We start from the raw sequence: 57,060 nt of genomic DNA, 5'->3' as shown, positions 1-57,060 counted from the left end.
GACGCAATAAGGTGACGATTTGCTCGGGTTTAAGACGTTGGCCTTTTGCCATATTTAGCACTCCTTTAAGGTGAAGATTATCAAAAATCCTCTCTTTTGGAGTGGTACTAAAAATCAGGTCAGTTCACTTGTCGCCCCTGAATAACCATTTATTAAGTAATTTGAATAAAAGAATTTAAGGGAACTTTCTTTAACATAGGCACTACAAAAATCAATTTGAGACACCTCAAACGAGGCAGCATCAACAAGCCAATGTTGCGCCTGCGAGGTGCTAAGTATTTTTGTATCTTCTAAGTTCATATATTCATTTTATATATATTGCCTATAACTTAATGAGAATTTATAAAGTATTTAAATAGCTCATTATTTGAGCCCATAATAGTATGCAAGTGCTTAGTATGAAAATAGCAAAAGATTTAAGGCTAGAACTGAAGCTTAATTTAGATACGCAATACTCTATCTGCGTAACTCCTTAAAATTACCATTAAGCGAATTGCCACATGTACATAATGGATCATTCGAAGCCTTTCCACATGCAGCACATGGCTCGTAATACAGCCTTTCTTCGACCTGAAAGTCTGGAGGATATGCCCTAGTGTCAAAATATCCCGGATCAAACTTGTATAACACCTCTCCAGGGACAAACTTTTTATCTTCAAAATTTGCAATATTTGAGCGCATGGCAATAGAGCCGGGATCACTCTTGCCACCCTCAATTTCAATCAAATTTGATGATTGATCTCCGTGCCAAAAATCCTTATCTGGATCTAAAGACAAGGCAAACTCTAAATCATGAACTTCAACTACACCAATACCTTTAAGATTCAATGATCTACCGGTTGCCTTGAGAATTAAATTCTCATCAATTAAAAGTTCTAGTTCAAGGCGCTCTCTAAATGGGGCAGCCTTTTTATCCACCGGGACAACTACATTACCCAGAACCCTTCTGATGTCGCCAGTAAAAACATTTGGACCAGGTTTATCTCTAGGGCAAAGAATTTGAAATTTTCCATGCCCATCCGTAGGATCAACACAATATAGTTTAAATTCCGTCTTGCTAACCTGTCCCTCTATAGGCATTTTTGTTCCGGCCTGTAAAAGAGTTAGGTATGAATTTCTTGCGAGTAGTAATTCAAGATTTTTTGCCAAATGTAACCTTGCTCCATCATTAGCAACCCAGGCAGCTCCGATAGATATAAGTGATGAAGAGTCTTTGCTGATATGAACTCTTCGCGGACCAAATAATTCGTGTAGCCGTGCGCGTACGATAGGTACATTAGACATTCCGCCAGTTGCCAAGCACAGAGAGATTGAGGCGGTAGAGTAGCCGGAGTTCTCTAAAATATTATTAACGCGCACTAATGCTTTATCAATAAGCAAGGTAATAATTTTTTCAAGCTTATCTCGTGTCAAAGTAAACTCAAGATCTGGGTCGCTTACATTTGATCCAGCATAGAAATTTGGAACGTATATAACTGCTTCATCAGCATTACTTAAAGCAATTTTAGCTTTTTCACAGCTTTGCAATAGTCTTGCGACAGCATTTGCGCTTGGGATGAAACTATCAAGATTTAAATCCTTAGGCTTGGTATTCTGCTCGACAAAGTTTCTAATTTCGCTATCAAAAATGTCGCCCCCAACCTCTTCTGTTCCATCGTTAGCTATTTGAACAAGTAAACCATCAATTAATTTGCATAAAGTCAAATCTAAAGTTCCGCCACCCCAATCAAATACCAAAATAAGCTGGCGATCATAGGCTCTCAATTCCGACTCCATGCTATCGCTTGATTTAAAAAATCCATAAAGAGCGGCTAGTGGCTCATGAACAAATTGAACAATGCTCACGCCTGCAGCCCTGAATGCATCACGAAGAAGTGCCCTTCTTTCGCCAATCATATTGACTGGGATAGTTACAACCGCCTTATCAATTTTCTCTAAGGCCTCCCTATTAGTACTTAAGGCCCTCTCGCATACATACTTAACAATGTGGGTAACAATATCAACTGGGTTTCTTTGGACGCCTCCAACAGTAAGGGCTTCGCGCCCAAGATAAGTTTTAGGAGATTTCACTACATCACCATGCACCCCCATCCCAACTTCTGATAATTGCTTCTTCGCTTCGGACCCTACAACTATCTTGTCCCCTTCATATGTGAACTGACCTGATTTTTAGTACCACTCCAAAAGAGAGGATTTTTGATAATCTCTCACCTTAAAGGAGTGCTAAATATGGCAAAAGGTCAACGTCTTAAACCCGAGCAAATCGTCACCTTATTGCGTCAAATCGATGTTTTAACCACCAATGGCAAAACCCTAGCTCAGGCTTGTAAAGAGGTGGGCACAGTAGAGCAAAGCTACTATCGTTGGCGCAAGATTTATGGCGGTATGAAAGTCGATCAGGCTCGTAAGTACAAAGATCTGGAAGTGGAAAATACCCGCTTAAAGAAGCTCGTAGCGGACTTATCGCTACGAGAGGTGATGCTCAAGGAAGTTATTAAGGGAAACTTCTAAGCCCTGCTAAACGCAAAACAGCTGCTCAGGTGTTGCTGCAGAAATACTCAACATCAGAGCGCTTAGCTTGTGAATTAGTAGGGCTCTCCAGAGCAGCGTATCGCTATATGCCACTGCCTAAAGATGATGAAGAGCCCCTACGAGCTGAGGTCATCCGGATGGCCAGCACCTATGGCAGATATGGTTATCGATTGATTGCTGGGATGATGCGTAATAGCGGCTGGGGACAAGCGACTACTGCAAGGGTTGCTCGCATCTGGCGGCAAGAGGGTCTAAAGATCCCACAAAAGCAAGCTCCTAGGGGCAGACTCTGGTTTAACGATGGCAGTTGTATGAGGCTGCGAGCGACCCACCCCAATCATGTGTGGAGTTATGACTTTGTCTTTATCAGAGATGCTTATGGTGGCAAGATCCGCATGCTCACCCTGATTGATGAATACACTAGAAAGTGTTTAACGATCCACTGCGCCAGAAGGATTGGATCGATCCAAGTGATTGAGCAACTGGCGAACGCCATGATTGACAACGGTATCCCAGAGTACATCCGCAGTGATAATGACCCAGAATTTATTGCTAAAGACCTGCGTAGTTGGTTATCTGGCATTGGTGTCAAAACCGCCTACATTGAACCAGGGAGCCCTTGGGAAAATGGCTTTTGTGAAAGCTTTAACGGCACTTTTAGGGACAACCTTTTAGATGGGGAGATCTTTTATAGCCTAAAAGAGGCCCAGATCATCGTGGGGGAGTGGGTTAAACATTACAACCATGTCAGGCCCCATAGCGCTTTAGGTTACAGACCTCCAGCACCCCAAACCCAAGTACCCCAATTAATCCAGAATCAACCCATGTTGCTGCAATGATTTACTATAGAAATACTCTCTTTGGTAGTGGACCTAAATTGACAGCAGTTCAGTCATTTCCCGAAAGATCTAAAAATTCTTTATGAGTCATTGATCCATCGGACTGCTCAATATGGCATGACCACTGAAACGGGAGTTGCATATAGGGGCGTGTGCCCGTCCAGATCGGTACTGCAAAACCAATAGTCTCAAAATCAAGGTAATAGCGTGGGTATGGCAAGGCCTGTATTTGTGAAATTGCCTCTGGCTCCAAGATAGCATTCCCACTCAGGGTTGCCGCATGAACCTTAAGATGTTTTGGATTACTTAAGCGATCCGCAGGCACTTCACGTAAATCTTTGTAGCCATCACCCCTTAATTCCGAAGCGATAGCTTTGCCGTAAGGCAAAATTTCTACTGGATACTCCACGCCCTCTTCAGGCGGAGAGCAATAGTCAATAAAGTCACAGGTAAAAGGATCTGTACATTGCTCACCAGGCGCAATCGCAGGCTCAACTGGGGAAGCTAAGGTTTTTTCGGCGGCATCAACCCAAGATTGCACCTGAGACATATTCGGCTTTACCTGGTTTGATAAATCAGCCTCAGTAAATAAACCTTCGTAATTTCCATCGCCTTGATAGATAAATTTATTGTTGATATAAGCTAGGGTCATGCTCGTTGGAGAACAACCTGACTTCTCCATGACCCAACTTTGAACTGTTACATCATCAACATGGTAGCTTTTCACGCCAGTAGAGGATTTAACCTCTACTAGACGATATCCATCTTTTTCAGGGAAGAGTAGATCTGCGCGAATCATGACATTCTCTTCAAAGAAGGCGCCTTCGAAGATTGTTTGGCGTTTCGTTACAGCCTCTTTAGTTTGGGCGATAGCCTCTGCTCGATTAAGAGTCTCTATGAAAACTCCGCCTGGATAATTCTGGCGAGCGATATCTCCAACTTTGTTGCCCTCATCAAATCTAACCTGGGTTGCTGCGCTAATTTCGATGAGCTCAGGCCGATTTATTTGCAGCCATAAGAGTTTAGGGCACTGGCGGTGAGTAATGATCTTGGACTTGCTCAGACTTGCCATAAGATTTACTTACCTAGCTCAGATTGATACTCGGCCCTGCCTTTTTCAAGTAAAGCATCAAATACTTTCTCTAACTTGGAGTTCGACCCTCTAATTCCAGCAACCACAGCTGCTGCCCATTCAAAGTATTCCTGCTTCCTTTTGGTATCCCAACCACTTGGGGGTGAAGCCAAAATATCTCGAAGATTGCAAATCTTGTCGGCAAGCTTGACTAACTTAGCCTCATGAGATGAATGAGGTGCATGTGCAATTTGCTGCAGTTTGCGCTCTGCTTTAGGTAGCGACTTATCATCAGTAACCTCCAATACGATTGAGGCTACATTCTTTCCGAATGATTTAGTTAACTCTTCTGCTGTAGTTTCAGTATCTTCAATAGTGTCATGTAATAAGGCGGCACATAAGACATCCCAATTCAGAACCCCGCCCTCGTTGACGAGAACATCGACTAGTGAAATTGGGTGATTGATATAAGGCGATGCCTCAACATCCTTGCGACGTTGATCTCGATGCTTGGTTGCAGAAAACGCAAGTGCAGTGACAAATTGATTAATCATGATTCTTTCATTCTATAAGACGAATGAAATACTCCTAGAGATGAATTTAAGGGGCCTGTAAATAGAGAGTGCCATAGCAAAGGCTCACGGTCTGAGCCTTGCATCCTATTTCAAATGAAAACGTTCTATCCAGCGCCCCACTCTCTTAATAGACATATTGCGTGGATCAGTTGAGTTCACCTGATGAATGGCCCAAGCTCGCCATTTGCTGTAGCCAGGGATCTCTTTGCTCGCAGTTTTAACCTTTTTATCCAGGGCGCCAATTAATTCCTGAATTTTTTCAGCCCTTCTAATGTCCTTTAAGGCTTGACTCATTAATCTCAAACGATTTTCAATTATTCGATCAGCCTCCTGCTTGCGGCGAAGTGTAGCCTTAGCCTTTCTTTCTGCAATATTCGCAATTGCTTCATTTTTCTTATCAACTTGACGTTGATACAACCATTCGATATTACTTCTCTTACGCTCCTCAATATCCATCAATAGCTCAATAGCGAGGTCTCTTAGGATCTCCGGAGTGATATCTACATATTCTCGATAGTCTTTGTTCTCCGACATTCGATCTTGGTCGCTTGTCCAACTAAAGCCGTAAGCCTTTCCGGGGGAACTCTTTCTGCGATAAAAGTGATTGCCATCATCAAAGCAAACGAATCTAAAGTAGTGGTAACTACCATCCATGTCGACGCTCATAGATTGCGTTCTAGGGCCGTGAACTTTTACCCTGAATCCCAGCTTCTCGAAGTAAGTAAAGAAACTATTAAGTGCTGACAACAGTCTTAGCCCTGCAGGATGTTGATACCTAGGCTTATAAAAGCAGTATTTTTCTTTTGCGATATCGGCGTCGTAGCCCAATAATCTCTCAGTAATTGGATGGGGCTTGCTAATGCTTTTGGGAATAGGGATTAAGGGAACGAGGGCCTCAATCCTCAACCTCACCTCATCAATCGTTTCATCGAATTTTGGAGGAGGTGGCAACTCCATTTGAGCCAACTCATCATCCGTTTTCTCTGGTTCGTCGAAATAACCATAGCGACTACGAGAACCCCCGCCTATATGGAGAAATTGAGATTGGAATGGATACAACGTTGGTAACTCAGTCTTAATGACTTTCTTGCCATTTGCCAACTTTGCCCAATATCCGAGGCCAGGCGTGGGCACTTTTGCTGCTTTACAGATCTTTCTTAAGCCAACATCAGATAACTCAAATTCTGCCGCAAGCTGCGTCATTGGCTTTGACCATACTAGATCATACATTTCCTGCCTGGTTAGCGTTCTGGGTGTCATATTCGCCTTTCAATCTGAAATCAAAACTTGGAATTGATATTCAAATTGTAGGAATATGGTGTTCTTAGAACAACCCTAAAGCTAGATCAATCTTCGTTAAAGCGCTCACGCGTCCAAAGTGCCCTGCCCTCGACCTTACCGGTGCAGATCTTTGTTTTTTTATGTGACTGCTCTGATTGGACTGCCTCTGCAAAGGCTTTTTCTTGGGCCTCTTCCTCGGCCTTCATTTTTGCTAGTTCTGAGGCTGGTATGACCTCTTTACTCTCAATCATCTGCTTGAGGGTTTTCATGCCCTTAATTTTCCCTACAAATTCAAGATCGTCCATAGTGATATCTTATCTAGAGACAACGTTGCCTAGCTAGAAATTTAAAAGTAAGCAATGTTTCACTGGTGGGTAGGCTGGTGGGTAGTAGCAGCCAAGAAATACAGAACCTTATAAATAATGGCTTTCAGGTCGATACTGGCGGAGAGGGAGGGATTCGAACCCTCGGTACCTTTGACAGTACGCCTGATTTCGAGTCAGGTACATTCGACCACTCTGCCACCTCTCCGAACCGAAGGGCAATTATAGCTATCGTCTAATAAAGTCACTTGCTCAATGTTGGGTATTGCAAATTATTTGCATGGATAAATTAATTACGTTACTATGGATATACATTAATGTATATCCATAGTAAGGAGAAATAGCATGAATATTCAAATTTCAAAGTGGGGCAACAGTCTTGCAATGCGTATTCCGGCATCACTCATCAAACAAATTCACCTTAAGGAAGGTGACAAAGTTGAGGCAACCCTATCAAAGGATGGCTCCTTAATAATTAGGCCGCAGAAATTGGATCGCAAAGCAATTGCAGCGCAACTAAGAGCGTTCAGGGCTACACTGAAAATGGGCAAATCTGTAATGGATGAAGTTCGTTCTGAGGCACGCTACTAATGATTTATGTTGATACAAGTATTTTTGTAGCCCTATGTACAACAGAATCAAAGAGCGATGCCGTTGACAAATGGCATGAAAATAGTTCAGCAAGAATGATTTCTTCAACCTGGACATTTGCCGAATTCGCCAGCGCACTTAGCCTTAAAGTCAGAACAAATCAAATAACAGAGAAGCAAAGTCGCGAAGCCTGGAAAAAATTTGACGACCTCTGTCAAAATGATATTGAGCTATTGCCCATTGAGACTAAAACGTATTATTCCGCTGGAATATTGGTTGTTGATAGCAAGTCAAGCCTTAGGGCTGGTGACTCACTTCATTTGGCCGCCGCGAAACAATTCAAATCCAAATCTTTAGCAACACTTGATAAGGTTTTAGCAAAAAATGCTGATAGAGTAAAAATTAAAGCTGTATTAATTTAATTCGGCTTTAATACCGCTAAACCACCCAAATAGGGTTGTAATGCTTTTGGAATCGCAATGCTGCCGTCCACCTGTTGCTTGTTTTCAATTAACGCGACCAATGTCCTGCCCACTGCAAGTCCAGAACCATTTAATGTATGTAGGAGTTCTGGCTTGCCTTGCCCCTCCTTAAATCTAGCCTGCATCCGTCTTGCTTGGAAGTCACCCATGCTGGAGCAAGAACTAATTTCTCTGTATGCCTTTTGTGAAGGCACCCATACCTCTAAGTCGTAAGTCTTAGTGCTACCGAATCCCATATCACCAGTACAGAGCAATACCTTTCTGTATGGCAATCCGAGCAACTCTAAAATCTTCTCAGCATGACCAGTTAAATCTTCGAGGGCTTGCATGGAGTTTTCTGGTTTAGTGATTTGCACTAACTCGACTTTGTCAAACTGATGTTGACGAATCATCCCGCGGACATCACGACCATAACTACCGGCTTCAGAGCGAAAGCATGGGGTATGAGCAACAAACTTTAGGGGGAGATTATCGGCACTAACGATCTCATCTCTTACTAAATTAGTTACCGGAACTTCCGCCGTTGGAATGAGGTAGAAGTTTTCCGTTTTTGACTCTCCGTTACCATCCTCCCCACCCATTTGACGAGGAACCTTGAAGAGGTCTTCTTCAAACTTCGGTAATTGGCCAGTACCACGCATTGAGGCAGCGTTCACCATATAAGGTGCATAGACTTCTTGGTAACCATGATTACTTGCATGGGTATCGATCATGAATTGCGCTAAGGCACGATGTAATCTTGCAATCGGCCCTTTGAGAACCACAAAGCGAGAACCGCTAATCTTGGCAGCTGCTTCAAAATCCAATCCTAATGGACCACCAAGGTCTACGTGATCTTTGATCTCAAAATCAAATATAGGTTCTGTACCCCACCGCTTGATTTCTTTATTTTCAGTTTCGTCTTTACCTATTGGCACAGAATCATCTGGCAGATTGGGAATACCCATCAAGAAATCAGAAATCTCGACTTGTAGCGTACTTAATCTGGATGCGCCGGCTTCCATATCAGTATTTACTTGAGCAACTTCAGCCATCTCAGCAGAGGCATCCTCGCCTTTGCCTTTCTTCATGCCGATCGCTTTAGATAACTGATTGCGTTTGGCTTGTAATTCTTCAGTGCTGGTTTGTAAAGACTTACGCTCAGACTCAAGGGTGTTGAACCTCTCAACATCTAGCTGGAATTTACGAGTAGCTAAACGCGCTGCAACAGCAGCGATATCTTTGCGGAGTAATTGCGGATCAATCATTTAATGCTCTATAGATTAGGTGTGCTTGTTTATTTAGACTCTAGTTTAAGCGTAAGACTTCAGCTCCTGCAGGAGGCGTGAAATTAAAGCGGTTGGCAGGCAAATGAACATTGAGTTGGATTTTATCGAGGGTGACTAAGACCACACTTCCCAGGCCATCCATTAACTCCAGCGCTTTAGGTAGTCCATTGACCATACCAATCGAGATCTTGGTATATGGCAGGTCACCTTGTTTCTTGGCATTGGGGTCACTTTTAGGAACTAAGGCGACCCATTTCATTCCTAAGCGCTCTTCTCCCTCGATCAATTCAAAATGTTGATCTAATGAGTTTTCACCAAACAAAATAGCTGCTGGTGTTGATGCCAACGCTTGTCCTGCTGGATGAAAAGTGGCTTGATTTAAATCCCTATCCCATAAGATGAGTTGATTGCCATTTGCAATCAGTTTTTGCTCATATGGTTTTTGGGTATCCCACACAAAACGACCCGGGCGCTGAAAGACAAAATGGCCTTGCGTCTGACGCACGACTTTAAGGCCTTTGTCTTGCGGCTCATTCGCTTTCGGCGCACGGAGCTGCTGTTGCACAAAATCACCTTCTGCCGTTTTGGAGTTACGCACAAACTGGCGCAATTGGTCTGAGCCACTCTCACTTTGCGAGATCGCCATACCTGAAAAAAGAATCGTCGCAATACCGATGGAGATTTGCATCGCTAATGCTGATAAGAATCTTTGCAAAATCAAACCTTACTCGGAGGAACGATGCAAAATCTCGCGATTGCCGCCATTGCCCATCCTGGATACAAGACCGGCTTTTTCCATATCTTCTAAGAGGCGAGCTGCACGGTTGTAGCCAATACGCAGATGACGTTGCACTAATGAGATGGATGGGCGTTTGTTTTCTAGAACAATCGCGACTGCTTGGTCGTACAGTGGATCAGACTCACCACCGCTCTCACCTGTTAAGGCATCGATATTGGATTCATCTGCGCCTTCGAGTACACCATCAATGTAGTTAGCTTCGCCTTTCTCTTTAAGCCATTCCACCACACGATGTACTTCATCATCTGATACGAATGCGCCATGTACCCGAACCGGCAGGCCAGTACCTGGGGCCATATACAGCATGTCACCCATACCGAGAAGTGCCTCAGCACCCTGCTGATCCAAAATCGTGCGGCTATCGATCTTGCTGCTGACTTGAAAAGAGATACGGGTTGGCACGTTCGCTTTAATTAAGCCAGTAATCACATCTACGCTAGGGCGCTGTGTTGCCAATACCAAGTGAATCCCTGCAGCACGCGCTTTTTGCGCAATACGGGCAATGAGTTCTTCAATCTTCTTGCCAGAGACCATCATCAAGTCAGCTAACTCATCAATCACGATCACGATAACTGGTGCCTTGTAGATTGGCTCTGGATCTTCTGGCGTCAAGCTAAAAGGATTAGTGAGCTTCTCACCCTTTTCTTCTGCTTCCAGAATCTTCTTATTAAAGCCAGCTAAGTTACGTACGCCAAACTTACTCATGAGCTTGTAACGACGCTCCATCTCGTTTACCGCCCAGTTCAATGCGTTGTGCGCTTGTTTCATATCAGTCACTACTGGGCAAAGCAGATGCGGGATCTTGTCGTACATTGCCATCTCAAGCATCTTTGGATCAATCATGATCAGCCGCACTTCGTCAGGCTTTGCCTTAAAGAGCAGCGAAAGAATCATGGCATTGATACCAACCGACTTACCAGCACCCGTTGTACCCGCTACCAAACAGTGCGGCATCTTCGCCAAGTCAGCCACCATAGGACTGCCTGAAATATCCTTACCTAAAGCGAGAGTCAATAAAGAATGATTGTCGTTATATACCTGTGAAGTCAGAATCTCAGACAAGTAAACCGATTGGCGCCTTGGGTTTGGCAACTCCAAAGCCATACACGTTTTACCTGGAATGGTTTCTACTACACGCATACTGACAACACCCAGTGAGCGTGCTAAGTCACGGGAAAGATTAACAATCTGACTACCCTTCACACCGATCGCCGGATCAATCTCGTAACGCGTTACTACGGGACCAGGGTAAGCGGCAATCACGGTAACCTGAACATTGAACTCAGCTAACTTCCGCTCAATTAAACGCGACGTAAATTCCAAGACATCAGCGGAGATGGTTTCTTTTACTTCAGGAACTGGATCTAGCAATGCCAGTGGTGGCAATTCAGAATCAGGGATATCAACGAATAGTGGTTGTTGTTTTTCACGCTCTACACGAGCGCTCTTTGCGATCTCTATGGGTGCACGCACAATCTGTACTGGTGCTGCCACTTCAACGCGCCCCCGAATTTCTTCCACAAACTCTTCCCGCTCTTCAGCAGCAGCTTCACCTAGCTTACGATCTTCCTCACTATCGCGACGCTCGCGTATGCGATGAAAAGATACTTCCAAGATTCGCCCTACTTTTTCAGCAATATCTAGCCAAGAGAAATGCAGGAATAAAGATAGGCCTGCACAAAGTCCAAATAGAAGTACTAAGGTTGCACCTGTAAAACCCAAGGACATTTGCAAAGGGTCGCCGATTAACTCTCCCAAAATACCACCAGGAGGTCTAGGAAGCTGCCAGGACAGAGTATGCAAACGAATAGACTCCAGCCCCATACTGCACGCCAAAGTTAAGCCAAAGCCCAACCAACGCATTAAGAGAGAGTCGGGTTTAGCTTCTGGATCTGGGGGCAAAGGGATACTCCAAAGCTCCCTCCAGCCATTTAGAACCCGGCGCCCGAATAGCACAACCCACCAAAAAGCAGAAATCCCAAAGATGTAGAGCATCAAATCCGCTAAATAAGCCCCAAAACGGCCACCTAGGTTCTTGGGAGCCTGAAAACTGGCATGTGACCAGGCTGGGTCAGCCTTGGAATAGGTAATCAAAATGGCAAATAGTCCAAGGCATAAGCCTAGGGAAATAAACCAACGGGCCTCCAGGAGCAGGCGGGGCATCCGATCTGGCCCGCCTTTTTCTGGGGACTGGGGCAATTGGGATTTCGGGTATACGGTTCTCGCCATGTTCTACCGATTGTAAACAAGCAAACCTATAATTTGGGTATGACTACAAATACCCCAAAACACTCAAAAGTTCTCATCCTCGGATCTGGTCCTGCCGGCTATACCGCTGCAGTCTATGCCGCCCGAGCCAATTTACAGCCTACCCTCATTACTGGCTTGGCTCAAGGGGGTCAATTAATGACCACCACTGACGTTGAAAACTGGCCCGCCGACCCAGAAGGCGTGCAAGGCCCAGAGCTCATGGACCGCTTTTTGAAGCATGCGGAGCATTTCAATACCGAGATCATTTTTGACCACATTCATACAGCGGCTCTCAAAGAGAAGCCCATTCGCTTAGTGGGTGACTCTGGAACTTATACCTGTGATGCTTTGATTATTAGCACCGGTGCTTCCGCTCAATACATTGGCCTTCCAAGTGAAGAAGCATTTATGGGGCGCGGCGTATCTGGTTGTGCAACTTGCGATGGTTTTTTCTATCGTAATCAAGATGTATGCGTGGTAGGTGGTGGCAATACTGCCGTGGAAGAAGCGCTCTATCTCACAGGTATTGCCAAAAAAGTGACCGTGATTCACCGTCGCGATAAATTCCGTGCCGAACCTATTTTGAATGATCGCTTGATGGCCAAAGTTGCCGAAGGCAAGGTAGAGCTGAAATTGAATGCCACACTAGATGAAGTGCTTGGTGATGAAAAAGGTGTGACTGGTGTGCGCATCAAGAAACAAGATGGCGGCACGGAAGATATCGCCGTTACTGGTGCATTTATCGCGATTGGTCACAAACCCAACACGGAACTCTTTATTGATCAGTTAGAGATGAATAATGGTTATATCAAAACTCACTCAGGATTGGAGGGCAATGCGACAGCTACCAATATTCCTGGTGTGTTTGCTGCTGGTGATGTTCAAGACCACATCTACCGTCAAGCGATTACTAGTGCCGGCACCGGTTGTATGGCCGCTCTAGATGCGCAACGTTACTTAGAAACTTTAGATTAGTTTTTAGAGGCTGAATAATAAAAAACGCCTAGCATTGCTAGGCGTTTTTTCTTTGATGCTTTGGCTACTAATGCATATTACTTACTATGCATTACTTAGCGTGAGATCACTGGCAAAAGTGGCACGATGAGCAATGCCACAATGTTGATGATCTTGATTAGTGGGTTGACTGCAGGACCTGCAGTGTCTTTGTAGGGGTCGCCTACAGTGTCACCAGTCACAGCAGCTTTGTGCGCCTCAGAGCCTTTACCGCCGAAGTTACCTTCCTCGATATATTTCTTCGCATTGTCCCAAGCGCCGCCACCAGTACACATTGAGATTGCCACGAACAAACCTGTCACGATTGTGCCCATGAGCAAGCCACCCAATGCAGCAGGTCCCAGCGAGAGACCAACTACGATTGGTGCAACCACTGGCAATAATGAAGGAACGATCATCTCTTTAATCGCCGCAGAAGTGAGCATGTCTACCGCTTTACCGTACTCAGGCTTAGCGGTACCTTCCATGATCCCTGGAATATCGCGGAACTGACGACGCACTTCCTCAACAACTGCACCAGCGCAACGGCCCACTGCTTCCATCGCCATCGCCCCGAACAAGTAAGGAATCATGCCCCCAATAAAGAGACCAATGATCACCATGTGGTTTGATAGATCAAAAGAGACTTGCTGGCCGATACCTTCTAAAGCATGGGTGTAATCGGCAAAGAGGACTAATGAAGCCAAACCAGCAGAACCGATGGCGTAACCCTTAGTAACTGCTTTAGTTGTGTTACCCACTGCATCCAATGGATCAGTAATATCACGCACTGCTTGTGGCAAACCTGCCATCTCCGCAATACCACCTGCGTTATCGGTAATCGGTCCGTATGCGTCTAGTGCCACAACGATACCGGCCATCGACAACATCGAGGTAGCGGCAATCGCAATGCCATATAAACCAGCCAACCAATATGCTGCATAAATCGCTGCGCAAACAAACAAGACTGGATAAGCAGTTGACTTCATTGAGATGCCTAAGCCAGCAATGATGTTTGTGCCATGACCTTTAGTCGATGCTTCAGCAATATGCTGTACTGGCTTGAACTGAGTACCAGTGTAGTACTCGGTAATCCATACCAAAGCAGCAGTAAGCAAGAGGCCAACGATAGTTGCACCAAATAAACGCCACTGACTACCTGGAATACCCAGCGCATCATCTGGCATGATAAAGTTGGTGACAAAGTAGAAGGCAACCAGTGATAAGCCGCCCGCAATGATCAGACCTTTATACAAAGCAGGCATCACATTCTTCATACCAGGGGTTGCTTTAACAAACGAACAGCCAACGATCGAAGCAATAATCGATACGCCACCTAGCACCAATGGATAGATGATGGCTGCTACGGGAGCACCAGCGACCATCAATGAACCCAGCACCATGGTTGCAATCAATGTCACAGCATACGTTTCAAACAAGTCAGCAGCCATACCAGCACAGTCGCCAACGTTATCGCCCACGTTATCGGCAATCACTGCTGGATTACGTGGATCATCTTCCGGAATGCCTGCTTCCACTTTACCTACCAAGTCAGCACCAACGTCTGCACCTTTAGTAAAGATACCGCCACCTAAACGTGCAAAGATCGAAATCAATGAAGAGCCAAATGCCAAGCCAATGAGGGGATGCAATACTGCGGAGAGGTCTTGTCCTGCGCCAATGGAAACGAGGAACATAAAGAACAGACCAACACCCAAGAGTCCAAGACCCACTACCAACATACCGGTAATCGCGCCACCCTTAAAGGCCACGTTGAGAGCTTCATTCATACCCTTGGTTGCTGCCTCAGCAGTGCGTACGTTTGCACGAACTGACACATTCATACCAATGAAACCACATGCACCTGAGAGAACCGCGCCCACGACAAAGCCAATCGCTGTCGCAAAATCCAAAAAGAGCGCCATCAGAATGGTGAGAATCACTCCAACGATCGCAATCGTTTTATATTGGCGTGATAAGTAGGCCGCCGCACCCTGCTGGATCGCTTCCGCAATCTCTTGCATTTTGGCGTTGCCCGTACTTTGCTTCAAAATCCAGCTGCGCATCACAAAACCGTAAATCACGGCTATGACTCCGCATACCAAGGCAAAATACAAGCCTAAAGTGACATTACTCATGCTTGAACTCCCTAAATTTAATCTTTATTGTTTTTTACTACTTGCGCTTAGGTCGACCCGGTTTCTGAAAGCTTTAAACTATGTCTTTAAGCCGTAACAGTATGTAACAGAATCACCCCTGCGCCCCCTCCACAGGATCAGGGTATTTACTAATCATTATTCGGAGTATTTATGAGTCTCGACAACGTCAAGCCAGGTAAAAAGATCCCTGAAAGCTTCAACGTCATTATTGAAATCCCCATGAATGCGGATCCAATCAAATATGAAGTTGACAAGGAAAGTGGCGCCATTTTCGTTGACCGTTTTATGGGTACTGCCATGCACTATCCCTGCAATTATGGCTACATCAATAAAACCATTGCTGGCGATGGTGACCCTGTTGACGTTCTCGTGATTACTCCATTTCCACTGATTCCGGGTGTCGTGGTTGCTTGCCGCGCACTTGGTGTTTTGCAAATGGAAGATGAAGGTGGACAAGACGCTAAATTGTTGGCCGTCCCAGAAGATAAAATTTTGCCAATCTACACACACTGGCAAAAACCAGAAGATATCAACCCATTGCGCTTAAACCAAATTCAGCACTTCTTCGAGCACTATAAAGATCTCGAGCCAGGCAAGTGGGTGAAAGTAAAAGGCTGGGGTGGCGTTGCCGATGCTCATACAGAGATTCTTGAGGGCATCGATCGTTACAACAAAGAGCACGCTTAACTTAGTGTTGATTCAATTGATAGTAAAGGCTTTGTGATTCGGAGTGAGCGCACAGAAAATTGCCTTAGCCCAAATGAACCCGCTGCTGGGTGATCTGGCTGGTAACGCGCAACTGATTCACAAAGCAGCTCAAGAGGCCTTTTCTCAAGGCGCCAAGCTTGTTGTTACTCCTGAGCTTTCTCTGACCGGCTACCCCCCAGAAGATTTATTGCTCCGGCCTGCCTTCATTGAGGCCGCGCAAAAGCAGCTTGATGCTTTGGTACAAGATCTATCCCAATATCCAGATCTGACGGTCGTAGTAGGTCACCCAAAATTAACGTCAGCAGGTCTACAAAACTATGCTTCCGTTTTACGGAACGGCAAGGTCATTGCAGGCTATGCCAAACAAGAGCTACCTAATCACGAAGTCTTTGATGAGGTGCGTTACTTTGTGCCCGGTAAGCAAGCTTGTGTATTTGACTGCGCAGGCATTCAGTATGGCCTGATTCTCTGTGAAGATGCATGGCATCCAGGGCCAGCGAAACAAGCCCATGCGGCTGGCGCACACGTTTTACTCGTTCCGAATGCATCGCCCTATCACCTGAAAAAAGAGGCGCTGCGTATCGATGTATTGCGTGCTCACATTGAGCAAACCAAAATGCCTTTAGTCTATGTCAACGCCGTTGGTGGTCAAGATGAATTGGTGTTTGACGGCGGGTCTTTTGCATTAAATAGCCATGGCGAAGTGGTCATGTCTATGCCCCAGTTTGAAACTGGACTAGGTGTTGTAAATGTCAGTTCCGGAGGTGAGCTCGAAAAAGGCTCAATCTCCCCACCCCAAAGTGTTGAGGCTCAGGCTTATCAAGCCTTAGTACTGGGTGTGCGCGACTATGTGAACAAGAACCGCTTTCCTGGTGTGATTATTGGCTTATCAGGCGGCGTAGATTCCGCTCTTGTATTGGCGATTGCAGTCGATGCCCTTGGTGCAGACAAAGTGCGCGCTGTGATGATGGCATCACGCTATACCGCCGATATCTCTTGGATTGATGCCCGTGAATTAGCCCAGAATCTGAATGTTCAATACGATGAGATTCCAATTAGTGGTCCCGTTGACGCTCTTGAGCAAGCCTTAGCTGAGCAGTTCAAAGACATGCAGGTTGATGCCACAGAAGAAAACATTCAAGCGCGTGTGCGTGGCACGATGTTGATGGCACTCTCGAATAAAACGGGGCGACTCGTTCTGACTACCGGTAACAAGAGTGAAATGGCAGTGGGTTATTGCACTTTGTATGGCGACATGGCTGGTGGCTTTGCAGTGATTAAAGATATTGCTAAAACTTTGGTCTATCGTTTATGCGCTTATCGCAATAGCATCGCTCCCGTCATTCCGGAGCGCATTTTGACGCGCGCTCCTTCTGCTGAATTGCGCCCAGATCAAAAAGACCAAGACAGCCTGCCATCCTACGAGGTTTTAGATGGCATCGTTGAGCGGTATATGGAGCAAAACCAATCCATCGAGCAAATCATTGCTGCCGGCTTTGATCCAGAGAGCGTTGAAAAAGTAACGCGCCTGATCAAATTAAACGAGTACAAGCGCCGCCAGGCTCCTCCAGGGGTGCGCGTGACAACGCGCGCCTTTGGCCGCGATTGGCGCTATCCGATTACTTCTCAATTTAGAGCCTAGTCTGTCAGGAAAGTCCGAATTTGGCACTTTTTTCCAGTTCTAGGTATGATTACTGCATTAGGGGGAATACATGAAACTCATTACATCAATCATCAAACCGTTCAAACTCGATGAAGTTCGTGAAGCATTGGCCGAAGTAGGAGTTACTGGCCTAACTGTGACTGAAGTCAAGGGCTTTGGCCGTCAAAAGGGTCATACCGAACTCTACCGTGGTGCTGAGTATGTGGTCGACTTTTTGCCTAAAGTAAAGGTTGAGGCTGTGGTTGCCAGTGATCGCGTTGAGGTAGCACTTGAGGCAATCACCAAAGCTGCGCGCACAGGGAAAATTGGTGACGGGAAAATTTTTGTTACCGCGGTTGAACAAGTGATTCGTATTCGTACTGGCGAAACAAACGAATCAGCGGTTTAATCAAGACTGTCGATTGACAGCCTCAGCTTAACCACTCAACAACGTTAACGTAACTGAGAATCCAATGGAGCAGGCTGAATGATTTCAGCCTGCTCCAAAATAATAGTCTTAGCAGTGGGATTGGAAAGACGAACTTTCATTCCTTGGTAATACATATCTACTTGAGCTAAGCCAGAAGTTAAGACCTTTAAAGGTGGTTTTCCCAAAATACTAGCTCCCACTCCAGGCTCTAGAGTTTTGTTTTGCGTCTTGCCACTAGCGTCAACAACACAGACTGTTTGCGCAGTTTTAGATTGAAAAAATACAACATCCCCAGACTTTTTGGGCGCATCCGTTTTGTAGCTCACTACTGACGAATCTGCAGGCGGGCACTCCAAGGAAATTGCTGGAGCGGCCGCTGGTGCAGGAGGAGCAACAGCAAGCACAGTCGCAACAGGCTTTTCCTCTGGCTTGGCTTCAGCTACCGGCTCTGCAGGTGGATTTGCTGGAGCAACTTCTTCCAAAATCACAATCTCTTGCTTAACTGGCTCTGGGAAAAATAGTGGGCGTAGATTTACAACTGCAAAGATTAAAGTTACCGCGATGCCTAGAAGAATCAATAATTTTTTCTGAGGATTTTTTTCTTGGCCTGATGAATTCGATGAAATAGTGACGAGTTCTTTTATTTTCTCTAGCGGCTTAGCTGTTTCAGGCTTTACAGGTGATACTTTTTTTTCTACCGGTGGAGTGATTACAGCAGGAATTTCTTTCTTTTCTTCTGCTACCTTTTCAACTTCAGCTTTCTTCGCCATCGGCGCCTCACCAAAGTCAAAAGCATCTTCTAAATTGAGTTTTAATAATGCGGCAACTTTTTTTGCTGCAGTGACCTTAATTTGAAGACCATAAAAAGAACTGGATTCGCCATTTTCAATTTGCTCAATTTGGCGAACAGAAAGACAGGCCATAACCGATAAATCCTTAGCGCTTAAACCAAGACTCTCCCTGGCCTTAGAAAAAGCCTCTTTTCGTATCTCCGGAAGTTTTGCAGGATTGTCCATGGCGGAACTGTCTCACTATTTTTATCGTAGTAATTCTAATGCATTGATAAATATAATACTTTATTGAACATTGGCCTTACGCAGAAATATCAGCACGACATTTTTCAGCCCCTGAAAATCCGAAGGAAGCGGCTTTTCTAGTCAAACTTACCTGAGAGAACGAGGCTCGTTTTTTTAGTATTGCAGTGCAACATTAAGATGGGTATGCATTACCCCTTCGTGCAGCACACCCTTTAGCCCATCTCACGGCACAATAGAGTCTTTCAAAACAAACCTTTTCTGGAGTAATAAGCATGAAACGCCTCAACGAACGCTCACGTATGGTCACCGAGGGAGTCGCTCGCGCACCTAATCGCTCGATGTATTACGCCATGGGTTATCAAGAAAAGGATTTCTCCAAGCCAATGGTTGGCGTTGCGAATGGCCACTCGACGATTACTCCTTGTAATAGTGGTCTGCAAAAATTAACTGATGCGGCTGTAACTGCACTTGAAGAAGCAGGCGCAAAAGCACAAACATTTGGTACGCCCACGGTTTCTGATGGGATTGGCATGGGCACTGAAGGCATGAAATACTCGCTCGTGTCTCGCGAAGTCATTGCTGACAGTATTGAAACTTGTGTCAATGGTTTATGGCAAGACGGTGTAGTAGTGATCGGGGGTTGCGATAAGAATATGCCCGGCGGCATGATGGCTATTGCCCGCACCAATGTTCCTGCCATTTATGTATACGGTGGGACGATTAAGCCAGGTCACTACAAAGGCAAAGACCTCAATATCGTTTCTGCATTCGAAGCTGTTGGTGAATTTACTTCCGGCCGCATGAACGAAGAAGACCTGAAGGGTGTGGAACAACATGCCTGTCCAGGAAGCGGCTCTTGTGGCGGTATGTACACAGCCAATACGATGAGCTCCTCCTTTGAAGCCCTCGGTATGAGTCTGCCCTACTCTTCTACGATGGCCAACGAAGATGCAGAAAAAGTTGCAAGTGCCGCTGAATCTGCGCGCGTTTTAGTAGAGGCTATCAAGAACAATCTACGCCCACGCGACATCATTACCAAAAAATCGATTGAGAACGCAGTGAGTGTCATCATGGCAGTTGGTGGGTCCACCAATGCGGTATTGCATTTCCTCGCCATTACTAGTGCGGCTGAAATCGATTGGACGATTGATGACTTTGAACGTATTCGTAAGCGCGTTCCTGTCATTGTGGATATGAAACCATCCGGCACTTATTTGGCAACCGACTTGCACCAGGCTGGCGGCATTCCACAAGTAATGAAAATTTTGCTTGATGGTGGCTTGCTACATGGCGATTGCATGACCATTACTGGCAAAACGATTGCAGAAGTGTTGAAAGATATCCCTTCAGTGCCGCGTGCTGATCAAAAAGTGATCCGCACTTTAGACAATCCTTTGTACAAACAAGGCCACTTAGCCATTCTGAAGGGCAATATCTCTCCAGAGGGTTGCGTAGCCAAGATTACGGGTCTTAAGAACCCATCGATTACTGGCCCAGCGCGTGTATTTGATTCTGAAGACGATGCTATGGCAGCCATCATGGCGCAAAAGATCAAAGATGGTGACATCGTGATCATTCGCTATGAGGGCCCTAAAGGTGGCCCCGGAATGCGCGAGATGCTTTCCCCGACCTCTGCCTTGGTAGGTCAAGGCTTAGGTGAGTCTGTAGGCCTTATTACTGATGGTCGCTTCTCTGGTGGAACTTGGGGCATGGTCGTTGGTCACGTAGCTCCAGAAGCTTATGTGGGTGGCGTTATTGCCCTCATCCATGAAGGTGACTCTGTAACCATCGACGCTCACAAGTTACTCATTCAACTCAATGTGAGTGATGAAGAGATTACTAAACGCCGTGCAGCTTGGAAACAACCTAAGCCACGCTATACCCGTGGCCTCTTGGCAAAGTATGCAAGCCTTGCTAGCAGTGCTAGCAAAGGTGCGGTAACAGATTTGGATTTAGATCTTACTTAAGCAAACTGAATCAGCAGTCTAGTAAAAAAGCCCCTGATTTGATTCAGGGGCTTTTTAATTTCTACCACTCAGCTACTATCAATGCTTCATTGGAGCTGTAGTATTGACTGATAGCCTCACTTCGACTTCACCTGCTTTGGCAAACTTCAGTTTGACTGGAACAGTTTCACCCACAGTCAAAGGTGCTTTAATATTCATGAACATTAAATGCAGACCACCGGGTTTTAGCTCAACAGCGCCATTAGCGGGTAAAGCGATATCTTTTACTTGACGCATCCTCATCACATTGCCATCCATGGCCATCTCATGTAACTGCACTTCACCTGCAGCCGGTGAGCTAGCCGATATCAATTGATCAGCAGCCCCTTTATTTTCAATCTTCAGAAAGCCGCCAGCAACTTGTTGCCCAGGGGCAGTAGCGCGGGTATAGCCATTCTCAATCTTAATAGAGCCCACTGAAGCGTTTTGCGCAATAGCCGCGGTGCCTAAAGTAATGCCAATTGCAGCACACATGATTACGAGTAATTTTGATTTCATATTAACATCCCTCTTCTTTAAAACAGTTTTAAATTTATTCTAACGATTACCTAAATGCGCTTTCAACTCCTGCTCAAAGAGCTCAAACTGGTCTTGACGGACAAATAGTCCAATGGGCAGAGAATGATCTGAGCTTTTTAATGCCAAACGCCTGCCCTTAAAGCCCTCGCGTTCTAACCGAGTCCACAAGGTATTAAATACATGGGTTTTTAATTTGCCACCCCAACTTTGCTCAACAACCAAGACTTTGTCGTCAATAGAAATTTTTTCATAATCTAGCGCATGACGGGTGTAGATATAAAGAGCAAATGTTAAAGCCAAGATATCTAGGGAGGTAAAAATGATTACCATCCAAATACCAAGAGCCAAAAAGAATCCTGCAATTAAGAAAGAAAAAGCGCAGATAGACGCATAGAACCACCCCACTTGTTTGGGTGTCAATGAGCAATTTCGTTTCATTAACCAGGTACGCATATTTGCTGAAGCCTAATTTCTATCGGTTAATTGATTGTTCTAGTCGCCAGTAACCAGCTTGGACTGTAGTTGCTGAAAATTAATCAAACCTGTTTTACGGGAAGCCTTCCCATTTTTATCTATCAAGATTGTTGTTGGCGTCTCGCCATGCCACTTAGGATCGATCTCATAACGCAAGCGCTCATCAAAAGGCGCAGCGACATAATAATTATTCGCCTTATCCAAGCCCGCTTTGCTCAGCATTTTTTTCATTGCTTCTTGTGAAACATCATCAACCTGAATAAAAACTATTTTTGCATTCGGATTATTCTTCACGAACAGCCCCCACTGCGGCATCTCCTTGACACATGACGGGCAGGTAACCCCCCAAAAATGAATGGCGATGGGTGCGCCATTAGCACTCTTCACTAAATTAGACCATTCACCACTTTGATAAGGCTTCAGGGTTGCTTTATCAGCAAAGGCAAGGTTTATCGACCCAATAGCAATGATTAAGGCGAATAAATATCTTCTCATTTTTTTTGTCCAAGCTGAATCAATTGATACCCGTCGACTCTTGTCAGCCAAGATAAAAATACCGTATCTCCTTGATTGATCAATAAGGGGTGGTCGCTATACCCATTTGTTTTAGAAATCATCTGTGGAGTACTCCACGTTTTACCATCATCAGTAGATTGTTTCATGTAAACCAAAGCGTGAGTTCCATCAAATTCTTTCCATGCTAACCATACCTGTTGTCCCAAGGCTAAGAGATAAGGCCTAGAAACGTTCGCTCCTTCTGCTCCAATTCTGACGGGCGCAGAATAACTCAATCCTTGATTGCTAGAGTTGGCATAAAAAACACCAGAGCGCTTATTTCCCTGGGTATACCAAGCGACATGAAATTTTCCAGATCCAGAAACTGCAATTGATGGACCGTGATGCGGACAAGCATCGGTCTTCCAATCATCATCTGCGACTCGACGAATTGGCTCAGCACCTTTGGTAGCAATAACTTGGCTTGCTTGATCCCGAATACCCCCTGGGAATATAGCTCGATACACAATCACGGGTTGGTTTTGTGGATCTAGACCGCTACCAATGCGACAACATTCACAACTACTCTCATTTGCAAATTGCTCAGCTTTAAATGTTTTTCCGCCATCACTTGAAAATGAATAAGCAATTGAACCGCCTAAACGTTTAGAACCACCCTGCTTGGCAGATACTACTAGGCGCTTATCTATCCAAGAAATAAAAATAGAGTCGTCCGGCCTGATCAATACCGATGGGAAACGTTGACTAGAACTATCCTGAACCAAGGATACCGGGACAGTAAAAGATTTACCGCCATCAGTAGATCTAGCCGTATTAATCTGCGCATTCCAATTGGAGTCTTTAAAAAAGGCGTAAGCCAAAAAGACGTTGCCCTGTTTATCAGCAACAATTTGGGGGCGGGCATCGCTACCAGTATCTAATGACTTACCATGCTCTGCAATTTTGACAGTCGCTATCCATGTTTTTCCGAGATCAGATGACTGCCCTACTGATACAACTCCATTTGTAGTCCACGCTAGGAGTAATTTGCCATCAAGAGCAAAAAATGGAGTGGCTGCATTGGCGCACTCCAAACCCACTCCTTGACAAGTATTGTTTATCTTTGCTGCCACCATAGGAGATGAATGATCCATTTGGGCCTCTGCTCGACCACATACACAAAGCACTCCTATTAAGAAGGCTCTTAATGTAGTTAACCATGCCGAAGGGAAAAAATGGGATTTCATCATTAAAAGATGATACGTGCGCCAACGGTAATTGTCTGAGGCTGACCAGCAATATATTGAGAACCAGAGCCAAAGGTAATGTAATTACGATTCAACAGATTTACCGCACTTAAATAAACTGATGTATTGGGAGTCAACTCATGGTTCACCCTCGCTCCCAATACTGCATACGCCGGAATTGGCAGGGTATGGGCTGTGTCATACCAAGAATTTCCAATATAGCGCACTGAAGTCGTCAAGCTTGTTTTTGAAATGGAATAGTAAGTGATATTTGCACTTGCCATATTTCTAGGCGTACCAGCGATCTGCACGCCCGTAGGATTTAAGACTGTATCAATTGCTCCATAAGTAGAAGTTAAAACTGCCTTGGTTAAGGTATAGCTAAGATCGGTAGCCCATTTTGAGCTGACATCCCAATGTGCCTGCATCTCCAATCCAGTACTACGAAGTGATTGATCATTGCTATACGATTTAGCGCCACTACTACATACTGGAGAACAGGTACTAGCAATTTGACTACTTGAAAGGGTATAAGTAGCAATTGCGTTAGTAACATTTGCATTAAATCCAGTAACTTGAATAAATCCTGACTTCCATCGATAGTCAGATCCAATCTCATATCCAGTCATATTTTCTGGAGTTAAGAACGGATTATTACCAACATAGCTCGAGCCCGATCCATAACTGCGGATAGAGTTATTGAGACCAGGAGCATGAAATGCCTGATAAGCTGCAGCCCTAAAATCCAACTCCTTAGATGCGCGGTATAACAAACCCAGATTTGGGCTTAGTTTCGTTTTGGATTGATTGGGTACAGCCGTGCTGACCTGTGCGCCTCCCACAGCTTGCGTATAGTTCGTTGGGATCTGACTAGTCCAGTTATCTACCCTAGCCGATAAAGTTGCCTGCAGAGGAATGGCATTGAGATTTGATTTCACTTGACCTAAAAGACCTGCAAAATTTTGGGTGCCCTGTGCAACAACCTGCGAGGTCAGTGCCCCTAATTTACTGGTTTGATAATTTGCGGCACCAGGTGAGGCATAGTTATTCTGAAAATTAGATGCCGATAACTGCTTCGCATCTATGCTCATAATCACTTGATCAATTGCCTGATCCTGAAGATTTTTTGTATATTGACCCGATCCACCAACTTGATAATAGGGATTATGAAACGTAGCATTAATATAAGGATTGCTTGAGCTCACATTTTGCTGTTGCAATGTGGTGTTCTCATAATAGGCATTTACTTGAACCTGCTCGCTAGAATTTAGTCTTGTGGTTGAGCCTCCAGAAAGCGTCATCTCGTTAGTAGATTTTCTTGCAAAACTATAACCGCCCGTTGGTAGGTTTGACATTGAATGCAGACCAAGATTAAAAAAGCTATCTGTATCTAGACTGAGCTTTGCTGACCCTTGCAATCTGTAATTTGCATTTTCAGCACTTTCATTACCCATGCCCGTCTTTAACGCACTCTGCGAAGAAGGAGAGATAGTTGCAATATTCTGATATCCCTCAGTACTGAAATAATCAGCTGAAGCTCGCAATTTAAATGAGTCACTCATTGCCAACTCTTTTGACACTGCTACAGTTCCAGTGGCATAAGAACCAATACTTCCCGATATCTCCCCCTTATTTTCGCTAATAGGCTTGGTTGTAATATTAATCACGCCACCCATACCCATATTTCCATACAAACTAGAAACGCCGCCACGGATAAATTCAACATCTTGAATGGCTGACATGGGAACTAAATTCCATTGCACAGTTCCATACATAGCATCATTGGCAGGAACGCCGTCAATCAAAACCAATGTTCTAGCATTTCCCAGTCCACGAACGTTAATACTTTGACCAGTAGGATCTTTTTCATAAAAAGGTTGATCATTCAAAAAAACGCTTGATTGGTTCTTTAATACTTGGTCAATGGTTTGATCGGGCGAAATCTCCAACTCTTCCTTAGTCAAAACTGTGGTGTTCTGAGTCATATCACGCAGAAGGGTTCCTGATTTTGTTGCAGTAACAACCATATCAGCCAACTTTTGATCATAGCTAGGCGGCGGAGCAAACTGTGCTTGTGACTGGGCACTAATGACGATTGATGCCAATAACATGACAATGCATGCACTGATTTTCTTTGTGTACAACAAGGTTTACTTCTCCACACAACATGACGGCAACTTGATTGCCAACTACATAGCTAGGCTATGCCCTAAAAAGTATTTAGGCTTGTACTGGAGGTGCTGCTGAGGGAGGTGTTACCCAAACCGTGAGTGGCTTAGGTGATTGATAGAAAAGCTGAGGTAGCAACGCAACAGATGTTGGTGCTGCAAATGTGAGGCTGGTATTGAAAGCTGGGGTGATACTGTTCTGAGATACACAATATGGACAGGGCTGCGCTTGATCAGCGACCTCTTGGTCATCTGTCTGCACCTTGATTTCCATCTTGGCGCCACTAGTAGAGCAAATCTCCATCGTAAGACCTTGACCATGCTTTGCCAGCGATACCGCTTGAGAAACGGCTGGGGCAAGCGCACTCATTGCGATTGCGCTTGCAGCAATCCAGTGAATGAGGTGGTTTTTGCGGAAAATCATGTTGATGGAATTTTATCGGATTTATGACTTTTGCATGAAAAAAGGGGCTTGCGCCCCTTTTCTACTGGAAATCGCTATTTCTAGCGTATTTCTTCTTAAGCTGCTGCAGCCTTTTTCTTGCCAATCACCTTGCCAATCAATGGCCAGAAGAGAAGCACTAATGCAAGGGATGTAATGCCGCCCACCAATGCGTTAGAGAAGAAAATATCTAAGCTTCCCTGTGAGAACAACATCGACTGACGGAAAGAGTCTTCTGCGCGATCACCCAATACCAAGGCCAAAACCATTGGCGCCATTGGGTAGTCCAGTTTCTTAAAGACATAACCAACCACCCCAAAGCCGAGCATCAACCAAACGTCAAACATTGCATTGTGAACGGTATAGGCACCTACCGCACAAATCACAATAATGACTGGTGCAATGATGGAGAATGGAATTCTCAAGATAGAGGCAAACAAAGGCACACAAGTTAACACCACAAACAAGCCAGCCAAGTTACCTAAGTACATACTGGCTATCAATCCCCAAACAAAGTCTGGCTTCTCAACGAAGAGCAATGGGCCAGGTTGTAGACCCCAGATCAATAGACCACCAAGCAACACTGCTGCGGTAGGTGAACCTGGAATGCCTAAGGACAACATTGGGAGGAGCGCTGCTGTTCCTGCAGCGTGAGCTGCTGTTTCTGGCGCAACAATACCTTCCATCTTGCCAGTACCAAACTTATCACCGTCTTTAGATACGCGCTTGGCTACGCCGTAAGCCATGAAGGATGCAGGAGTTGCGCCGCCTGGAGTAATGCCCATCCAGCAACCAATCAGACAGCTGCGCAATGAAGTAGCCCAGTACTTAGGCAATTGCTTCCATGTCTCGAGCACAACCTTGCCACGAATCTTCGCTGCAGCACCTTGGAATGCCAAGCCCTCTTCCATGGAGAGGAGGATCTCACCGATACCAAACAAACCAATCACCGCGATCAAGAAGTCAAAGCCACGCATCAACTCTGGATTACCGAACGTCAAACGCAATTGACCGGTAACGGTATCCATACCAACAGTTGCTAGGGCGAAGCCGAGCATCATGGCAGAAATAGTCTTAAACGGCGAACCTTTGTTCATGCCTACGAAACTACAGAAGGTAAGCAGATAGACCGAGAAGAATTCTGGCGGACCAAATTGTAGCGCAAACTTCGCTACCAACGGCGCCAAGAAAGTAATCATCACAATTGCAAAGAAAGCGCCTACAAATGAAGATGTGAATGCAGCAGTCAGCGCCTCACCAGCTTTACCATTACGAGCCATTGGATAACCATCAAAGGTTGTCGCAACCGACCATGGTTCGCCAGGAATATTAAATAGAACCGATGTAATTGCACCGCCGAATAATGCGCCCCAATAAATACAGGAAAGCATGATGATTGCAGAGGTTGGCGGCATAGTGAAAGTCAATGGCAACAGAATCGCAATTCCGTTTGCGCCACCCAAACCTGGCAACACACCGATGATCACACCGAGCGTTACGCCAACGAGCATCAACAATAAGTTAAAGGGCGTCATTGCAACGGCAAAGCCGTTGAATAGAGCATTAATTTCTTCCAACTTGGACTCCTTCTTTTCTAATCTTTTTTAATAGTTATTCTTTTTTATTGCACGCCTACGAACTCGAGTGGATTAATCCATGAGCCATGCGGCAATGGAACTTGGAACCAGAATTCGAACATGAGGTAAAGGGCTGCACTTACTCCAATCGATACAGCAACCGCCTTCCAAATTGGGTATTTTCCTAACCACACCATAAAGATTGCGATATAGATAGCGGAAGAAACATAGATACCAATCAATTGCACACCTAGAACAAAAACAATCGCTGGTAGTAATACCGCCATGACTTGCTTGAACGGCTCTTTTTCAACAAACGTTTCTGTTTTCTTTTTCTTATTCACGATGGCGGCTTGATACAAAGTAACCGTGCTAGAAAGCATGATGATCAAGCTGATATAGAAAGGAAAGTAACCAGCCTCCGGGCCATCAGCGCCCCAACTAGCACCCAACTTAAGGCTGCCAATCATCACTGTCAAGCCTACAGCAAGAAACAAGATAGAGGTAATCACATCCATTGCTCTTATGCTAATAACTGAGTCTTGATTTGTATTATTTGTATGTTCGGACATTTTTATATTTTTATTAAGGTTAATTAATGCACTTACTCAAAAAATAGGACCCCCAATGGAGGCCCTATCAGATTTCCACAAATTACTTAGCCAAGAAGCCAGCTTCAGTCATTAATTGCTTATGCAAAGCTTCATTTAATGTCAGCCAGTTTCTAAACTCTTTACCTGTCATAAATGTCTGATTAAATGCCCCATCAGCCATGAACTTTTTCCACTCTGGTGTAGCACGTACCTTTTTAAATAAATCGATATAAAAATCAACCTGCTCTTGAGTGACGCCAGGAGCCATGAAAATACCGCGCAACATGGTGTAGTCAGTTGTTACACCTGCCTCTTTACAAGTCGGCACGTCGTACCATGATTGAGTATCGGTAATTTTTTCTTTGTATGGCATGCGGGTGTCATCAAATACGCACAATGCACGTAATTTGTTAGCACGCCACTGCGCTACCGCCTCGATTGGGTTGTTCACGGATGAATCAACGTGGTTACCAACCAGCTGAACAGCAACATCGCCACCCCCTTTGAAAGGAATGTAGGTAAATTTAGCGCCTGTTGCTTTTTCAATGGCTACGGTAATGATTTGATCTTCTTGCTTAGAACCGGTTCCGCCCATTTTGAATTTACCCGGACCAGCAGCTTTAGCAGCGTCAATATATTCTTTGGCTGTCTTATAAGGCTTTTCTGCGTTGTCCCACAACACAAACTGATCTAACGCCAACATTGCTACCGGAGTAATGTCTTGCCAATTAAATGGAACACCGGTTGCTAATGGCGTTGTAAATAAATTAGAAAGTGTGATCACAATCTTATTGGGATCACCTTTGGCTTCTTTCATTGCCAAGAAACCTTCAGCACCAGCACCAGCGCCCTTATTCACAGGGATCACCGCCTGCTTCATTAAATTATTTTTGGTGATGATTCCCTGGATCATGCGAGCCATTTGGTCAGCACCACCGCCAGGACCAGCAGGAATAATGAATTCAACTGGCTTGTTTGGTTCCCATGCTGCAAATGCAGGTGAAACACCAACTACACCGAGGGCTAAGGTGGTGGAAATCAATGCTCTCTTAAACTTCATCTTCATTAAGTATGTCTCCAAAAATGTTTACCAATTTAATTTGGCTTATTTACTTATTTAATTTGTGTGTGATTTTTAAACAAGATGTGCATGTTGAACTTGACTACCATCAATAATTTCAAAATCCTTACACATGGGCAACCTTAACATAGTGGAAACCCTGATAAATAAAGCCAAAGGCTAGGCTTAGTGTACTTACACTGCATGTTACTAATGGCATTTAATGCACAAAAAACGTACAAAAAATAAGTCTATTGATTGCAGCGGGAATTGCAATATGGGCTTGGTGAGTCTTATAGGGTTTACCCTAAATTAAATGAGGATTGGTGCCGCTTGCCGGAATCGAACTGGCGACCTTTTCATTACGAATGAACTGCTCTACCAACTGAGCTAAAGCGGCTTACCGAAATAAATTCTAGCGGAAACGGTCTAAAAGCTTTTTGCTAAGCTTGTCTAGCTGGGTAGAGTCTTTGATTAAAAACTGCAGGCCATTGGAGTCTGCAATTAACAAAGTATTACCAGCAATTCTGCGAATATCTTCTTCACCCTTCAGGCGAATGCGAGTTGGGCCTCGGTCTGTATCAATATCCCAAATACTGGGCGTAGCAAAAGTAGAGACTTTGGTAATTCTCTCAATCACTGGCATAAATTCGCGCGCAGCCAATTCTTCTTCAATCACAGCAAGCTCATCCCTTGGAATGGCAGCAACATCGGGATACCAAAATACTTCTTTACCAGACTGATCCATGATGCCCACTCCAGCACCTGGAGCCGTAATTGGAAATGCTCTTACGGGATGCACGCCAATATGCGTATTGCCCTTAGCATCTACGAAGATCATGCGACCCAGAGAATCCCGCTTTAGTTGATGTGCAGATTGATTGGCTTGCGTCATACCCCGCCCCCAATATTTTTCGCGATCTCTTGTAGTTTCTCTTCTCGTTTTTCTTCCTGCTTTTCTCGTTTACCCTCTTCTGAGCTTTCTTCCAAACTCTCTCCAATGGCGCCGCCCTCGACTAACTCTGCAGCATGACGCAACTGAGCTTGATACAAGGTGTAGTAAGCCCCTTGGGCTTCCATTAGATGCTCGTGTGATCCAATCTCCACAATCTCACCCTTATCTAATACCACGAGGCGATCTGCCTTTCTGAGTGTTGATAAACGATGTGCAATCGCAATGGTTGTGCGACCTTTAACAAGGTTATCTAAAGCGCGCTGAATTTCTTTTTCTGTAGTGGTGTCAACGGATGAAGTTGCCTCATCCAAAATCAAGATGCTTGGATTAATCAGGAGCGCACGGGCAATCGAGATGCGTTGACGCTCACCACCAGATAAAGATTGACCGCGCTCACCCACTAATGAGTCATAGCCTAGTGGTAAGCGCAGAATAAATTCATGGGCATGGGCAGCACGTGCTGCTTCAATGATTTCTTCACGAGTAGCATCAGGCTTGCCGTAAGCAATGTTCTCTGCAATCGTGCCAAAGAATAGGAATGGCTCTTGCAATACCAGGCCGATACACTTCCGATAATCGGCAATACCAATACTACGAATATCGCGCCCATCTAAGGATATAGAGCCAGAGCTCACGTCATAGAAACGGCAAATCAAATTGACCAAGGTACTCTTGCCTGAACCACTGTGACCTACTAAGCCAATCATCTCGCCTGGAGCAATATCTAAATCAATACCTTTTGTTACCGCACGATTGCCATAGCGAAAACCCACGCCGCGCATCGAGATGCGTCCACTGACAGGCCCCAGAGGTGCGGGATTAATCGGTTCAGGAACGCTCGAGACATGATCCAAAATATCAAAGATACGCTTGGCACCCGCAGCTGCTTTTTGGGTGTGCGACACAATACGACTCATTGAATCAAGTCGTACATAAAAACGGCCGATGTATGCAAGAAACGCAATCAAGACACCAACGGTGACTTTCTGATGTGCTACTTGCCAGATACCAAAGCCCCACACCACCAATAAACCAGTCTCGGTTAAGAGTGTGACGGTTGGCGAGAACAAACCCCAAACACGATTTACACGATCATTAATTTGAAGGTTGTGTTTATTGGAATCTACAAAACGCTTTAACTCACGATCTTCTTGCGCAAACGCTTTGACTACCCGAATGCCTGGGATCGTATCTGCCAAAATGTTTGTGACTTCAGACCAGATACGATCAATCTTCTCAAAGCCAAAACGCAAACGATCGCGCACAACATGAATCATCCATACAATGAATGGCAATGGCGCTAAGGTCACTAGTGCCAGCAAAGGATCAATCGAAACCAAGATAGCTGCGGTCATCGTGATCATGAGGACATCAGTCGCAAAGTCCAATGCGTATAGCGACAAGAAGACGCAGATGCGATCAGTCTCTGCGCCAATACGTGCAATCAAGTCACCAGTGCGCTTACCACCGAAGTACTCGAGCGAGAGTTTGAGTAAGTGCTCGAAAGTCGTATTGCGTAAATCTGCACCAATACGTTCACTCACTAAAGCCAGTAGATAAGTTTTCCACCAACCCAATCCCCAAGCAATGATGGCCGCGCCAAATAGCGCAAACAAATACATACTTGCTAAATGAAAATCAATGGGGTTACCACGCTCATAAGGAATCAAGACATGATCCATCAGGGGCATCGTCAAATACGGTGGAATCAGAGTTGCGCCAGTCGATAGCAGTGTCAGCACAAAACCGAGTAACAGTTGATTTTTATACGGCTTAGCAAAACGCCATAATTTGAACAAGGTCCAAGTTGATGGCGGCTTATCATCTTCAGGATCACAAGTTGGACAACCATCAGAGTTAGCCGGTTTAGGGCTCAAGCAAACAGGACAAACCTGCCTGTCATACTCACTCACATCGTCCCGACCCTGCTCAGCGCCATGGGTCAGTTTTCTGAAGCTGGACTGCAAACGCAAAACCTGAGGATTGACTGCCAAGGTGAAATACCAAATTCTTTGCAGCGCATCCGCTGTTTCGAGCTTTAAATGACCCACACCAGCATGATCGCCATGAACGAGATGCTCTCTTGAGCTAGCGGGCCAAGATTCAAACTTTGCACCATCGGTCCAAAATAAGCCTTCTTCAGTGAGCAAAAGTAGACTTCTTTCAAAGTGCAAGTCAGCACCCAAATCAAGCTCGACCCAAGCCAGTACTGCCTCTAGGCTTTGAATGGGGGATTTGTCACCCTTAAGAACGCTCAGCCAATCACTTGGTAGCACAGGGGCAAAAGGAAGGATTTCTGGCTTCATTAACCCTAAAAGTATAGTGGAGCTAGATTTTTTAGATTTATCGGTCCTGTCAACTTTCGGGGGTAGAAAACCGTTAAATTAGGCAAGTAGTCTTTTTTATGTATTTTTGCTATTTTTGTAGATTTTCAATAAAACTATAAACAGAGAGACAGTGAACAGCGCCACCTGCTAAATCCAGGCGCCAACCCCTTTGCAACACCATACATGCCCCAATTACTAGATAAATCCATCGAGATCCTGAGTGTTAAGCATCTCCGTGGCCCCAATATGTGGACTTACCATCCCGTGATTGAGGTTTGGATTGATATCGGGGATCTTGAAGACTATCCCTCTAATCTGATTCCTGGCTTTTATGACCGCCTGGTTCAAGCACTGCCCAGCTTAGTTGAACATCGTTGCAGCTACGGAGAAACCGGTGGCTTTCTCAAGCGCGTCGAAGAAGGCACTTGGCCTGCTCACATCATGGAGCACCTGACGCTCGAGTTGCAAAACCTGGCAGGCATTCCAGGTGGCTTTGGTAAAGCGCGTGATGGTGATCGCCGTGGTGTCTACAAAGTGATGGTGAGCGCGATCAATGAGGAAGTCACCCTCACTGCCCTCAAATACGCACGCGACCTCTTTCTTGCTCTTGCGCAAGACAATAAAGATTGTGTTGCTGAAGTTCAAAATATTATTGAGAGTCTGCGTGACATTGGTGATGATTTATTACTAGGACCTAGCACTGCTTGCATCGTTAATGCAGCTGAAGAGCGTGGCATTCCTTCTATCCGTCTATCGGGAGGCAATTTAGTTCAATTGGGTTACGGCGCAAAACAGCGGCGCATCTGGACTGCTGAAACAGATCAAACTAGCGCAATCGCTGAAACAATTTCCCGTGATAAAGATTTAACGAAGAGTTTGCTACGCAGCGCTGGCGTACCAACCCCAGAAGGCCGAACTGTTACTAGTCCTGATGATGCCTGGGAGGCCGCACAGGATATTGGCTTGCCAGTGGTTGTCAAACCCATCGACGGTAATCATGGTCGAGGTGTGTTTATTAATCTGTATACCCAACAAGAAATTGAAGCTGCTTACGCAGTAGCCATTGATGAGGGTAGCGAAGTATTGGTGGAGCGTCATATTGTTGGCGATGAACATCGCTTACTCGTAGTTGGTAACAAAGTTGTCGCTGCGGCAAAAGGGGAAACTGTATGGGTCACTGGCGATGGCAAACATACTGTTCAAGATCTGATTCAGATTCAGATTAATTCTGATCCCCGTCGCGGCACCGCAGAAGAACATCCACTCAATCCAGTACGTATTGATTCTGCAGTAGAACTCGAACTTGCTCGCCAACAATTAACTGGCGCTAGCATTCCAGCAACAGACCAAAAGGTATTAATTCAGAGTAACGGCAACGTGGCATTTGATGTCACTGATTTAGTTCATCCTGATGTTGCTAGTCAAGTAGCCCTAGCAGCACGAGTGGTTGGTTTAGAAATTGCAGGCGTTGATTTGGTAGCCCAAGACATTAGCCGCCCACTTGCTGAGCAGAACGCTGCCATCGTAGAAGTCAATGCTGGCCCAGGCCTCCTAATGCATCTCAAGCCTGCTAGCGGCAAACCACAACCCGTTGGTAAAGAGATTGCAAACCACCTATTTCCTCAGGGCACAGATTTCCGCATTCCACTAGTAGGCATTTGTGGCGAGAGCGGCAAAACACCCGTTGCTGAAATGATTGCTCATTTCCTCCGCCTCACAAACGTCTATGTTGGCTTGTCTTGCAGTAAAGGTTTATTTTTTGGTAGTCGCTCGATTCCAAATACCAATGCATCCAATTGGGAAAACGCACGTCGCACCCTCCTGAATCGTGCCGTAGAAGCAGCGGTGATTGAAAATAACCACCTATCTATGCTGATCGAAGGATTGGCCTATGATCGCTGCCAAGTTGGTGTCGTACTCAATGTTGATCCTAAAGCCAACTTCCCACAGTACGCTATCTATGATGAAGATCAGGTCTTTAGTATTGTGCGCACTCAAATTGATGTAGTTCTACCAACCGGTGTGGGGGTTCTAAACGCCGATGATCCAATGTGTCTGCAGATGGCTGAGCTATGTGATGGTGAGGTGATTTTCTTTAGCGAGCATTCAGATTCAGAAGTGATTAAAAACCATCTACTCAATAGTGGTCGCGTCGTACTAGTTGGCAAACAACAAATTACTTTGAAGTCTGGAAAGCTGGATCAAAAATCAATCCCCGTGCCGCGCCACTCTGAATCTAATAGCGCCATGCCATGGAAGACTATGAATCTCGGCGCTGCGATTGCTGCTGCTTGGGCATTAGACATTCCGTTTAACGTGATTGAAGCTGGCGCAGAAACCTATGTACCAGATGCTACAACTGCAATAGGGGCTTAATTGGAAATCACCCGTATTCGTATGCTACGTGGCCCCAATTTATGGAGCCGCCACACTGCCCTAGAAGCCATCGTTACTTGCGATCGTTCTGAGCGCTCGATTGATGCTATTCCCCAATTTGAAACGAAGATTCGTGAACGCTTTCCACAACTGGGAAGCATGCGTCGTGGTGGTTTAACTGAGCCTCTCTCATTAGCGCATGCGCTAGAACATGCTGCTCTGGGATTACAAGCTCAAGCAGGTTGTCCTGTGACTTTCAGTCGTACAGTTCAAACAATAGATGACGGCGTATATCAAGTAGTCGTTGAATACGTCGAAGAAGTTGTTGGCCGTATGGCCTTTGACTTTGGTTTTGCATTGATTCAAGCAACCCTAAACGATGCCCCCTTTGATTTAGCTGCGGCTCTCTCAGAGTTAGAAGCTTTGTACGAAGATGTGCGCCTTGGACCAAGCACTGGCTCAATCGTTGATGCAGCACTTCAACGTAACATTCCCTTCCGTCGCATGACCGAAGGCAGCATGGTGCAATTTGGCTGGGGTAGCAAACAAAAACGAATTCAGGCAGCAGAGACCAGCGACACCAGTGCTATTGCTGAAGCCATTGCACAAGATAAGGAGCTTACCAAAAATCTCTTGGCTGCGGCTGGAGTATCTGTGCCGATTGGTGAAGTTGTGACTAATGTAGATGATGCATGGCGTGCTGCCCAAAAGATTGGTGGCCCGATTGTGCTCAAACCAAAAGATGGCAATCAAGGAAAAGGCGTAGTTGCCAATATCCAAACCGAAGAAGAAGTCCGTGCAGGCTTTGAAGTCACCCAAGGCTTTGGACGCGAGACGATCGTAGAGCGTTATCTTCCTGGTGCTGACTATCGCTTACTCGTCGTTGGCAATCGCTTATCTGCTGCAGCCCGTCGTGAGCCTGCTCAAGTAGTTGGCGATGGCAAACACACTGTTGCAGAACTGGTTGAAAAAGAAAATCAAAATCCATTGCGGGGCGATGGACATGCAACAGCATTAACCAAGATTCGCTTTGACGATATTGCATTAGCTCATCTAGCAAGCTCTGGACTCACACCACAATACGTTCCTAAAACTGGTGAGCGCGTGTTATTACGCAATAATGCCAACCTCAGTACCGGCGGCACTGCTACCGATGTTACCGATGATGTTCATCCTGACGTAGCTGCTAGTGCTATAGCGGCCGCCCAGATGATTGGTTTAGATATCGCCGGCGTAGATATCCTTTGCGAATCCATTTACAAACCTTTAGAACAACAAGGTGGCGGCATTGTTGAAGTCAATGCTGCCCCAGGATTGCGTATGCATTTAAAGCCCTCCTACGGCAAAGGCCGCCCTGTTGGAGAAGACATTATTAATACGATGTTCCCGCCAGGCGAAGATGGTCGCATTCCAGTGGTTGCTGTGACGGGAACTAACGGCAAAACAACCACAGTCCGTTTAATATCCCACCTCCTCACCGAAACTGGTCTGAGGGTTGGCATGACTGGCACTGATGGCGTATATATCAATCATCGCCTGATTGATACCGGTGATTGCAGTGGCCCTAAAAGTGCGCGCAACGTATTAATGCATCCCGATGTCGATGCTGCTGTTCTAGAAACTGCTCGCGGCGGTTTATTGCGTGAGGGATTGGGCTTTGATCGTTGTGAAGTTGCAGTAGTAACCAATATTGGTGAAGGCGACCACTTAGGATTGAACTATATCTCTAGCGTAGAAGATTTAGCGATCCTAAAACGGGTGATTGTACAAAACGTAGCACCAACTGGTGCGGCTGTTCTCAATGGAGCAGATCCTATGGTTGCCAAGATGGGTGATAAGTGCTCTGGGCGGGTCATCTTCTTTGCCCAAAATCAACATCACCCCGTCATCACTGCGCATCGCGCCAAGAATAAGAAAGTCATCTTCTTTGATGGTACTTACATTGTTGCCTCTAAAGGATCGCGCGTGATGTATCGCTTCCCTGTAAGCGAAATCCCCCTCACCCAAAATGGCGTACTTGGTTTTCAGATTGAAAATGCTATGGCAGCCATTGGTGCTGCTTGGGCCTTAGGCCTTGATGCTGAGAAGATTGCGCGTGGCTTAAATAGCTTTGAGAGTACTGCCAACGCTGTACCAGGGCGCTTTAATCAATTCAAACACAAGGGAGCTACGGTAATTGCTGACTATGGTCACAACCCTGATGCGATGCGTGCTTTAGCAAGTGCTGTTGAATCTATGAAGCCCAAGAAAAGTCACGTGGTTATTAGTGGTGCCGGAGATCGTCGCGATGAAGACATTCGGGATCTCACGCGCATCTTGGGCAACGCTTTTGATAACGTCATCCTCTATCAAGATGCTTGCCAACGTGGTCGTGAAGATGGCGAAGTCTTAAAGCTTTTGCAAGAGGGCTTAATTGGCACCACGAAAGCCAAACAAGTGAAAGAGATCCATGGAGAATTCAAAGCAATTGATACTGCCTTGAATGAAGTCTCTGAAGGCGATGTTTGCTTGATTCTGATTGACCAAGTAGAAGAGTCTTTGGTCTACCTAAAGGAAAAGGTAAAGCCATAATCAATGAAGTAAAAATGGTAAACCCTATTTAAAAGGCCCAGTCTTATGATTGGGCCTTTTGCATTCTCAATCCTACTGAAAAATAGGCTTGCTAAATAGATTGAATCTCATTAAAGTATATATCACTGATACATATCAAAAGAGGGGAAATCATGGACATAGCCCAAATCTTCAAAACCGGTCGTAGCCAAGCGGTGCGACTTCCCAAGGAATATCGTTTTACAGATTCCGAAGTCACTGTGCAGCACTTTGCTGGCGGCGTCCTCCTCTTGCCAAAAAATGGTTTATTTACAGCAATTTGCGCGTCTTTAGACAGTTTTGAGCCAGGAATGCAATTAACTCGTGATCAACCAGAGCAACAAGATCGGGTGGAGATTGCCCCTTGATTTTGCTAGACACCAATATTTGCATCTACATCATCAATCAAAAACCACCTAGCGTTCTAGAGCGTTTCAAATCATTTCAGTCTGGCGAGATTGGTATATCTACCATTGTTGCTGCGGAGCTCGCTTATGGCGTAGAAAAAACAAATTCAATCAGAAATAAACAGGCACTCAATTTATTTCTAGCACCAATGACTATTGTTCCTTTTGATACCAACTGCATTTGGGCCTATGCTACATTGCGCGCTCAGTTAGAGAAACAAGGGCAGCCCATTGGTTCGCTAGATACGATGATTGCAGCACAAGCGCTAGCATTAGACTTACCGCTAGTCACTAATAATCTCAAAGAGTTTTCAAGAGTTTCTGGCTTAAAGCTAGAAAACTGGGTTTGATTTTTTAATTCACTTTATGCGTGGTAATGCTGTAAACGATCAATCTCTTCTTTAGAACCCAGCATGACGGAGACACGCTCATGCAAATCAGTAGGTTGTAAATCCATAATCAGATCTTTACCATTTGTAGACGCACCACCTGCTTGTTCAACCAAGAAGCTCATTGGATTGGCTTCATACATTAAGCGCAATTTGCCAGGCTTATGGGGCTCACGTTGATCCCAAGGGTACATAAAAACACCACCACGGGATAAAACACGATGCACATCAGCCACCATCGATGCAATCCAGCGCATATTAAAATCTTTTTCACGCGCACCACCTACACCAGCTAAACACTCTTCTACATAGCGGCGCACTGGGTCAGCCCAATGACGCATATTAGACATATTGATAGCAAATTCTTTAGTAGAGTGCGAAATCGTGACAGCATCTTTAATCAACAAGAACTCACCGGTCACTTTATTTAAGGTAAACATCACTACGCCATCACCCAAAGTTAAAGCCATCGTTGTTTGAGGGCCATACACCACATAACCCGCCGCTACTTGGTGACGACCCGATAATAGAAAGTCAGAGGTTTGTAATGGCGCTTGTGGATCTTGCTTTTTGAGAATCGAAAAGATCGTGCCGATAGACACATTCACATCGATATTGGAAGAGCCATCTAATGGATCAAACAATAAAAGATAGTCGCCGGTACCTTGCACTGGTACTGGTAATTCCATTTCTTCAGACGCCAGCCCAGCAAGTGACTTACAAGCTTTAACGCCCTCAATTAATAAATCGTTGGCAATGATGTCTAGCTTTTGCTGAACTTCACCTTGCACATTACCAGTGCCTGCGGATCCTAATAAACCAATTAAAGCTCCTTGAGCGACTTCATGACTTAAGGTAGAACAAGTATTAACAACAGCAACCAGCAAATCTTGTAGTCCAACGGGAATTGCTACGCCCTGAGATTTAGTTGTTGCTAGATATTGCTTGAAATTTGTATGGGTACTGGAAGACAAAGCGATTTCTCCAAGGTGCTATTGAGATTAGGGTCTATTTTGCCCTGTAATGAAAGTTTTACCTAAAAGAAGGTTCTTATTTGCTTTCGATCTAATTTTCCTCTTTTCAAGACTAAAATCATCGTATATGATGACTTAATTGATGTTATTTTACATCAAATTTGATGAGAATAATCATGAGAACTACAGTAACCATTGATGACGACCTATATCAAAGCGGGCTAGATCTTGCTGATCCTGGCATGGATAAGGCAGACCTTTTCCGTGAAGCCATGAATGTATTTGTACGGGTACAAATCGCTAAACGACTTGCTGCTTTAGGGGGCAAGGCGTCCCAAATGAAAAACATCCCTCGGCGCAAATCCAATGGTGCTCAATAAATATGGCGATGGTTTTAGCGGATACCTCAGTGTGGGTATCTCACTTCAGAAAATTGAATCCATCATTTACGTCTTTGTTAGTAAACGATCGAATTCTATGCCACCCTCTAATTTTGATTGAGCTTTCATGCGGATCTCCTCCATCGCCACGCTCAAGAACTCTAGATTATTTAAAAAAACTGCAGCAAGCTACTGTAGCCACTACCGAAGAAACATTGCAGTTTATTGAAACGCATAAACTTCATGAATCCGGATGCGGTGCAATTGACATCTCTCTGATTGCCTCCACTCTTCTATCAGAAAATGCACTCATTTGGACTCTTGATAAACACCTTGAGTCACTAGCGATCCAACTTGGTATTTCTTATAACCAACAACTTCACTAAGGAAGCCATAAGAAATCACTCCCCCAAAGCCTTACCAATGACCTCGCGCACATCTGGCGAGAGGGTTGGGCATGCAGCCACCCGCTCTAAGGCAGTCTTCATCTTGCCTTGATAAGGCTCTGCAAACAGGCGCCAGCGATCCAATGCTCTAGCGAGGCGCGCAGCAACTTGTGGATTAATGGGATCTAGAGCTAAGACACTTTCAGCCCAAAAAGCGTAACCACTGCCATCAGCTTGATGAAAGCTTGCTAGATTGTTGGCACAAAAAGCATGAATCACACTACGTACACGATTTGGATTGTTCAGCTTGAATGCTGGGTGCTCACGCAAACGTTTGACATCAGTAAGAGTTAGCTCAAGTCCATCAACCGGTGGACGGCTCGATTGCAATGCAAACCACTTATCAATTACCAGAGCATCGTTTACAAAGCGACTAAAGAAATCATGCAAACAATCATTGGCAGGCGTAGCACCATGAATGACTAATGTCGCCAATGCGGCATAGCGATCAGTCATATTGTCAGCAATTTGATATTGATTTGCTGCCATTGGCGCCCAAATCTTTGGATCAGCCTCAAGCAACATACTGAGAGCGAGATTTTTGAGCGCACGCTTTCCTGAATCAAGAGCATCAGACTTAAATGGTCCAGGCGTTTGGTTCTGCTGATAAAGCGCAGCCCACTCTAGTTGCAACTGCTTAGCAATTTCTCTTCGGAATGCACGACGTGCAGCAAAGATTTTTTGGGGATCTACACTAGAGCACTGCTCATATAAATAAGACTCTGCAGGCAGCGTCAAAGCAAGCTCTTTAAATGCAGGATCTAAATCGGGATCGAGCAATAGATTGCGGTAAGTGTCAATCAGACCAGCATCAGGCAAGCGATTGTTCAAAATCATTTGCATGGCTAGTTTTTGACCCGCCTCCCAGCGATTAAAAGGATCATCATCGCCAGAGAATAAGGTTAAGAGATCTACCTCGCTTTGCTCAAAATCGATGTTAATTGGCGCAGAGAAATTACGATTAATAGATAGAACGGGACGCTCAGTGAGATTGTCAAAGGTCCATGACTGAGTTGGTTCAGTAAGCTCTAGTAATTGCTCTGTTTGATCATTGGCAGCATTAATCAAGCGGATCTTTAACGGAATATGAAATGGCTTTTTCTCATTCTGACCAGGGCTTGGAGCACAGCTTTGCGTCAGAGTGAGTTGATACTGATGATTGACCGCATCATAGTGCTCTGCCACTTTCACCCGTGGCGTACCTGCTTGGCTATACCAGCTTCTGAACTGAGTGAGGTCTTTGCCGTTAGCATCAGCCATCGCCGCTAAGAAATCATCACAAGTGACCGCCTGTCCATCATGGCGCTTGAAATACAAATCCATACCCTTGCGAAAACCTTCTCTGCCCAGCAAGGTCTGATACATTCGGACAACCTCTGAACCCTTTTCATATACGGTAACGGTATAGAAGTTATTAATCTCCTGATACTCATCAGGGCGAATGGGATGGGCCATCGGACCCGCATCCTCTGGAAATTGCAATTGACGTAGCAATCTCACATCTTCGATACGCTTAACCGCCCTGCCAGACTTAGTACCCATTTGATCTGCGGAAAACTCTTGATCCCTAAAGACAGTTAGGCCTTCTTTGAGAGAAAGTTGAAACCAATCTTGGCAGGTCACCCGATTACCGGTCCAGTTATGAAAATACTCATGGGCTACAACGCTTTCAATATTGGCAAAGTCAGCGTCTGTTGCAGTTTCAGCTTGGGCTAGAACAAATTTGGTATTGAAGATATTCAAGCCCTTGTTCTCCATCGCACCCATATTGAAGTCACCTACTGCAACAATCATGAAACGCTCAAGATCCAACTCCAAACCAAAGCGCTTTTCATCCCAATGAATCGAGGCAATCAATGAATCCATTGCATGACGGGTCTTCTTTAGATCATGCGGTTCAACCCAGATCTGTAATAACTTTTTGGCACCACTGCTAGTAGTGATGGTTTCTTCCATGCACTCCAACTTGCCAGCAACTAAGGCAAATAAATAAGAGGGTTTTGGAAATGGATCTTCCCAGCTTGCGCTATGCCAACCGTTGGGTAACTTCTCTTCTTTTAATAAATTGCCATTTGAAAGGAGTACAGGGCATTCAGCTTCACGCGCTCGCAGAGTCACACGATAACGCGCCATCACATCAGGGCGATCTAAGAAATAAGTAATCTTCCGAAAGCCTTCTGCTTCACATTGCGTAAAGAAGTTCCCATTCGAAACATATAGTCCCATGAGGCTGGTGTTCTTATTGGGAACGCACACTGAAATAATTTCAACAATGAATTTATCTTTACCTTCATTTGGCAAAGAATGAATACTCAAAGTTTCTGGGGTGAGTTCAAAATGGCGATGCGCTTCGCCATTAATCCGTAAACTCACAAACTCCAACTCCTGACCAACCAACACTAAAGGTGCGCCAGGTTCAAAACTTTTGCCTGGTAATACTTCGATTTTGCTTTTCACGATCGTGCGGGCGGGATCTAAAGCAATATCCAACTCAACTTGGTCAAAGGTATATACGGGGGGAAGATATTCGAGCCGACGAAAGCTCTGAGGCAGATCAGTTTTCATCTGACTATTTTAAGTCGAGAGATCCCCAAATGTAGAGGATTAGCTTAACTCCATGCCAGAGTGGCCACACCAATAGCAATAAACGTGATTGCTGCAACAGCATGCACCCATTTGATTGGCATACGTTGGGTAAATTTCTGACCAATCCATACCGCTGGGGCATTAGCCAACATCATCCCCAATGTAGTGCCGATCGTTACCGAAACCACATCCTCATATCGAGCACCCAAAGCAATAGTTGCAATTTGCGTCTTATCTCCCATCTCAGCCAAAAAGAATAGGACAACCGTCAGCATCAATACCTGAAGCGCACGATCGGCCACTTTAGAATCTGCCGCATCATCAATATGATCGGGAACCAAAAGCCATAAACCAATCCCTAAAAAACTGGTGCCCAAAATCCAACGCATCACATCTGGAGAAACTAGGGTCATCAGCCAGTGTCCAAGTAAGGCAGCGCAGGCATGGTTTGCAATCGTGGCAATAAAAATACCTGCAATGATGGCTAGTGCTTGCCTAGGGTAGCGAGCAGCAAGCATTAAAGAAAGTAAATGGGTTTTGTCACCCATCTCCGCTAATGCAACTACACCAGCGGAGAGGGTTAAGGCTGAAACGTCCATGGATCTTGTGGCTTTAATGAGTAAGTATCTAGCCAGTGTAAATCCTTCAGGTGACTAGACTACAAAGAGCTCCTCCGCAAGAGCAAAGTCAAGACCCTGAGCCTGTGCGACAGGCTGAGAAGTCAAAACACCTTTATGAACACTCAAGCCATTGCGTAGGTGATGGTCAATCGATAATGCCTTCACCACCCCACGATTAGCTAACGCCTCTACAAAAGGATAGGTTGCATTGGTTAATGCAAAGGTAGATGTCCTTGCGACTGCACCTGGCATATTGGCTACGCAGTAATGCAGTACTCCATCCACCAGGAAGGTCGGATCTGCATGAGTGGTCGGTTTCGATGTTTCAAAGCAACCGCCCTGGTCAATCGCAACATCCACAATCACCGCACCTGCTTTCATTTTCTTGACCATCTCTCGTGTCACCAGTTTAGGTGCAGCAGCACCTGGCAAAAGAACGGCGCCAATCACCACATCAGCCTCACACACTTCTTGTTCAATTAACAAACTATCAGAATAAAAAGTGCGTACGCGATTGCCATAGAACATATCAATCTGACGCAGGCGATCAATATCGCGATCGAAGATGCAGACATCTGCGCCCATACCTACTGCCATTTGTAAAGCATTGCGACCGACTACTCCACCACCCAAAATCACAATCTTAGCCGGCGAGACACCAGGTACACCTGCCATCAATACTCCCAAACCACCATGGGTTTTTTCTAAATGGGAAGCTGCAGCCTGAATCGACATTCGTCCTGCTACTTCACTCATGGGAGCAAGTAAAGGCAAAGCGCCATTCATGGCGGTAACCGTCTCATAAGCAATACATGTCGCGCCGGATGCTAATAAGGCTTTGGTTTGGGCTGGATCTGGCGCGAGATGTAAATAGGTAAATAAAATTTGATCCTCACGCAGCATGGCACATTCTTGTGGCTGGGGCTCTTTCACCTTCACAATCATCTCTGCCTTCTGAAATACTTCTGCTGCACTGTTGATCAAAGTAGCACCTGCAATACGATAGGACTCATCACTCAAACCAATTTGCATCCCAGCACCTCTTTGAATCAATACCGAATGCCCTTGCTTACATAAGCCACTGACATTACCTGGTGTGAGGCCCACCCTAAATTCATTATTTTTTACTTCTTGTGGAACGCCAATAATCATTGCTATCTCCTGTTATTTAAATTGACGACTATTTTTTGTTTTACGGTGCAAGCCAACGATGTAAAACATCGCGAGATACACCCCTAATAGACATGGGCCTAATATCAAGGCCATGCGCGCATCTTCATGAAAGCCCATCAGCACTACTACTAAGAAAATAAATGCCAGAGCAAACCATGAGGAATAAGGCCACCAAGGTGCGCGGTAACCCAATTCAGCTACTTGCGCTTTGCTTAAAGAGCGACGGAACTTCATTTGGGTAAACAAGATGGCAATCCATACCATCAAGCCCACAAAGGTGACCGCTGCCATGATGTATTGGAAGGCCTTATCAGGCACAAAGTAGTTCAGTACTACGCCTGACATACAAACTGCCACAGTTACTATCACCGCACGATGCGGAACACCATACTTTGAGAGCTTGGCAAAAGACGTTGGGGCATAGCCGTTTGAAGACAAAGCATACAAAAGGCGACCACCGCTGAAGATGCCAGCATTGCATGATGAGAGAGCCGCAGTGATCACTACGAAGTTGATCAACCCGGCTGCCTCGCGTAAGCCGATCCGCTCAAACATCACCACAAATGGACTGCCCTGCTGACCTACCTCATTCCATGGAAAGATCGCTAAGATAACCAAGATCGCACCCATATAGAAAATGAGGATGCGCCAAGCTAAAGAGTCAATCGCCATGGGTATCGTTTTCTTCGGATTCTCCGCCTCTCCAGCAGAAAGACCAATCATCTCGATGCCAACGTATGCAAATAAGACCATTTGCAAAGAGAGCAGCATACCGCTAATGCCATTAGGGAAGAAACCACCATGCTGCCAAAGATTACTCAGGCCGATTGGCTGCCAATCATTCGTAAAGCCAAAGAGAATGACTGATCCACCCAATGTGATCATCGCCACAATGGCTACCACCTTAATGAGCGCAAACCAAAACTCAAACTCACCAAATACTTTTACGGCAATGAGATTGATCAGACCCATCATGACGATCGACGATAACGCCCAAACCCATTGAGGTATCTCTGGAAACCAGATCCCCATATAGATCCCAACTGCTGTGACCTCGGCGATTCCGACCACAATCCAGTAGGTCCAATAACCCCAACCCACCATATACCCCGCTAGTGGTCCAACATAGTTATTGGCGTAAGCAGCAAAAGAGCCTGCCACGGGCTCATGCACCGCCATCTCACCTAGAGTGCGTAATACGATGAATGCCACGATTCCGGCAAGTAGATATCCCAAGAGAATGGACGGTCCAGCGATTTGTATTGCACTCGCAGATCCCAGAAATAATCCAACGCCAATCGTTGAACCTAAGGCCATTAGACGAATGTGCCTTACTTTAAGGTGGCGTTTCAAGCCGGTTTGTTCAGTCTGCAAAAGAGACCTCCTTTCGATTTGTCGTTGGCGGTTTACCAACGAAGCAAAGTCTAGGGAGGACTTGTCATCTGCACTAGGGGATAAAAATAACTAAAGTGACTAAATGATCAAAAGTAAATACTCAGCAAATATAAATTGCTTTTAAATCATGAGGCATCAGATTCGTTTGCTGGATATGACTGCAACAGAATCAGTAATTTCCTACAGGGAATCCCCTTAAGGATTTATAGGAATTTTTCTGAACTAACTGGTCAATGCCATTATTTTTGATCTTGACCGATCAGATTGAGGATCTCTGCAGCAGCAGCTAAACCGCAAGCGGCCGTAACCATGACAGTTGAGCCGTAACCAGAACAAGCCAAACCGCCGGTACTAGCACCAGCACGAGGCTCATGAGAGTAGATGGCTCGAATACCAATCTGGTGTTTTAGGTTTCTAGAGAAACCATGGTCCTGCCGTAAGCCTTGGCGTACTTTGGCTAGCAAGGCATCTTGTTCAGTGCGGGATAAATCATCACAGCGTACCGAAGTAGGATCAGTTTTTCCGCCTGCTGCACCACATATGACTAAAGCGCGCTGATTTTTCCGAGCCCAAACTGAGAGTGCAATTTTGGTTTGCACTGAATCAGTAGCATCCAAAACATAAGCATTCAAAGGAATAATACGGTCGAGATTCTCTGGCTCTAAAAATTCATCACAGGCAGTTAATTGAATTTCAGGATTGATTTGCAAAATACGTTGGGTCATTGCTTCGACTTTAGCCTTGCCATACTGACCATCGAATGCATGTAACTGACGATTGGTATTACTCTCTGCAATATGATCAAAATCGACCAGTACTAAATGGCCAATGCCAGTTCGTGCCAGCGCTTCTGCGGCCCAAGATCCCACGCCACCAAGGCCCGCTACTACAACAGTGGCATTCTGAAAGCGGACACGCAACTCAGATCCATAGAGTCTAGAAACCCCTCCGAAGCGGCGCTCTTCAACACCACCTTCACCCACGTTTTCAATCTTGTCTTCTGCCATAGCTTCTCTTTATACTGAATAAATGGACTCTATTGCTCAACTCCGTAAAAACTACACCTTTGGTCAGCTTTCAGAATCTGAGGTTCCACGCAATCCTTTGCCGCTGTTTCAGCTTTGGTTTAACCAGGCCATCACAGCAGAGTGTCCTGAACCCAATTCCATGACCTTAGCTACCGCCGATAAAGCCGGAAATCCCTCTGCCCGTATTGTCTTACTAAAAGGTGCCGACGAAAATGGCTTTACCTTTTTTACTAATTACGAGAGCCAAAAGGGTAAAGAGCTTGCTGTACGCCCTCAAGCCGCACTCCTCTTTCATTGGCATGAGTTAGAACGCCAAGTCCGTATTCAGGGAGTTGTCGAGCGCGTTAGCCCAGAGGAAAGTGATCAGTATTTCCATTCTCGTCCTCCAGCATCTCGCATTGGTGCCTGGGCTTCTCCCCAAAGTACTGCCATTCCAAACCGAGAGTTTTTAGAAGAAGCTGAAAAACGCTTCAAGTCCGAATTTGGTGATGAACCTCCCCGCCCTGAGCACTGGGGTGGTTATCGCCTAAACCCAACCGAGATTGAATTTTGGCAAGGGCGTCCTTCTAGGCTGCACGATCGCATTCATTACAAGCGCGATGGCAGCAATTGGAAAATCAATCGCCTTGCTCCTTAAGCACCTTAGCGATTAAGCATACTTTGGCGCAATCAGCGATTTAAATTTCGCTCTAAATTTCGCCAACTTTGGTGCCACTACAGCAGCACAATACCCTTGATGGGGATGTTGCTGGAAATAGTTCTGGTGATAATCTTCAGCTGGGTAAATTGTTGGCGCATCATCAATTTGCGTCACGACCGGATCCGCATAAACTTTAGAATTCTCCAACTCTTGCACGACCTCATGAGAAATCTTGGTCTGCTCGTCACTATGGGTAAAAATCACCGAACGATATTGCGTCCCACGATCATTACCTTGATAGTTCAAGGTGGTAGGGTCGTGAATCACAAAGAAGATTTCCAGTAGATCTCTGAAAGAGATTACCTGGGGATCAAATTGAATATCAACAATTTCTGCATGGCCTGTGACACCTGTGCAAATGGATTCATAAGAGGGGTTGGGTCTAGCGCCCCCAGCATAGCCCGAGACGACACTGTTCACGCCTTGAATCTGCTGGTAAACAGCCTCAAGACACCAAAAACATCCTCCGCCTAGGGTTGCTCGCTCTAAGGAAGGTGGGTTTTTATCAGTAATTTCAGTCATGGCTTTATCCTAATACCTTATTTACATGTTTGCCAACTATTAATCCGCTATGAATCGCTTCACTATCCAGTTTGATGAAATCAAAGCAGCCTACGCAGCTGAACACAACCCCACCCTAGAAGTGAGGCTCGAGCGCATTGGTCGAATTGAAAAAATGATTGCGGCCAATGAAGAAAAGCTATGCAAGGCCTTGATCGCTGATTTTGGCGTTCGCCATCCGATCGAAACTCGCCTCGCTGAATTTCAGATGGTGTATCAAGCCTGTAAATACACTCGCAAGCATCTAAAACACTGGATGAGACCAGTACCCATGGAAACACCCTGGTATATGGGTTCTTCAGAGGCTTGGCTAGAGAACCAATCGATTGGCGTTGTTGGTATTATGAGCCCTTGGAACTACCCAATACAGTTAGCTCTTCTTCCCGCTATTGCTGCATTAGCTGCTGGTAATCGCGTTTGGCTAAAGCCCTCCGAACGGAGCTCACGTACCTCTGGATTTTTGGCAGGCTTAATTCAAGAATACTTTCACCCTAGTGAATTTTGCGTCAGCACTGGCAGTTCTGATGTAGCGGAACCATTTGCCGCTCTACCATTTGCCCATTTATTGTTTACCGGATCAGAGGCTATAGGCAAAAAAGTGATGCGCGCAGCCGCAGAAAACCTAACACCAGTGACACTAGAACTTGGCGGCAAGACCCCTGCCATTGTTGATACCTCTGCAAAACTTAAGGATACTGCTGCAGCGATTGCTTATGGCAAGTTGCTCAATAGCGGTCAAACTTGTATTGCGCCCGACTATGTCCTCATTGAAAGTAGCAGTCAGGCTGAGTTCATTCAAGAACTGCAAGCAGCAGCACAGACTCAATTTAGTAACCCAGAAGAGCTGACTGGCCCGATTGATGATGCCCAGCTAGAGCGTTGGCAGCACCTTGTTAGTGATGCCGTGGAGCGTGGTGCAAAAGTCATCCCGCTATTGAATAATCCTGCTGCAGGCGGAAGACGCTTTGAACCCCTTGCTTTAATTGATATTCCTCATGATGCTCGGGTACTGCACGAAGAAATTTTTGGCCCGATTTTGCCAATCATCACTGTAGCCAATACTGTAGCGGCTATCGCTTATGTCAATAGCAAACCGAACCCTTTAGCCTTGTACTGGTTTGGTAAAAACAAAAAGCATTTGCAGCAAGTGATAGAGAACACGCGCTCTGGTGGCATCACTATTAACGATGTCTTCTTGCATGCCACCGTTGATTCCTTACCTTTTGGTGGCGTGGGGGCTAGCGGCATGGGCAGCTATCACGGTAAAGCAGGCTTTGATACCTTTAGTCACCAAAAACCAATTCTTCAAGTGCGTGGGCTGTTTGGCACAAGCCTCTTAAAAGGCACTCAAGCTGTGCGTCCGCCTTATGGAAAAAAAGTGGAGCAGTTGTTGCGTCGCTTAAAGTAGTCAGTCAACCATTAAACGAATTGCAAATCCAATGAATAGGATGCCTGCAAGTATCCATAATGCCGCAGTAAAGCGGTAGTGATGCTTGAAATACTTTGAGAAAAATTGCCCAATAAAGATAAGCCCTGTTAGATGGGTCATGCTCATTATCTGCAGAACCGTTGCAAGGTAAATAAAAGTCAGAGCTGGATGTGCAAAATCTGGCCGAATAAATTGCGAGAAGAAAGCGATAAAGAAAAAGATTGCTTTAGGGTTTGTTAAAGAAAGTGAGAGTGCAGCGAGCAGCGGATGTAATTGCATTAAGCGCGCTTGAATCTCAAATACTTTTGAATGCGATTGTATCGTCCAGCGCTGTTGCCCGCTTCGTAGCAAACCTATTCCTAACCAAACCAAATAGATTGCCCCGATGATGCGTACACACTGAAATAGTAAAGGTGAGGACATCAAGAGTGATGCGGCTCCTAGCGCAACAGCGCTCATCAACACCAAATCGCCGATGAATATTCCAAGCGCACCCCAAGCGCCAGCACGCCAACCCCTTTGCGTTGCAATCGTTAATACATAAAGCGAATTAGGGCCAGGTAGCAAGATGATGAGCAGCGTCCCAAGCAAATAACTTGAGAAGTCCACGATTCCTGCATTTGAAGGTGATAAGAGGCTTAATGTGAACCATTCCATCGCAACATCATAATTAATTCGGGAAAACCCTTGTAATCACAGTCTCAAACTGCCATAATAAGAGGCTTTTTTAAGCAATATGATTCATCGCCCCCCAGCTCTATTTCAGCGTATCGTTTAGAAGTTATAAACACCGAAGTTAAAAAAACGCGCTGCCGCTTGTCTGATGGTCGATGCCTTTGACCATCGCACCCTATAAAAAACCATGGGTGCAACATACGGAGACATCCCTTTAAGGGGATGTGTAATAGCATGACTTTTTCTAAAGAAACTAAACCTGAGTCGAATGACTCAAAGAGCACTGGAACTGAATTCCAGAATTTCGCCTTAGCGGCGCCACTTCTTAAAAACGTTGCTGAACTGGGTTTCACCCAAGCTACTGCTGTGCAAGCTCAGGTTATCCCTGCTGCTTTGGCCGGTGGTGACTTATTGGTCAGCAGCCAAACCGGTAGCGGTAAAACCGCAGCCTTTTTATTGCCCTTAATTAATCAACTGATTGAAAGCAACCCAAATAATTCACCTATACCCGGTCGTGCACAACCAAAAGTATTAGTGCTCTGCCCTACTCGTGAGTTAGCGCAACAGGTTGCCGCCGATGCAGTGAACTTAGTTCGTGGCATGAAAGGCATCCGCATCGCTACTGTCATGGGTGGTATGCCTTACGGCAAACAAATCCAAGCATTAAAAGGTGCATTGCTAGTTGTTGCAACCCCAGGTCGTTTGCTCGACTTGTGCGATAGCAAAGCAATTCGCTTAGATGATGTTAAGCAGCTCGTGATTGACGAAGCTGATCGCATGCTCGACATGGGATTTGCTGATGATCTAGAAGCGATTGACAAACGTTGTGCTGGTCGCAACCAAACCTTGATGTTCTCTGCAACTTTTGCGCCCAAGATTATGTCTTTAGCAAACGAGTTGACTACAGATGCTAAGCGTATCGAACTTGCTCACGCCGGTGAAAAGCACGCCAACATTGAGCAGAAGTTGCACTGGGCTGACAGCATGTCACACAAGCACAAACTCCTTGAGCATATTTTGGCTGACGCCTCTTTGGATCAAGCGGTTGTCTTTGCAAGCACTCAAGTAGAAAGCGAAAAGATCGCTGATACCTTGCGCGCTAATGGCTACGAAGCTACTGCCCTGCACGGTGCAATGCCTCAAGCTGTGCGGATGCGTCGTCTCGAATCACTTCGTAAAGGTCATACCAAGATTTTGGTAGCAACCGACGTAGCGGCTCGTGGTATTGATGTGCCACGCATTAGTCACGTCATTAACTTTGGTCTGCCAATGAAGCCCGAAGACTATACACACCGCATTGGTCGTACAGGTCGTGCTGGTCGTAATGGCGTTGCAATCACTTTGGTTGAACATCGCGATCGCGCCAAGATTCGTAATATCGAACGCTTTACTCAACAAGATATTGTTGCTTCAGTCATCGCAGGTCTTGAGCCACAAGCCAAGCCTAGCTTTGGTGGTGGCGGTGGCCGCCCTGGTGGTGGTCGCTCTGGCGGCGGCTTTGGCGGTAATCGCTCAGGCGGCAGTGGTCGCTATGGCTCCGGCGCTCGTTCTGAGTCACGCTTTGGTGGCGGTGGCGGCGGTAATACAAGTGGAAGCCGCTCAGGCGACTCCCGTCCAGCTCGCTCAGCGGATTCACGTCCCGCACGTGCTGCGGATTCACGTCCCGCACGTCCGGCCGGCCCACGCTTTGCCAAACCAAAGTCTGGCGGCCAACGTCGTAACTTTAGCGGTAGCTAAATATGACTGACCGCAATCGTCTCCGTTCTGCATGGAATCGAGTCGGTTCCGGTCAAATTCATCGGGCGCCACGAAAGTGGCAACCATGGCTAAGGGACACTGGGTCTCTAACCCAAAAAATTGAGGATGCGATTGGTCAAAAACTGCAAGTTCAGGTTTTGCGTGATTGTCCTCAAACCTTAAATAGCGATGAGAGTCGCTATTTTCATTTCAAGATCAGACGCTGTCGCGTTCGTGAGGTTTTACTCTGCGTGAATAATATTCCTCTCGTCATGGCGCATAGCGTCATCCCTACTTTCAGTGCGAGTGGTAGCAATCATGCAGTATTGCGCTTAGGCACAAAGCCATTAGGTGCAGTGCTCTTTGCGAAAACGCGCATGCACTCGAAAGTAAAGCCTGCTCGCGATATTGCTCGCTTAGATAAAAGCAGTGCTCTATGGAAAAAATGTTCGAAGAGTCATGTTGGCCTGAGCTCACCGTTGTGGGCACGGCGTACCCTTTATCGCTTAAAGGGTCATCCAATTTTGGTGAACGAAATTTTCTTACCAGCCCTGCTCAACTACTCAACTATGAAATAGTGAGCCAAGCCAATGTGGCCTTAATTAAGGCTTCATCACCTGACTCGGTAGTAAACACTTCACCAAAGCCAATGGCTTTTGCTGCATCAGAGATATTGTGATGCGGACATAAAGCACTAGCACTTTGCAAGCCCTGCACCAATTGATCCTTCATCACTTGGCCAAGATAACGTACTGCCTCTGATGAGGTTAACAGCCAAAGAGATTTAGAAACATCCATTTGCTGTATGGCGTGCCATGCGGGGTTATGAGTATCCAAGGGCACACGAGTATATGTAGAGATGGCTTCTACTCTTGCGCCAGACTTTTTGAGGGTCTCTGCCAGCCAATCGCGGCCGCCCTCACCCTTAAAAATCACAACCTTCTTATTGGGCCAACCCCACTGCAGTCCTTGCAGTTCTTGCCACAATCCTTCTGAATCCCATTGCTCATTATTTTTCGGCATCAACACGGGAGTCGGATTTGCTTCTGACCCAATGCCATGGTTTCTGAGGGCTAAAGCACTACTTCCACCCATGACGCCAATCGGAATAATCTTCTTAGAAAAGTCTTGCCAGTCCCGCTCAAGCAAACGCATGACAGATTCAACGGCATTAGGGCTAACAAAGATTGCCAAGTCAGCATCTTTTAAGGTGCTAGCGATGTGGTCAGCAAGCTGCTCATCATCCTTAGGAACAATCGTTAACAAAGGAAGTGCAACGATTTCTGGCAGACTTCGCTTAGCAATCCCGCTCTTCTCGATAGTTTGGGTGAGCACTTCGATCAACTGGCGAGCTTGACCGCTCGGCCTGGTGATCACAATCGTTTTTGTGCTCATCGCAACTATTGATCGAATTTTATTTTGGGATGTTTGGAATTAAATCAGCAGCGCCCTGAGCGAGTAAATCTTTTGCAACCGCAAGCCCCAAAGCTTCGGCATCTTCCACTGACTGAACCGATGCATTGCCATTGGCCAAACAAATTGCTTTGCCATCGGTGCTGGCGACAAAAGACCGAATTTGCATTTGGTTCTGATCCCATACGGCATGCGCTGCCAAGGGTACTTCACAAGAACCGCCTAACTGACGCGAGACCATGCGTTCTGCTGAGACAGCATATAGGGTTGGCAGGTCATTGAGTGGCGACAACCATTGCTTGATATTAGGATGACTACTTAGCGTCTCAATTCCTAAAGCACCTTGCCCAGCGGCTGGTGTGTAGGGATCGTACGGAAGACAAGCACGAATACGATTTTCTAAACCTAAGCGCTTTAATCCCGCTGCAGCCAAAATAATGGCTTGATACTCGCCACGATCCAACTTACTCATACGCGTATCTAAGTTGCCACGTAAAGGTTGAATTTCTAAATCAGGAAATTTAGCGCGGAGTACGGATTCGCGACGTAAACTCGAGGTGCCTACAACAGCACCTTTTGGAAGATCTTCCAGGCTTGCATAATCATTCGATACGAAGGCATCACGGGCATCTTCTCTAGCCATCACACAAGATAGATCGAATCCCTCAGGCATCACCATCGGTACATCTTTGAGGGAATGTACCGCTAAATCTGCTCTTCCATCTTCGAGGGCAGTTTCTAATTCTTTGACGAAAAGGCCCTTGCCACCCACTTTAGAGAGGGCTCGATCCAAAATTTGGTCTCCCCGAGTGGTCATCCCCAGAATCTGCACGTCGCAGCCAGGATAGAGCTTTTTGAGGCAATCTCGCACATGTTCGGCTTGCCACATAGCCAGACGACTTTCACGGGAGGCGATAACTAGACGCTTTGGGGCTTCCAGAGCGCTTGAAGGGGATGCAGAATTTAAGTTTTGGGACATAACATTTAAAATAATTAAAGACCTACACCAATATACTGTGTTTATGAGCTCATCCAAAAATTCCCTAGCCAACAAAGCCCAAGCTTGGTCGGCACGTTTTGCTGAACCAGTTGACGAACTTGTTCAACGTTATACAGCCTCTATTGGCTTTGATCAACGCTTTGCGATGGTCGATATCGCAGGTTCCTTGGCTCACGCCCAAATGCTAGCAGCCCAAAAGATCATCAGCGCCCAGGATTTAGCTGACATTCAAAAAGGGATGGCTCAGATTAAAAGTGAGATTGAGGCCGGTGAATTTCACTGGCAATTGGCGCTAGAAGATGTCCACCTCAATATTGAAGCCCGCCTAACGGAGCTTGTCGGTGATGCAGGCAAGCGCCTGCATACCGGTCGCTCGCGGAACGATCAAGTAGCTACTGATTTGCGCTTGTGGTTGCGTGGCAGTGTAGATGAGATTGCTACCACTTTAAAAACCTTGCGTACCGCCCTATTGGATCTTGCAGAAAAGCATGCTGGCACCATCATGCCGGGTCATACTCATCTTCAAGTAGCCCAGCCCATTACCTTTGGTCATCACTTGATGGCTTATTACGAAATGTTTAGTCGTGATGCAAGTCGCCTGGCAGATTTACGCGCTCGCTTTAACCGCTTACCTCTCGGTGCCGCTGCATTAGCTGGCACCACCTATCCGATTAATCGTGAGCAGGTGGCCAAGACTCTCGGTTTTGACGGTATCTGCAATAACTCTTTAGATGCAGTGTCAGATCGTGACTTTGCAATTGAGTTTTGTGCTTTTGCATCTATTTTGATGATGCATGTTTCTCGCCTATCAGAAGAGCTTGTTCTTTGGCTGAGCCCACGCTTTGGCTTTATCGATTTACCAGATCGCTTCTGTACAGGGAGCTCAATCATGCCGCAAAAGAAAAACCCTGATGTTCCAGAATTAGCACGGGGTAAAACGGGTCGCGTCTATGGTGACTTGATTTCTTTATTGACGCTAATGAAGAGTCAGCCTTTGGCATATAACAAAGATAATCAGGAAGATAAAGAGCCTTTATTTGATGCAGTTGACACTGTGCAAGATACCTTACGCATCTTTGCTGATATGGTTCCCCATATTGAAGTCAAGGCTGATGTGATGAAAGCTGCTGCTGAAGAAGGGTTTGCAACCGCCACCGACTTAGCAGACTACTTGGTGAAGAAAGGTTTAGCCTTCCGCGACGCCCATGAAGCTGTTGCACACGCCGTGAAAGCTTGCGTTGGCAGAAACTGCATGCTGACTGATCTGAGCTTGTCTGAACTGCGCTTTGCTTGTGGCTTAGATAATCGCCCAGAGCTCATTGGCGATGATGTCTTTGCATTGCTCACTGTTGATGGCTCTGTGCAATCTCGCCAGCATGCTGGTGGTACGGCACCCACACAAGTACTCGCTGCCATTAAGCGAGGCCGTGCAGATCTCTAGATCACATGGGGTTTTGGTCCAAACTCTCTTCGGGTATTGATCACGTTAATCAATTGCTAGGCAAGGCCGCTAGCATCATGATTCTATTGTCTTGTGTAGTCTCCGCGGCAAACGCATTACTCCGCTATGGTCTTGATATCAGCAATAACTGGCCACTCGAATTACAGTGGTACTTGTTTGCTGCTGCAGTCATGTTGGGTACTTCATACACCTTGAAGCGTAATGAGCATGTCCGGGTTGATCTGATTTACTCCCAACTCTCAGATCGGGGTCGACTCTGGGTAGATCTTTTTGGTTTGACGTTTTTTTTAATGCCTGCCTGCCTGCTATTTACTTGGCTCTCGTGGACTACCCTCTTCTATCCATCCTGGTTAGTGATGGAACATTCGATGAACTCCGGTGGTCTTGCGCGTTACCCCATTAAATTGATTGTGCCCTTTGGTTTTTTTATGTTGAGCCTGCAAGGCTTATCTGAAATGATCAAACGCATCGGTGCACTCAGGGGGAAGATGATCTTGCCAGTTGAAGATCTCCATTACGACAAGCCCATGCAATGATCTCCCTAGAATGGATGCCTCCCTTGATGTTTGGCGGTCTAGTCATCTTTATGTTGATTGGCTTTCCGGTGGCATTCTCATTAATGGCGGCTGGTTTATTCTTCTCTCTCATTGCCATGAGCGAAGGCTTTTTTGGTATGGCTTTTTTACAAGCTATTCCTCAGCGTATCTTCGGCAGTGTTCTAGCCAATGATCTTCTTCTAGCAATCCCCTTCTTTACCTTTATGGGTGCGATCCTTGAACGCTGTGGCCTCGCCGAAGAAATGCTGGACTCGATGGGGCAGCTCTTTGGCAGAGTACGTGGAGGCCTAGGATATTCCGTGATCATTGTCGGCTTTAT

The 57,060-nt window shown here is 45.7% G+C and carries 52 protein-coding genes, 2 tRNA genes and 1 pseudogene (1 of these 55 cut by a window edge); 21 read left to right on the top strand and 34 right to left on the bottom strand.

Features of this window, described 5'->3' with window-relative positions; all coding sequences use genetic code 11:
- Positions 1 to 114: 114 nt before the first annotated feature.
- Positions 115 to 300, bottom strand: a complete 186-nt coding sequence (locus tag ICN21_RS11035) for a hypothetical protein (protein ID WP_216178464.1) — start codon at positions 298 to 300, stop codon at positions 115 to 117.
- A gap of 156 nt (positions 301 to 456) precedes the next feature.
- The gene (locus ICN21_RS11030) at positions 457 to 2,070 is read right to left on the bottom strand and encodes an Hsp70 family protein (protein ID WP_216178463.1); all 1,614 of its coding nucleotides are present in this window, start codon (positions 2,068 to 2,070) and stop codon (positions 457 to 459) included.
- 159 nt (positions 2,071 to 2,229) lie between these two features.
- On the opposite strand from ICN21_RS11030, the gene ICN21_RS11025 reads away from it, so the two are divergent.
- Positions 2,230 to 3,371 (top strand): IS3 family transposase gene (locus ICN21_RS11025; RefSeq protein ID WP_216178462.1). Its coding sequence is split into 2 segments (ribosomal slippage): positions 2,230 to 2,497 and positions 2,497 to 3,371, totalling 1,143 coding nucleotides; the frame shifts between segments, so codons are not numbered across the junction.
- Positions 3,372 to 3,420: 49 nt separating this feature from the next.
- Here the strand turns inward: ICN21_RS11025 and ICN21_RS11020 are convergent.
- The 5 genes from ICN21_RS11020 to ICN21_RS11000 all read right to left on the bottom strand — a co-directional run bounded on the left by ICN21_RS11020 (position 3,421) and on the right by ICN21_RS11000 (position 6,830).
- A complete protein-coding gene (locus ICN21_RS11020; RefSeq protein WP_216178461.1) occupies positions 3,421 to 4,443 on the bottom strand; it encodes a DUF2779 domain-containing protein in 1,023 nt (340 codons plus the stop codon).
- A gap of 5 nt (positions 4,444 to 4,448) precedes the next feature.
- Positions 4,449 to 4,994 carry an HD domain-containing protein gene (locus ICN21_RS11015; protein ID WP_216178469.1) on the bottom strand — a complete coding sequence of 182 codons (546 nt, stop codon included), beginning with the start codon at positions 4,992 to 4,994 and terminating at the stop codon, positions 4,449 to 4,451.
- Positions 4,995 to 5,102: 108 nt separating this feature from the next.
- Complete coding sequence (locus ICN21_RS11010) at positions 5,103 to 6,248, bottom strand: hypothetical protein (protein WP_216178460.1); 1,146 nt, start codon at positions 6,246 to 6,248, stop codon at positions 5,103 to 5,105.
- 116 nt (positions 6,249 to 6,364) lie between these two features.
- Positions 6,365 to 6,604, bottom strand: coding sequence for a hypothetical protein (locus tag ICN21_RS11005; RefSeq protein ID WP_216178459.1), 240 nt, complete (start codon positions 6,602 to 6,604; stop codon positions 6,365 to 6,367).
- Between the two features lie 136 nt (positions 6,605 to 6,740).
- Positions 6,741 to 6,830, bottom strand: a tRNA-Ser gene (locus ICN21_RS11000).
- Between the two features lie 137 nt (positions 6,831 to 6,967).
- Between ICN21_RS11000 and ICN21_RS10995 the strand changes: the two genes are divergently transcribed.
- Positions 6,968 to 7,213 carry an AbrB/MazE/SpoVT family DNA-binding domain-containing protein gene (locus ICN21_RS10995; protein WP_216124054.1) on the top strand — a complete coding sequence of 82 codons (246 nt, stop codon included), beginning with the start codon at positions 6,968 to 6,970 and terminating at the stop codon, positions 7,211 to 7,213.
- Positions 7,213 to 7,635, top strand: a complete 423-nt coding sequence (locus ICN21_RS10990; RefSeq protein WP_216124052.1) for a type II toxin-antitoxin system VapC family toxin — start codon at positions 7,213 to 7,215, stop codon at positions 7,633 to 7,635. The genes ICN21_RS10995 and ICN21_RS10990 overlap by 1 nt, the downstream gene beginning before the upstream one ends.
- Here ICN21_RS10990 and serS read toward each other — a convergent pair.
- Genes serS through ICN21_RS10975 form a run of 3 tightly spaced genes read right to left on the bottom strand, consistent with a single transcriptional unit; the run spans position 7,632 to position 11,991 of the window.
- Positions 7,632 to 8,942: a serine--tRNA ligase gene (gene serS, locus ICN21_RS10985; protein ID WP_216178458.1), complete on the bottom strand. Its 1,311-nt coding sequence runs from the start codon at positions 8,940 to 8,942 to the stop codon at positions 7,632 to 7,634. The two genes, ICN21_RS10990 and serS, sit on opposite strands and share 4 nt — an antisense overlap.
- Before the next feature lie 40 nt (positions 8,943 to 8,982).
- Positions 8,983 to 9,678 (bottom strand): outer membrane lipoprotein carrier protein LolA, encoded by a 696-nt coding sequence (locus ICN21_RS10980; RefSeq protein ID WP_216178457.1) that lies wholly within the window; start codon positions 9,676 to 9,678, stop codon positions 8,983 to 8,985.
- Between the two features lie 9 nt (positions 9,679 to 9,687).
- Positions 9,688 to 11,991 (bottom strand): DNA translocase FtsK, encoded by a 2,304-nt coding sequence (locus ICN21_RS10975; protein ID WP_216178455.1) that lies wholly within the window; start codon positions 11,989 to 11,991, stop codon positions 9,688 to 9,690.
- Between the two features lie 39 nt (positions 11,992 to 12,030).
- On the opposite strand from ICN21_RS10975, the gene trxB reads away from it, so the two are divergent.
- Positions 12,031 to 12,987, top strand: coding sequence for a thioredoxin-disulfide reductase (gene trxB, locus ICN21_RS10970; protein WP_216124041.1), 957 nt, complete (start codon positions 12,031 to 12,033; stop codon positions 12,985 to 12,987).
- A 95-nt stretch (positions 12,988 to 13,082) separates the two neighbouring features.
- On the opposite strand, the gene ICN21_RS10965 is transcribed toward trxB, so the two are convergent.
- A complete protein-coding gene (locus ICN21_RS10965) occupies positions 13,083 to 15,143 on the bottom strand; it encodes a sodium-translocating pyrophosphatase (RefSeq protein ID WP_216178453.1) in 2,061 nt (686 codons plus the stop codon).
- A gap of 171 nt (positions 15,144 to 15,314) precedes the next feature.
- On the opposite strand from ICN21_RS10965, the gene ppa reads away from it, so the two are divergent.
- The 3 genes from ppa to ICN21_RS10950 all read left to right on the top strand — a co-directional run bounded on the left by ppa (position 15,315) and on the right by ICN21_RS10950 (position 17,923).
- Positions 15,315 to 15,851 carry an inorganic diphosphatase gene (ppa, locus tag ICN21_RS10960; protein WP_215296658.1) on the top strand — a complete coding sequence of 179 codons (537 nt, stop codon included), beginning with the start codon at positions 15,315 to 15,317 and terminating at the stop codon, positions 15,849 to 15,851.
- A gap of 43 nt (positions 15,852 to 15,894) precedes the next feature.
- Positions 15,895 to 17,514, top strand: a complete 1,620-nt coding sequence (locus ICN21_RS10955) for an NAD+ synthase (protein WP_216178451.1) — start codon at positions 15,895 to 15,897, stop codon at positions 17,512 to 17,514.
- A 70-nt stretch (positions 17,515 to 17,584) separates the two neighbouring features.
- Positions 17,585 to 17,923, top strand: a complete 339-nt coding sequence (locus ICN21_RS10950) for a P-II family nitrogen regulator (RefSeq protein ID WP_215296656.1) — start codon at positions 17,585 to 17,587, stop codon at positions 17,921 to 17,923.
- Between the two features lie 44 nt (positions 17,924 to 17,967).
- On the opposite strand, the gene ICN21_RS10945 is transcribed toward ICN21_RS10950, so the two are convergent.
- A complete protein-coding gene (locus tag ICN21_RS10945; RefSeq protein WP_216178450.1) occupies positions 17,968 to 18,960 on the bottom strand; it encodes a RodZ family helix-turn-helix domain-containing protein in 993 nt (330 codons plus the stop codon).
- Between the two features lie 293 nt (positions 18,961 to 19,253).
- Here ICN21_RS10945 and ilvD point away from each other — a divergent pair, with 293 nt between their 5' ends.
- The gene (ilvD, locus tag ICN21_RS10940; RefSeq protein ID WP_216178449.1) at positions 19,254 to 20,948 is read left to right on the top strand and encodes a dihydroxy-acid dehydratase; all 1,695 of its coding nucleotides are present in this window, start codon (positions 19,254 to 19,256) and stop codon (positions 20,946 to 20,948) included.
- A 78-nt stretch (positions 20,949 to 21,026) separates the two neighbouring features.
- Here the strand turns inward: ilvD and ICN21_RS10935 are convergent, their stop codons facing one another.
- The 12 genes from ICN21_RS10935 to ICN21_RS10880 form a co-directional block, all read right to left on the bottom strand.
- On the bottom strand, positions 21,027 to 21,485 hold the full coding sequence (locus ICN21_RS10935) for a copper chaperone PCu(A)C (protein WP_216178447.1): 459 nt from the start codon (positions 21,483 to 21,485) through the stop codon (positions 21,027 to 21,029).
- A gap of 39 nt (positions 21,486 to 21,524) precedes the next feature.
- A complete protein-coding gene (locus ICN21_RS10930; protein WP_216178446.1) occupies positions 21,525 to 21,959 on the bottom strand; it encodes a DUF2244 domain-containing protein in 435 nt (144 codons plus the stop codon).
- Positions 21,960 to 21,998: 39 nt separating this feature from the next.
- Positions 21,999 to 22,475: a thioredoxin-like domain-containing protein gene (locus tag ICN21_RS10925; protein WP_216178445.1), complete on the bottom strand. Its 477-nt coding sequence runs from the start codon at positions 22,473 to 22,475 to the stop codon at positions 21,999 to 22,001.
- A complete protein-coding gene (locus tag ICN21_RS10920) occupies positions 22,472 to 23,725 on the bottom strand; it encodes a sialidase family protein (protein WP_216178443.1) in 1,254 nt (417 codons plus the stop codon). The genes ICN21_RS10925 and ICN21_RS10920 overlap by 4 nt, the downstream gene beginning before the upstream one ends.
- Complete coding sequence (locus ICN21_RS10915) at positions 23,725 to 25,833, bottom strand: TonB-dependent receptor (protein ID WP_216178442.1); 2,109 nt, start codon at positions 25,831 to 25,833, stop codon at positions 23,725 to 23,727. The genes ICN21_RS10920 and ICN21_RS10915 overlap by 1 nt, the downstream gene beginning before the upstream one ends.
- Before the next feature lie 109 nt (positions 25,834 to 25,942).
- Positions 25,943 to 26,314, bottom strand: a complete 372-nt coding sequence (locus ICN21_RS10910) for a DUF2946 family protein (RefSeq protein WP_216178440.1) — start codon at positions 26,312 to 26,314, stop codon at positions 25,943 to 25,945.
- A 95-nt stretch (positions 26,315 to 26,409) separates the two neighbouring features.
- The gene (locus ICN21_RS10905; protein ID WP_215296647.1) at positions 26,410 to 27,909 is read right to left on the bottom strand and encodes a tripartite tricarboxylate transporter permease; all 1,500 of its coding nucleotides are present in this window, start codon (positions 27,907 to 27,909) and stop codon (positions 26,410 to 26,412) included.
- A gap of 44 nt (positions 27,910 to 27,953) precedes the next feature.
- The gene (locus tag ICN21_RS10900; protein WP_215296646.1) at positions 27,954 to 28,481 is read right to left on the bottom strand and encodes a tripartite tricarboxylate transporter TctB family protein; all 528 of its coding nucleotides are present in this window, start codon (positions 28,479 to 28,481) and stop codon (positions 27,954 to 27,956) included.
- Between the two features lie 82 nt (positions 28,482 to 28,563).
- Positions 28,564 to 29,562 carry a tripartite tricarboxylate transporter substrate binding protein gene (locus ICN21_RS10895; RefSeq protein ID WP_215297326.1) on the bottom strand — a complete coding sequence of 333 codons (999 nt, stop codon included), beginning with the start codon at positions 29,560 to 29,562 and terminating at the stop codon, positions 28,564 to 28,566.
- A gap of 324 nt (positions 29,563 to 29,886) precedes the next feature.
- Positions 29,887 to 29,962: transfer RNA gene (locus ICN21_RS10890), tRNA-Thr, on the bottom strand.
- Between the two features lie 15 nt (positions 29,963 to 29,977).
- On the bottom strand, positions 29,978 to 30,457 hold the full coding sequence (locus ICN21_RS10885) for a DUF1854 domain-containing protein (RefSeq protein ID WP_216124020.1): 480 nt from the start codon (positions 30,455 to 30,457) through the stop codon (positions 29,978 to 29,980).
- Positions 30,454 to 32,823, bottom strand: a complete 2,370-nt coding sequence (locus tag ICN21_RS10880) for an ABC transporter ATP-binding protein (RefSeq protein WP_216178438.1) — start codon at positions 32,821 to 32,823, stop codon at positions 30,454 to 30,456. Before ICN21_RS10880 ends, ICN21_RS10885 begins: the two co-directional genes overlap by 4 nt.
- 204 nt (positions 32,824 to 33,027) lie before the next feature.
- On the opposite strand from ICN21_RS10880, the pseudogene cphA (ICN21_RS10875) reads away from it, so the two are divergent.
- The 4 genes and pseudogenes from cphA (ICN21_RS10875) to ICN21_RS10860 form a co-directional block, all read left to right on the top strand.
- Positions 33,028 to 35,208: pseudogene (cphA, locus tag ICN21_RS10875) on the top strand (cyanophycin synthetase); the annotation flags it as partial.
- A 12-nt stretch (positions 35,209 to 35,220) separates the two neighbouring features.
- Entirely contained in the window at positions 35,221 to 37,791 is a 2,571-nt protein-coding gene (cphA, locus tag ICN21_RS10870) for a cyanophycin synthetase (protein ID WP_216178435.1), read from the top strand.
- 152 nt (positions 37,792 to 37,943) lie between these two features.
- Positions 37,944 to 38,177: an antitoxin gene (locus tag ICN21_RS10865; RefSeq protein ID WP_216178434.1), complete on the top strand. Its 234-nt coding sequence runs from the start codon at positions 37,944 to 37,946 to the stop codon at positions 38,175 to 38,177.
- The gene (locus ICN21_RS10860; RefSeq protein ID WP_255534302.1) at positions 38,174 to 38,566 is read left to right on the top strand and encodes a type II toxin-antitoxin system VapC family toxin; all 393 of its coding nucleotides are present in this window, start codon (positions 38,174 to 38,176) and stop codon (positions 38,564 to 38,566) included. The genes ICN21_RS10865 and ICN21_RS10860 overlap by 4 nt, the downstream gene beginning before the upstream one ends.
- Before the next feature lie 14 nt (positions 38,567 to 38,580).
- On the opposite strand, the gene ICN21_RS10855 is transcribed toward ICN21_RS10860, so the two are convergent.
- Positions 38,581 to 39,579, bottom strand: coding sequence for a class 1 fructose-bisphosphatase (locus ICN21_RS10855; protein ID WP_216178433.1), 999 nt, complete (start codon positions 39,577 to 39,579; stop codon positions 38,581 to 38,583).
- A 176-nt stretch (positions 39,580 to 39,755) separates the two neighbouring features.
- Between ICN21_RS10855 and ICN21_RS10850 the strand changes: the two genes are divergently transcribed.
- Positions 39,756 to 39,959 carry a type II toxin-antitoxin system VapB family antitoxin gene (locus tag ICN21_RS10850; protein WP_216178432.1) on the top strand — a complete coding sequence of 68 codons (204 nt, stop codon included), beginning with the start codon at positions 39,756 to 39,758 and terminating at the stop codon, positions 39,957 to 39,959.
- A gap of 2 nt (positions 39,960 to 39,961) precedes the next feature.
- Positions 39,962 to 40,345, top strand: coding sequence for a VapC toxin family PIN domain ribonuclease (locus tag ICN21_RS10845; protein WP_216178431.1), 384 nt, complete (start codon positions 39,962 to 39,964; stop codon positions 40,343 to 40,345).
- A gap of 15 nt (positions 40,346 to 40,360) precedes the next feature.
- On the opposite strand, the gene pepN is transcribed toward ICN21_RS10845, so the two are convergent.
- The 5 genes from pepN to ICN21_RS10820 form a co-directional block, all read right to left on the bottom strand.
- Positions 40,361 to 42,970 carry an aminopeptidase N gene (gene pepN, locus ICN21_RS10840; protein ID WP_216178430.1) on the bottom strand — a complete coding sequence of 870 codons (2,610 nt, stop codon included), beginning with the start codon at positions 42,968 to 42,970 and terminating at the stop codon, positions 40,361 to 40,363.
- Positions 42,971 to 43,014: 44 nt separating this feature from the next.
- Positions 43,015 to 43,590 carry a TMEM165/GDT1 family protein gene (locus ICN21_RS10835; protein ID WP_216178429.1) on the bottom strand — a complete coding sequence of 192 codons (576 nt, stop codon included), beginning with the start codon at positions 43,588 to 43,590 and terminating at the stop codon, positions 43,015 to 43,017.
- 54 nt (positions 43,591 to 43,644) lie between these two features.
- Entirely contained in the window at positions 43,645 to 44,763 is a 1,119-nt protein-coding gene (gene ald, locus ICN21_RS10830) for an alanine dehydrogenase (protein WP_215296636.1), read from the bottom strand.
- 12 nt (positions 44,764 to 44,775) lie between these two features.
- Positions 44,776 to 46,101: an amino acid permease gene (locus ICN21_RS10825; RefSeq protein ID WP_304609692.1), complete on the bottom strand. Its 1,326-nt coding sequence runs from the start codon at positions 46,099 to 46,101 to the stop codon at positions 44,776 to 44,778.
- Between the two features lie 317 nt (positions 46,102 to 46,418).
- Complete coding sequence (locus tag ICN21_RS10820; RefSeq protein WP_216178425.1) at positions 46,419 to 47,186, bottom strand: ThiF family adenylyltransferase; 768 nt, start codon at positions 47,184 to 47,186, stop codon at positions 46,419 to 46,421.
- 22 nt (positions 47,187 to 47,208) lie between these two features.
- Here ICN21_RS10820 and pdxH point away from each other — a divergent pair, with 22 nt between their 5' ends.
- Complete coding sequence (gene pdxH, locus ICN21_RS10815; RefSeq protein ID WP_215320008.1) at positions 47,209 to 47,844, top strand: pyridoxamine 5'-phosphate oxidase; 636 nt, start codon at positions 47,209 to 47,211, stop codon at positions 47,842 to 47,844.
- A gap of 12 nt (positions 47,845 to 47,856) precedes the next feature.
- Here the strand turns inward: pdxH and msrA are convergent, their stop codons facing one another.
- On the bottom strand, positions 47,857 to 48,429 hold the full coding sequence (gene msrA, locus ICN21_RS10810) for a peptide-methionine (S)-S-oxide reductase MsrA (protein ID WP_215296632.1): 573 nt from the start codon (positions 48,427 to 48,429) through the stop codon (positions 47,857 to 47,859).
- 49 nt (positions 48,430 to 48,478) lie between these two features.
- Here msrA and ICN21_RS10805 point away from each other — a divergent pair, with 49 nt between their 5' ends.
- A complete protein-coding gene (locus tag ICN21_RS10805; protein WP_216178424.1) occupies positions 48,479 to 49,876 on the top strand; it encodes an aldehyde dehydrogenase family protein in 1,398 nt (465 codons plus the stop codon).
- Here the strand turns inward: ICN21_RS10805 and leuE are convergent, their stop codons facing one another.
- Positions 49,877 to 50,554, bottom strand: coding sequence for a leucine efflux protein LeuE (leuE, locus tag ICN21_RS10800; RefSeq protein WP_216178423.1), 678 nt, complete (start codon positions 50,552 to 50,554; stop codon positions 49,877 to 49,879). It lies immediately after the preceding gene.
- A gap of 252 nt (positions 50,555 to 50,806) precedes the next feature.
- Here leuE and ICN21_RS10795 point away from each other — a divergent pair, with 252 nt between their 5' ends.
- Positions 50,807 to 52,309, top strand: a complete 1,503-nt coding sequence (locus tag ICN21_RS10795) for a DEAD/DEAH box helicase (RefSeq protein WP_216178421.1) — start codon at positions 50,807 to 50,809, stop codon at positions 52,307 to 52,309.
- Between the two features lie 2 nt (positions 52,310 to 52,311).
- Entirely contained in the window at positions 52,312 to 52,887 is a 576-nt protein-coding gene (locus ICN21_RS10790) for a chorismate lyase (RefSeq protein ID WP_216178420.1), read from the top strand.
- On the opposite strand, the gene ICN21_RS10785 is transcribed toward ICN21_RS10790, so the two are convergent.
- A complete protein-coding gene (locus ICN21_RS10785) occupies positions 52,877 to 53,704 on the bottom strand; it encodes a uroporphyrinogen-III synthase (protein ID WP_216178418.1) in 828 nt (275 codons plus the stop codon). The two genes, ICN21_RS10790 and ICN21_RS10785, sit on opposite strands and share 11 nt — an antisense overlap.
- Positions 53,705 to 53,723: 19 nt before the next feature.
- A complete protein-coding gene (gene hemC / locus ICN21_RS10780; RefSeq protein WP_216178417.1) occupies positions 53,724 to 54,701 on the bottom strand; it encodes a hydroxymethylbilane synthase in 978 nt (325 codons plus the stop codon).
- A gap of 43 nt (positions 54,702 to 54,744) precedes the next feature.
- Between hemC and argH the strand changes: the two genes are divergently transcribed.
- The 3 genes in view from argH to ICN21_RS10765 are tightly spaced (at most 5 nt apart) and all read left to right on the top strand, a layout consistent with a single transcriptional unit that may run on beyond the window.
- Positions 54,745 to 56,163: an argininosuccinate lyase gene (gene argH / locus ICN21_RS10775; protein WP_216178414.1), complete on the top strand. Its 1,419-nt coding sequence runs from the start codon at positions 54,745 to 54,747 to the stop codon at positions 56,161 to 56,163.
- A gap of 5 nt (positions 56,164 to 56,168) precedes the next feature.
- On the top strand, positions 56,169 to 56,720 hold the full coding sequence (locus ICN21_RS10770; RefSeq protein WP_216178412.1) for a TRAP transporter small permease subunit: 552 nt from the start codon (positions 56,169 to 56,171) through the stop codon (positions 56,718 to 56,720).
- A protein-coding gene (locus ICN21_RS10765; protein ID WP_216178411.1) for a TRAP transporter large permease subunit crosses the window boundary here: on the top strand, positions 56,717 to 57,060 show its 5' end (the start). Its footprint extends 1,186 nt past the window's final position; the window shows 344 of its 1,530 coding nt (coding positions 1–344); its start codon is at positions 56,717 to 56,719; the stop codon falls past the right edge of the window. Before ICN21_RS10770 ends, ICN21_RS10765 begins: the two co-directional genes overlap by 4 nt.

The organism is Polynucleobacter sp. AP-Feld-500C-C5 (genome assembly GCF_018882265.1).
Taxonomy (GTDB): domain Bacteria; phylum Pseudomonadota; class Gammaproteobacteria; order Burkholderiales; family Burkholderiaceae; genus Polynucleobacter.
This window is presented reverse-complemented; position numbering and strand designations above follow the sequence as displayed.

Coding starts and splice junctions, on each gene's coding strand:
- ICN21_RS10835 (WP_216178429.1), bottom strand. CDS start 43,590: ATGGACGTTTCAGCCTTAACCCTCTCCGCTGGTGTAGTTGCATTAGCG.
- ICN21_RS10845 (WP_216178431.1), top strand. CDS start 39,962: ATGGCGATGGTTTTAGCGGATACCTCAGTGTGGGTATCTCACTTCAGA.
- trxB (WP_216124041.1), top strand. CDS start 12,031: ATGACTACAAATACCCCAAAACACTCAAAAGTTCTCATCCTCGGATCT.
- ICN21_RS10975 (WP_216178455.1), bottom strand. CDS start 11,991: ATGGCGAGAACCGTATACCCGAAATCCCAATTGCCCCAGTCCCCAGAA.
- ICN21_RS11035 (WP_216178464.1), bottom strand. CDS start 300: ATGAACTTAGAAGATACAAAAATACTTAGCACCTCGCAGGCGCAACAT.
- msrA (WP_215296632.1), bottom strand. CDS start 48,429: ATGACTGAAATTACTGATAAAAACCCACCTTCCTTAGAGCGAGCAACC.
- leuE (WP_216178423.1), bottom strand. CDS start 50,554: ATGGAATGGTTCACATTAAGCCTCTTATCACCTTCAAATGCAGGAATC.
- ICN21_RS10820 (WP_216178425.1), bottom strand. CDS start 47,186: ATGGCAGAAGACAAGATTGAAAACGTGGGTGAAGGTGGTGTTGAAGAG.
- ICN21_RS11020 (WP_216178461.1), bottom strand. CDS start 4,443: ATGGCAAGTCTGAGCAAGTCCAAGATCATTACTCACCGCCAGTGCCCT.
- ICN21_RS10910 (WP_216178440.1), bottom strand. CDS start 26,314: ATGATTTTCCGCAAAAACCACCTCATTCACTGGATTGCTGCAAGCGCA.
- ilvD (WP_216178449.1), top strand. CDS start 19,254: ATGAAACGCCTCAACGAACGCTCACGTATGGTCACCGAGGGAGTCGCT.
- ppa (WP_215296658.1), top strand. CDS start 15,315: ATGAGTCTCGACAACGTCAAGCCAGGTAAAAAGATCCCTGAAAGCTTC.
- ICN21_RS10795 (WP_216178421.1), top strand. CDS start 50,807: ATGACTTTTTCTAAAGAAACTAAACCTGAGTCGAATGACTCAAAGAGC.
- ICN21_RS10805 (WP_216178424.1), top strand. CDS start 48,479: ATGAATCGCTTCACTATCCAGTTTGATGAAATCAAAGCAGCCTACGCA.
- ICN21_RS10935 (WP_216178447.1), bottom strand. CDS start 21,485: ATGAAATCAAAATTACTCGTAATCATGTGTGCTGCAATTGGCATTACT.
- ICN21_RS11005 (WP_216178459.1), bottom strand. CDS start 6,604: ATGGACGATCTTGAATTTGTAGGGAAAATTAAGGGCATGAAAACCCTC.
- ICN21_RS11010 (WP_216178460.1), bottom strand. CDS start 6,248: ATGTATGATCTAGTATGGTCAAAGCCAATGACGCAGCTTGCGGCAGAA.
- ICN21_RS10965 (WP_216178453.1), bottom strand. CDS start 15,143: ATGAGTAATGTCACTTTAGGCTTGTATTTTGCCTTGGTATGCGGAGTC.
- ICN21_RS10825 (WP_304609692.1), bottom strand. CDS start 46,101: ATGGCCTTAGGTTCAACGATTGGCGTTGGATTATTTCTGGGATCTGCG.
- ICN21_RS10770 (WP_216178412.1), top strand. CDS start 56,169: ATGGGGTTTTGGTCCAAACTCTCTTCGGGTATTGATCACGTTAATCAA.
- ICN21_RS10880 (WP_216178438.1), bottom strand. CDS start 32,823: ATGAAGCCAGAAATCCTTCCTTTTGCCCCTGTGCTACCAAGTGATTGG.
- ICN21_RS10920 (WP_216178443.1), bottom strand. CDS start 23,725: ATGATGAAATCCCATTTTTTCCCTTCGGCATGGTTAACTACATTAAGA.
- ICN21_RS10915 (WP_216178442.1), bottom strand. CDS start 25,833: ATGTTATTGGCATCAATCGTCATTAGTGCCCAGTCACAAGCACAGTTT.
- ICN21_RS10900 (WP_215296646.1), bottom strand. CDS start 28,481: ATGTCCGAACATACAAATAATACAAATCAAGACTCAGTTATTAGCATA.
- ICN21_RS10895 (WP_215297326.1), bottom strand. CDS start 29,562: ATGAAGTTTAAGAGAGCATTGATTTCCACCACCTTAGCCCTCGGTGTA.
- argH (WP_216178414.1), top strand. CDS start 54,745: ATGAGCTCATCCAAAAATTCCCTAGCCAACAAAGCCCAAGCTTGGTCG.
- ald (WP_215296636.1), bottom strand. CDS start 44,763: ATGATTATTGGCGTTCCACAAGAAGTAAAAAATAATGAATTTAGGGTG.
- serS (WP_216178458.1), bottom strand. CDS start 8,942: ATGATTGATCCGCAATTACTCCGCAAAGATATCGCTGCTGTTGCAGCG.
- ICN21_RS10925 (WP_216178445.1), bottom strand. CDS start 22,475: ATGAGAAGATATTTATTCGCCTTAATCATTGCTATTGGGTCGATAAAC.
- ICN21_RS10990 (WP_216124052.1), top strand. CDS start 7,213: ATGATTTATGTTGATACAAGTATTTTTGTAGCCCTATGTACAACAGAA.
- pdxH (WP_215320008.1), top strand. CDS start 47,209: ATGGACTCTATTGCTCAACTCCGTAAAAACTACACCTTTGGTCAGCTT.
- hemC (WP_216178417.1), bottom strand. CDS start 54,701: ATGTCCCAAAACTTAAATTCTGCATCCCCTTCAAGCGCTCTGGAAGCC.
- ICN21_RS10995 (WP_216124054.1), top strand. CDS start 6,968: ATGAATATTCAAATTTCAAAGTGGGGCAACAGTCTTGCAATGCGTATT.
- ICN21_RS10950 (WP_215296656.1), top strand. CDS start 17,585: ATGAAACTCATTACATCAATCATCAAACCGTTCAAACTCGATGAAGTT.
- ICN21_RS10945 (WP_216178450.1), bottom strand. CDS start 18,960: ATGGACAATCCTGCAAAACTTCCGGAGATACGAAAAGAGGCTTTTTCT.
- ICN21_RS10885 (WP_216124020.1), bottom strand. CDS start 30,457: ATGACGCAAGCCAATCAATCTGCACATCAACTAAAGCGGGATTCTCTG.
- ICN21_RS10790 (WP_216178420.1), top strand. CDS start 52,312: ATGACTGACCGCAATCGTCTCCGTTCTGCATGGAATCGAGTCGGTTCC.
- ICN21_RS10865 (WP_216178434.1), top strand. CDS start 37,944: ATGGACATAGCCCAAATCTTCAAAACCGGTCGTAGCCAAGCGGTGCGA.
- ICN21_RS10850 (WP_216178432.1), top strand. CDS start 39,756: ATGAGAACTACAGTAACCATTGATGACGACCTATATCAAAGCGGGCTA.
- ICN21_RS10930 (WP_216178446.1), bottom strand. CDS start 21,959: ATGCGTACCTGGTTAATGAAACGAAATTGCTCATTGACACCCAAACAA.
- ICN21_RS10785 (WP_216178418.1), bottom strand. CDS start 53,704: ATGAGCACAAAAACGATTGTGATCACCAGGCCGAGCGGTCAAGCTCGC.
- pepN (WP_216178430.1), bottom strand. CDS start 42,970: ATGAAAACTGATCTGCCTCAGAGCTTTCGTCGGCTCGAATATCTTCCC.